Origin of the sequence: Polaribacter reichenbachii, assembly GCF_001975665.1 — a bacterium.
Classification (GTDB): domain Bacteria; phylum Bacteroidota; class Bacteroidia; order Flavobacteriales; family Flavobacteriaceae; genus Polaribacter; species Polaribacter reichenbachii.
In genome coordinates, this window is sequence record NZ_CP019419.1 from 57,672 (window position 1) to 115,342 (window position 57,671).

Annotated in this window: 31 protein-coding genes and 1 tRNA gene (2 of these 32 cut by a window edge); 18 read left to right on the top strand and 14 right to left on the bottom strand. The window is 29.2% G+C overall.

Annotated features, from left to right (window positions below; translation table 11 throughout):
• The 3 genes from BW723_RS00290 to BW723_RS00300 all read right to left on the bottom strand — a co-directional run.
• Positions 1-386: the 5' portion of a YceI family protein gene (locus BW723_RS00290; RefSeq protein ID WP_068359782.1), read on the bottom strand. The gene continues 199 nt to the left of window position 1, outside the view; only the first 386 of its 585 coding nucleotides appear in the window; its start codon is at positions 384-386; the stop codon falls past the left edge of the window.
• 144 nt (positions 387-530) lie between these two features.
• Positions 531-1,478, bottom strand: coding sequence for a thioredoxin-disulfide reductase (trxB, locus tag BW723_RS00295; RefSeq protein WP_068359784.1), 948 nt, complete (start codon positions 1,476-1,478; stop codon positions 531-533).
• 125 nt (positions 1,479-1,603) lie between these two features.
• Positions 1,604-2,683 (bottom strand): PQQ-dependent sugar dehydrogenase, encoded by a 1,080-nt coding sequence (locus BW723_RS00300; protein WP_068359786.1) that lies wholly within the window; start codon positions 2,681-2,683, stop codon positions 1,604-1,606.
• Positions 2,684-2,765: 82 nt separating this feature from the next.
• On the opposite strand from BW723_RS00300, the gene BW723_RS00305 reads away from it, so the two are divergent.
• Positions 2,766-2,840: transfer RNA gene (locus tag BW723_RS00305), tRNA-Pro, on the top strand.
• A gap of 67 nt (positions 2,841-2,907) precedes the next feature.
• On the opposite strand, the gene BW723_RS00310 is transcribed toward BW723_RS00305, so the two are convergent.
• The 10 genes from BW723_RS00310 to BW723_RS00355 form a co-directional block, all read right to left on the bottom strand.
• Positions 2,908-3,912, bottom strand: coding sequence for a T9SS type A sorting domain-containing protein (locus BW723_RS00310; protein WP_068358530.1), 1,005 nt, complete (start codon positions 3,910-3,912; stop codon positions 2,908-2,910).
• Between the two features lie 26 nt (positions 3,913-3,938).
• Entirely contained in the window at positions 3,939-6,368 is a 2,430-nt protein-coding gene (locus BW723_RS00315; RefSeq protein ID WP_068358532.1) for a C10 family peptidase, read from the bottom strand.
• 105 nt (positions 6,369-6,473) lie between these two features.
• Positions 6,474-8,480 (bottom strand): C10 family peptidase, encoded by a 2,007-nt coding sequence (locus BW723_RS00320; protein WP_083139612.1) that lies wholly within the window; start codon positions 8,478-8,480, stop codon positions 6,474-6,476.
• A gap of 4 nt (positions 8,481-8,484) precedes the next feature.
• Positions 8,485-9,375, bottom strand: a complete 891-nt coding sequence (locus tag BW723_RS00325) for a LamG-like jellyroll fold domain-containing protein (protein ID WP_068358537.1) — start codon at positions 9,373-9,375, stop codon at positions 8,485-8,487.
• Positions 9,376-9,402: 27 nt separating this feature from the next.
• Positions 9,403-10,896 carry a RagB/SusD family nutrient uptake outer membrane protein gene (locus BW723_RS00330; protein WP_068358538.1) on the bottom strand — a complete coding sequence of 498 codons (1,494 nt, stop codon included), beginning with the start codon at positions 10,894-10,896 and terminating at the stop codon, positions 9,403-9,405.
• Between the two features lie 16 nt (positions 10,897-10,912).
• On the bottom strand, positions 10,913-14,299 hold the full coding sequence (locus BW723_RS00335) for a SusC/RagA family TonB-linked outer membrane protein (RefSeq protein WP_068358541.1): 3,387 nt from the start codon (positions 14,297-14,299) through the stop codon (positions 10,913-10,915).
• Between the two features lie 55 nt (positions 14,300-14,354).
• Positions 14,355-15,575 carry a FecR family protein gene (locus BW723_RS00340; RefSeq protein WP_068358545.1) on the bottom strand — a complete coding sequence of 407 codons (1,221 nt, stop codon included), beginning with the start codon at positions 15,573-15,575 and terminating at the stop codon, positions 14,355-14,357.
• Between the two features lie 174 nt (positions 15,576-15,749).
• Entirely contained in the window at positions 15,750-18,314 is a 2,565-nt protein-coding gene (locus BW723_RS00345; protein WP_068358548.1) for a M14 family zinc carboxypeptidase, read from the bottom strand.
• A 110-nt stretch (positions 18,315-18,424) separates the two neighbouring features.
• Positions 18,425-18,991, bottom strand: coding sequence for an RNA polymerase sigma factor (locus BW723_RS00350; RefSeq protein WP_068358551.1), 567 nt, complete (start codon positions 18,989-18,991; stop codon positions 18,425-18,427).
• A gap of 167 nt (positions 18,992-19,158) precedes the next feature.
• Positions 19,159-19,515, bottom strand: a complete 357-nt coding sequence (locus BW723_RS00355; protein WP_068358553.1) for an HlyD family secretion protein — start codon at positions 19,513-19,515, stop codon at positions 19,159-19,161.
• A gap of 345 nt (positions 19,516-19,860) precedes the next feature.
• Between BW723_RS00355 and BW723_RS00360 the strand changes: the two genes are divergently transcribed.
• The 17 genes from BW723_RS00360 (at position 19,861) to BW723_RS00440 (ending at position 56,821) form a co-directional block, all read left to right on the top strand.
• Complete coding sequence (locus BW723_RS00360) at positions 19,861-21,510, top strand: S8 family serine peptidase (RefSeq protein ID WP_083139617.1); 1,650 nt, start codon at positions 19,861-19,863, stop codon at positions 21,508-21,510.
• 278 nt (positions 21,511-21,788) lie between these two features.
• The gene (locus BW723_RS00365) at positions 21,789-24,116 is read left to right on the top strand and encodes a glycoside hydrolase family 2 TIM barrel-domain containing protein (protein ID WP_068358560.1); all 2,328 of its coding nucleotides are present in this window, start codon (positions 21,789-21,791) and stop codon (positions 24,114-24,116) included.
• 547 nt (positions 24,117-24,663) lie between these two features.
• Positions 24,664-26,214, top strand: coding sequence for a DUF6377 domain-containing protein (locus BW723_RS00370; RefSeq protein WP_139059075.1), 1,551 nt, complete (start codon positions 24,664-24,666; stop codon positions 26,212-26,214).
• 296 nt (positions 26,215-26,510) lie between these two features.
• Positions 26,511-29,621, top strand: coding sequence for a SusC/RagA family TonB-linked outer membrane protein (locus BW723_RS00375; protein WP_068358567.1), 3,111 nt, complete (start codon positions 26,511-26,513; stop codon positions 29,619-29,621).
• A gap of 71 nt (positions 29,622-29,692) precedes the next feature.
• Complete coding sequence (locus BW723_RS00380) at positions 29,693-31,147, top strand: RagB/SusD family nutrient uptake outer membrane protein (RefSeq protein WP_226789189.1); 1,455 nt, start codon at positions 29,693-29,695, stop codon at positions 31,145-31,147.
• Positions 31,148-31,166: 19 nt separating this feature from the next.
• A complete protein-coding gene (locus tag BW723_RS00385) occupies positions 31,167-32,042 on the top strand; it encodes a hypothetical protein (protein WP_068358573.1) in 876 nt (291 codons plus the stop codon).
• Positions 32,043-32,145: 103 nt separating this feature from the next.
• Entirely contained in the window at positions 32,146-33,576 is a 1,431-nt protein-coding gene (locus BW723_RS00390) for a glycoside hydrolase family 30 protein (protein WP_068358576.1), read from the top strand.
• 13 nt (positions 33,577-33,589) lie between these two features.
• Complete coding sequence (locus tag BW723_RS00395) at positions 33,590-35,074, top strand: glycoside hydrolase family 30 protein (protein ID WP_076686447.1); 1,485 nt, start codon at positions 33,590-33,592, stop codon at positions 35,072-35,074.
• Between the two features lie 3 nt (positions 35,075-35,077).
• Positions 35,078-37,378, top strand: coding sequence for a beta-glucosidase BglX (gene bglX, locus BW723_RS00400; RefSeq protein WP_068358579.1), 2,301 nt, complete (start codon positions 35,078-35,080; stop codon positions 37,376-37,378).
• A gap of 17 nt (positions 37,379-37,395) precedes the next feature.
• Positions 37,396-38,466: a glycoside hydrolase family 16 protein gene (locus BW723_RS00405; RefSeq protein ID WP_068358582.1), complete on the top strand. Its 1,071-nt coding sequence runs from the start codon at positions 37,396-37,398 to the stop codon at positions 38,464-38,466.
• Between the two features lie 8 nt (positions 38,467-38,474).
• Positions 38,475-40,094 (top strand): sodium/sugar symporter, encoded by a 1,620-nt coding sequence (locus tag BW723_RS00410; RefSeq protein WP_068358586.1) that lies wholly within the window; start codon positions 38,475-38,477, stop codon positions 40,092-40,094.
• 71 nt (positions 40,095-40,165) lie between these two features.
• Complete coding sequence (locus BW723_RS00415) at positions 40,166-42,322, top strand: beta-glucosidase family protein (RefSeq protein ID WP_139059076.1); 2,157 nt, start codon at positions 40,166-40,168, stop codon at positions 42,320-42,322.
• Positions 42,323-42,901: 579 nt separating this feature from the next.
• On the top strand, positions 42,902-44,281 hold the full coding sequence (locus BW723_RS00420; protein ID WP_068358588.1) for a sugar porter family MFS transporter: 1,380 nt from the start codon (positions 42,902-42,904) through the stop codon (positions 44,279-44,281).
• 43 nt (positions 44,282-44,324) lie between these two features.
• Entirely contained in the window at positions 44,325-48,479 is a 4,155-nt protein-coding gene (locus BW723_RS00425; protein ID WP_068358591.1) for a hybrid sensor histidine kinase/response regulator transcription factor, read from the top strand.
• Positions 48,480-48,904: 425 nt separating this feature from the next.
• Positions 48,905-51,889, top strand: a complete 2,985-nt coding sequence (locus tag BW723_RS00430) for a SusC/RagA family TonB-linked outer membrane protein (protein ID WP_226789190.1) — start codon at positions 48,905-48,907, stop codon at positions 51,887-51,889.
• An 18-nt stretch (positions 51,890-51,907) separates the two neighbouring features.
• Positions 51,908-53,449 (top strand): RagB/SusD family nutrient uptake outer membrane protein, encoded by a 1,542-nt coding sequence (locus tag BW723_RS00435; protein WP_068358598.1) that lies wholly within the window; start codon positions 51,908-51,910, stop codon positions 53,447-53,449.
• Positions 53,450-53,536: 87 nt separating this feature from the next.
• On the top strand, positions 53,537-56,821 hold the full coding sequence (locus BW723_RS00440; protein WP_068358601.1) for a VCBS repeat-containing protein: 3,285 nt from the start codon (positions 53,537-53,539) through the stop codon (positions 56,819-56,821).
• Here the strand turns inward: BW723_RS00440 and BW723_RS00445 are convergent.
• Positions 56,818-57,671, bottom strand: partial view of a GntP family permease gene (locus BW723_RS00445; RefSeq protein WP_068358604.1) — the 3' portion only. Its footprint extends 487 nt past the window's final position; 854 of the gene's 1,341 nt are visible here — the last part of the coding sequence; its start codon lies beyond the right edge, outside the window — the gene reads right to left on this strand; it ends in the stop codon at positions 56,818-56,820. The two genes, BW723_RS00440 and BW723_RS00445, sit on opposite strands and share 4 nt — an antisense overlap.

Consider the following 57,671-nt stretch of genomic DNA (forward strand, 5'->3'; position numbering starts at 1 on the left):
TTCGTTTTAAACGTATAACTACCATTTTTTAATTCACTAACTTCTTCAGTATTTAAAAATTGAAATTCAATTGTAGTGTGTTTTTTTAAATTTAAAGCCTTGTAGGTATTCTTGTCCATACCTCCTTTTCCACTTTTTAAACCTTCCACCTCAAGAACTATATTCAGTTTCTTAATTTGAAGCTTGTTAGCAGTTTCTATAGCTAAAATTCCTGTTTGATTTTCTGCATCAATTTCCCAATCGTGTATATTGGATGTTCCATATATTATTAATGAAGATTTTTGAGCATCTAAAGTGTATTCTTGAGCATATAAATTAGTTGAAATACCTAAAAAAATTATAGCTATTCCGATAATTGATGTTTTAATTTTTTTTGTATAATACATATTTATGATATTAAAATTATACCACAAATTTATTATGTTAAAACAGTCTAAATAATGATAAATATCATATTCTTTAATTCCTAAACAAAAAAGAGGGATTTAATAATTTAAACCCCTCTTTTTTAATTTTTTACTAATAATTTGTTATTCAAGTGCTCCTAGATAACGTTCTGCATCTAAGGCCGCCATACAACCTGTACCTGCAGCAGTAACTGCTTGTCTGTATTCTTTATCTTGTATATCTCCTGCAGCAAAAACTCCTGGCATATTTGTTTTTGTAGATTTGCCTTCTGTAATTAAATAACCTGTTTCATCCATATCTAAAACACCTTTAAATAAGTCTGAATTTGGTTTATGACCAATTGCAATAAAAACACCAGTTACAGAAATATCGTGTTTTTCTTTTGTTTGATTATTGATTGCTCTAACACCTTCTACAACATTATCCCCTAAAACCTCATCAATTTCGGTGTTATATAAAACTTCAATATTTTCAGTTTTATTAACTCTATGTTGCATTGCTTTAGATGCTCTCATATAATCTTTACGCACCAATAAAGTAACTTTTTTACAAATATTAGCCAAATAGGTAGCTTCTTCAGCAGCAGTATCTCCTGCTCCAACAACTACAACATCTTGTCCTTTATAGAAAAATCCATCGCAAGTTGCACAAGCAGAAACTCCACCACCAATTAAACGTTGTTCGCTTTCTAAACCTAAATATTTTGCAGTTGCACCTGTTGATATAATAATAGTTTCTGCTTCTATTTCTTTAGATTCATCAACAATTACTTTATGTGTACCTCCTACTTCAGGATTCAATTCTACATTAGTTACCAAACCAAAACGAACTTCTGTACCAAAACGTTCTGCTTGTTTCTGTAAATCAGTCATCATAGCTGTACCATCAGTTCCATTTGGGTATCCAGGAAAATTATCAACCTCTGTTGTTGTTGTTAATTGACCTCCCATTTGCATACCTGTATACATAACTGGTTTCATATCTGCTCTTGCAGCGTAAATTGCTGCTGTATAACCTGCAGGCCCAGAACCAATGATTAAACATTTAATTTTTTCTATATTTTCAGACATAATATTGTGTATCAATTTTGAGTAGTAAAAATAAAGATTTTTATATGTTAAAAAAGATAAAGTTTATAAGTTTTTATGATGAAAAAATAAAAGAAAAGAATAGTAATAAAGTAAACAAAAATCTATTATGGTAACAAACGAACTATGCCCAAATTTTCTACTCCTATATAGATAAAACCGTCTAAACCTTGCTCTATAGAACGCACTCTACCAATATCTTTTAGCATTTTTACCTCTTTAAAAACTTTATCTCCTTTTAAAATACACCTACTCACATACTGAAATTTTAAAGAGCCAACTAATAAATTACCTTTCCATTTACCGTATTTATCACTGTTGATAAAAGCCATACCGCTTGGCGCAATAGAAGGTGTCCAATAATGAATAGGACTTTTCATTTCTGGCGAAGATGTTTTGTCTGTAAACTTTGTGCCACTATAATTTATACCATAACTCACTTTTGGCCAGCCATAATTTTTACCTTTTTTTATAATATTGATTTCATCTCCACCTTTTGGTCCATGTTCATGAGCCCAAATTTCATTGGTAAAAGGATTGATTTCCATTCCTTGTGGATTTCGATGTCCATAACTATAAATTGCCTTTTTAGCGTTTCTATTATTTACAAACGGATTGTCTTTAGGTATAGAACCATCATCATTTAATCGATAAATTTTACCACAATCTCTAGTAATATCCTGCGGATTTTGATCTCTATTTCCTCTATCTCCAACACTAAAATAAACGTGATTGTTTTTATCAAAAGCTATTCTAGATCCAAAATGTTGACCTCTAGTAGAATTTGGAGAGGCATTGTACAAAATTTCTTTGTTTATTAATTGATTGTCTTTCAACTTAGCTCTCATTAAAGAAGTATTTCCTCCATTTCCTTTTCCTTCTGATGAAGCAAACGTAAAATAGATCCAGCCATTTTCTTTATAATTCGGATGCAATTCAACATCCATAAAACCACCTTGGCCTCGAACATAAATTTTTGGAAGATTTGTAATTTGCGTTTTCTTACCATTTTTAAAATGAATTAACTTGCCTGCTTTTTCTGTGATTAACATAGAATTATCTGGTAAAAAGGTAAATCCCCAAGGATTTGTTAAGTCAGGAACAATTAGCTCATATTCTTTATTTTGAGAAAATGAATTATGAAAAAGAAAAAAAGCAAATATTAAAAGAGAAAATTTTAGTTTCATTTTATATAAATTAAATCATTAATTTGATACAATATATAAATATTATTCTATATTTGCAGTCCTAAAATTGATGACTATTTTTCGGGGTGTAGCGTAGCCCGGTCATCGCGCCTCGTTTGGGACGAGGAGGTCGCAGGTTCGAATCCTGCCACCCCGACTAAAACAAAAAACCTTCAGAAAAATTCTGAAGGTTTTTTGTTTTAATTTTAAGAATATAAAAGTAATTACTTAATCATAATTTTTTTAATTCCTGCTCCTTTATCAGTTACAGTTTTTACAAAGTAAATTCCATTATTTAATTCTGTTGCGTTTACTACAATTTTATTCTTTTTTTCTGTTATGTCAATTTTCTTTACAGATTTCCCTAAAACAGAAAACATTTCCATACTTTTAAGTAATTCGTTATTACTAGTTTGAATTGTAAAACTTTTATCAAAAGAAGGATTAGGGAATATCTTAAATAATGTAGAGTTTAATTTATTAACAGCTAATGTATTAGAAAGTTCTACCCAAGTTGGTAATTGTGTACAATCCGTTGCAATACAGGCTAATTCTCCACTATTACTACTAGATTCGTTAAGAGTTGCTGTACCACTACCTTCATTAAAATTTAATAAAACAACTGTATTATCATCAGATGTATAATCAGCATCTGCAATATCAGTTTGTAAACTAGTTATAATTTCTGTGGTATTTTTTATTCTTACTTTATCTATGTTTGCATTTAAATAGGTTCCAGAACCTCCATATGCCACATAAAAATTAGCAGCTTCTGGAGTTGAAGCTAAGGGTAATGCTACTTGATCAGATAATGTTACATCTACTCCGTTAGCGTATAATTTCACAGAATTTGTGGCAGAACTACATACTACAACTAAATGGTTCCACTCATCAATATTAATTACATTGTTTATGGTATTTACAAAAGTATTTCCTGACGGACTGTAATGCGTAAAATAAAATCTTTTATCCGCATCTTTATATAAGGTTAGTGCAAATTGATTCCATCTTTTAAGAATAACTCTATTATGAATTTCTGTTGATAATGGTTTTACCCAAACCTCAATAGTATAATCTGAAACTCCATTTAATTTATCTAAAGTAGCATCAGTTTCATACTTAATTCTTTGATCTACACCATTAAACTCTAGGACATAATCTGTTTGTGCATATGTAAAAACATTTGCAAGAAAAATAAAAAATAAGGTAATTTGTAATTTTGTTTTCATACTGTATTTATTTAAAGAATTAATTATTATTTTTTTATAAATTTTGATTTAATTAGTTTAGTTTTTGTTTCAAATTGAATTACATAATATCCATTTTTAAAATTTGAGACATCTATAGCAATTCTATTATTTTGCTTTTCAAAGAAAATTGTATTGGGTTCTAGGGATTTTCCTAAATAATTATATATTGTAATCTTTTTTACTTCTTCTAATAAAGTATTATCTAAAAAACAGAATAGAGTATTTGTAGACGGAACTGGATATAATTTTACTTTATTTAATTTTACTTCTGTTGCAACGTTTAAAGTTTTAGATTCTAGAATGTCATCTGAACTTATCCAATTTGGCTGGTTTGGAGAAGAACGCAACTGAACCGTATTAAAATTACCTGCTCCATCTGTTAAATTAATACCTGTTCCTTCATCTAGTGCTAATAAAATTCTTGTATTACCATCTGCAATGTATTCTTCTTTTAAATCAGGAGTAAAATTAGATGTGTAAACAGCATTGTCTGTTATTCTAATCTTATCTATTTTGCCATCTAAATAACGACTGTAACTACCCCAATATCTTGCCCCAATATTTAATGCATTGGATGATGCTGACAGAGAAAAATCACTATCAGTTGAAGTAGCAATTAAATTACCATTAATAAATAATTTAGTGGTATTTCCTGTTCTAGATACTGCAATATGTGCCCAATCTCCATAACTTAAATTTTCGGTTGAATTATCGGATTGTAATGACGCATTTATATTTCCAGAAGAATCACGTGATACAAATTTAACTGCATAATCTGCATTAGAATCAGCAATTAAAAACATAGAAAACACTGTTCTTCTATCTAGAATAATTGGATAAGTACCACTTGTTCTTGAATCGATGTTTATCCAAGTTTCGATAGTATAAGTATTAGAAATATCAAAGTCATTATTTGAATTTTCGTACACAAAGAAAGAATCATTTCCATCAAAATCTAAATAAATGTATTCAAATGGTACAACAACTTCAATAGGTTCAGAATAGCTATTAGCATAATAATTCCCATCAACTTTAGATCGAACTCTATATTTATATGTACCAGCTGATGAAACTGTTCTAGTATATGTAGTATCCGTAATATTATTACTTATTGTAGAATAAGAATAACCTCCATCTGTACTTTCTTGTAATTCAAAAGCATCCCAATTTATTTTCTCACTTGTTTTCCAATTTAAAATAAATGTTTTACTAGTTGCAGTTATATTACTTTCTACAAAAGCAGGCTCTGGCAAAAGATCAAAAACTGCAGCACTTACACTAGTATATCCACCAGCACTAAAAGATCCTTGTAACCTATACCAAGCATTACTTGTACCATACCACCCCATATTTAAATGATAATAGAATTCACTTTCAGGATCCCCTTCATTATAACGATACCCATCAACAACAGGGGCATGGCCTACTCCACTAGAGGCATCTATTGCAATTGGTATTGGATGTCCATTTTCTAAATTCTCATGCATTCTAGACCAAAAATTTGACCAGCTAGAATATTGATGATGACCAGAAGCTCTAAAGTAAGAACCAATTGCAGACGGTATCCTATCAATATTACTTGTGGATCCAGATGATTCATAATCCATATCTAAGGATGTGGCTGTATGAAAAGAAATATAACCCATTGCTTGCTGTTGTGTTAAAGTAGACGAAACTCCATAATATTCATTTAACATATCATCCCAATTGTAGTTGGCACTGGCAAAATTTGCTGTCCAACTTGTTTGAGAACTTCCACTAGTATCATAATTTGTATGAGAACCAACACCTGTCTCTGGCCACTTGTAATAATGTAATATCATACTTAGTGATGTTGCTACACAGCCTGGTGAGTAATTATTTGGTGTGTAATAATTACCTACATTTATTCCGTTTCCAGAATCATTATAACAGTTTACACCTCCCCAAATACTAGATAAATGAGCTCCATATTGTATTAAATTTGATTTTGCTGAAGCTTTAGCTGCAACTTTAGAACTTGCTTGTTTTAACTTTTCCCAAGATTTATTATTTAATAAAGCTTGTTTTTTCTTTTTAACATTTATTTTTTTTGATAAAATATTTAACTCTTTTTTTGCGTTATTTTTTATCATTTCTAAAAGAATATTTTCTTTTGAAATTTTATAGTTAAAATTAGATTCTGTTGAATAAGAAATTACTGGTATTAAATTTTTAGAAGTAGAAAAAACTATAAATCCTTTAGGCTTTAAGTTCACAACGTAGGAAATTACAGAGTTATTTTCATCTTTTAACTCAAAAACACTAGCAGGTTTAACATTATTCTCAATATTTAAATTTTGTGAATTTATAAAGCCTAAACCATAGGTTAAAAAGTCTTCTTTCTTTATCTGCGCTATTAAACTAAGTTTTATTAATAAAAAAAATATTGTAAAAAAAAGTAGTTTTGTTCTCATTGTTTAAATATTTAGAAATTAATAATTTATATGAATTTTTAGTTATAAAAAGATTTAATTTTAATAGACATTACTTCCTTTTTCAAAAACTTTCTTTAGTTATTTTTACTTAATTAGAACTTTTTTAGTCATACACAAATTATCTAATGTAATCTGTAATATATACACACCGTTATTTACTTTTTCAACATCTAATTTCCAAGAATTTATAGACTGTAAACTGGTATAAATTGGTATTTCTCTACCAGCTAAATCAAATATTTTAAATTGAATTTTTTCAAAGTTAAAATCTTGATTTAATGATATTTGTAAAGAGTTATTTACTACCGGGTTTGGAAATAATGTAATAGCCTTTTTAATTTTGTTTACATCTTCTACAGATAAAGTACCGCTATTTAATTCGTAGCTCCATTCAGCATTATTAATGTCATTTAGAACGATAACACTTATATTTGATGCTTCATCTTTAAAACGAACTTTATGTATATCTTGGAATGTAAAATAGGATATGGTATTATCATCTAATAAAAAATGATCTTCTTGACTTGGTGTAAAATCATCTGAATATCTATCTATTTTAGAGATTCTTAACTGATCGAAATCTGCTTTAATTCTAGAAGAATAACTACCATGATATTTTTCAGCGATATTTAAGGCTTTATTAGAACTGGGTAAATTAAAATTAGAACCTTCATAAAAATCAATTAAAGAACCATTTATAAATAGTTTTGTTTTATTATCTGAGTGCGAAACTGCGACGTGTGTCCATTGGTTTAAAAAAATTGAATTGCTATTATTGCTAGAAACTAATTCTTCTCCACTTGAGTAAGATTTATATTTTATCCCAAAATTATTATCGTTTACATCAAAAATTTCTAATCCAAAAACTCCTTCAATATCTAAAATTGTATTACCGTTTACATTATTATCTTTTAACCTTAACCAAGTTTCTAATGTATAATCACCAGTAAAATCTAGATCGTAATTTGGTGTTTGACGCGCATATGCATATTGGTTACCTCCAAAACTTACATAACCATTATAACCACCTGTTACATTATAAGTTTCTATTTCTGACCAAGAATTAGCATAATAATCTCCATCAACTTTGGCTTTTACTCTAAATTGGTACATTTTACCAGTTGGATTATTTACAATGAATTCTTTTGTAGTAATTTCTGTTGATACCTCTTCCCAATCTTCATTATCTACTTTTTGTTCTAGTGTAAAAACTTCCCAATTTAATTTATTACTCACTTCCCATTTTACTAGAAAACCATTCCCTGAACCTGCTTTAGAAATAGACGTTATTTGTGGATTGGGTAAAACATCAAACATAGCACCAGTTATGGTATTATATCCTCCAGAAGAGGCTGTCCAATCTTGTATGTTGTACCAACCATTAATTCCATTATCATTATACCAACCCCAATTAAGATGATAATAAGGTTTACCATTAATCTCTTTATACCCATCAACTACAAACACATGACCATCTCCTGTTCTACTTGCATCTACAGCTACAGGAACAGGTCTACCTTTCTGCACACTATCATACAAACTATCCCAAAAACCTGACCAAGTTACATCTTGATATTGCCCAGAAAAGCGAAAAAAATTCTGATAAACAAAAGGTGTTTTATTGATATTAGAGGTTGATCCTGAAGGCTCATAATCCATTTGTAATGCAACACCTACATGATAAATTAATTCACCAACCGCTTTTTGTTGTTCTTCAGTAGATGGCTTATTCATATATTCATCTAAAATATCATCCCAATTATAAAAAGTACTATCAAAAAAAGCTGCGTGTCTTTTTAATTGCCCATTATAATTTTCGGAATAAACATTATTACCAACACCTTTAATAGGCCATTTATAATAATTTAAAACTTGCGCCATAGAAATTGCTACGCAACCAGGTGAACTGTTATTGGGTGTATAATAATTTGTTGGATAAATTGTTTTTCCATTATCATCTACACAATTAACACCACCCCAAACATCTGTTAAAAAAGGTTTTATTTCTTGTGAATACAAAGGCTTAGTTAACAAAAACAAGAGTAATACAAAACCCTTAATTGATAATTGGTTTAGACTATTTTTCTTCATCTGTTTATTTTGTTGGAACTGTTGAATCTTCGCTAGTCCAATAAACAGTATTTATTACTTGGATATAATAACTATACACTCCTTTAATATCTACTTTATCGAAATCTGTAGCAGGCTCAAATGGAGTTAAATTCTCATCTAAATCCATCTGTAATAATGTATTACTATCAACAGAAAATTTTTCATATTGATTTGGAATAAATGCTGAGGGATATCTATCTACGTATGAAACTCTAATATTATCAAAAGATCCTTTAAAAAAGTTTATATTACCACCTCTATACATATAATTAAAATCTAACCAAGTATCATTTACTGGTTGTATCCATAAATCATCTGTACTAGAATCTATTAAAACTCCATTAATATAAAATTTAGCGGTATTATCTGATGAAGAACGAGAAATGGCTACGTGTGCCCATTCATCAAAGCTTAAATTAATACTAGAATCACTTGAATTCATAGAACCAAGAGCCAGATTATCATCATCTAATCGATTATATTTTATTGCAAAATCTGCATCAGAATCTTCTACTAGGTACAATTCAAAATTTCTACCTCTTTCCATAATATTGGCTCCACCTGCAGTTTTACCAGAGATAGAATCTAAACTCCCAATTAATGCATCTGAGTCTACTTTAATCCAAGTTTCATAAGTAAAATCTTCTCCAGACATTGAACTTAAATCTGTACTTGCACCTCCACTAAAAGCGTAAAATCGATCATCTGAAGTATTTGAGCCTGTAAAAGTTGGGTATGTACGATTAACTCCTTTTACAAAAACGGTATCTACTCTTACAATTATACCTGGATAAACTTCTACAGGATCATCTGAACAAGAAACAAAGATTAGTCCTACAGAAAAGATGATGATAAGTAATTTAATTATTTTCATATTGTTGTAATTATTTTATGTTATTATTTAAGGTTTATACCATCCGTTTACAGAAACATCTTCATTTGGTGTTCCAAATTGCGGTGTAATACCTCCAAATGTGTAAAATGATTCTTGGATTACTTCTAATTGTTGTGCTGGCATAGGAAAATGGAGTAAAGAACCATCTTGTAAGTTTCCATTTCTTCTCATATCAAAATACTCTATTCCCATTCCTGTTAATGCCAACTCAATAGTTCTTTCGTAGGTTATTGCTTTACTAATATCATTTTCATTAATTAATACTTCTGGTAAATTACCTCTAGTTATTCTTGTACTTGAGTTGATGATATCTGCTGCTTCCGACAACCTATTAAGTTTTAATAGTGCTTCTGCCTTAAGCATATCAATTTCTACTTTTCTCATTAAAATTACGGGTGCAAAAAAGTTTGCATTTATATAATCATCTAAACGAGAATATCTATAAGTAGACCATCTATACATACCTCTTTCTGGTCTGTTATTAGATGCGTCATATTCAAAATCTGTTAGAATTCTTTTATCGTTAGATATTATTTTCCCTTCATGAGGTAAATCATTCACACCACCATCTGGCCAGTTTGCAGGTATTGATTCATCTAATAGATTTACAACTCTCATATCTACTTTACCCCAGTTTGGTCTTGCTAAATAATATTTATACCAAGACATCCATTTTCTATCAGTTCCATTTCCATCTCCTTCTACATTAAAATCTTCTGTAATTCCGTTATTTGTATGTTCTAAAACCGAAAGCCAATCTATAGCCTCTGTTTGTTCTTTATTTCTGGCTGAATACACCATTAATCTCGCAATAAAAGAATGCGCGAGTTTAGACATATCTCCACTAGTAAATGCGTTACCATTTATCCAATCTTCTGGTAGAACAAAATCATTATTATCAAAAATTTCAATGGATTTTTCTAACTGCTCTATTGCTAAGTTTATAGATGCTGCATAATCTGTAACTAGTAAAGTTTCGTAATCTGTATTTTCATCTGATGGAAAAGTTCTATCGTAAACTAAACCTATATAACCATTACCTAAACCTTGCATAAAATGAGAAAAGCCTTTAACCATTGCTGTTTCAGAACCATTTTCTCCTATCTCTAAACCATTTTCAATCGCTAAAACAACATCGTTTGCAGTAGTTGTTACACTATACATGTAGCGCCAATAATTATTAATTACAGAATGATAGGCATATGAAGGCGAATTATCTAAGAAAACTCTAGGTTCCATACTCATATCTAAAGTTCCATAATTTGCCCAAGTAACAGTTCCCCAATCTGCCATTACCCACATTGCAGGACCTGGAGAACCAAAATTATGTTGTTCTTGAATAAACCAAGTATTGAATAAACCAGATGCTAATGCTCTTACACCATCTGCACCTCGTAAAACCTCTTCTCTATTGGGTTCGTTTATATTCTCTACATCTAATTCTGATGAGCAAGCAATAAAAAATATACTTCCTAAAAAAAGTAAAAAAGTTTTTTTCATCTTATTAATCATATTTTTAAAATTTTAATTCAACAGAAAATGAATAACTACTAAAATTTGGGTATCCGAAATTATCGAATAAGAAACCATCATAACCTGCTTCTGGATCATAGCCAGAATAATTGGTTATGGTTAACAAATTTCTACCTAAAACCCCAAGTTTTACAGACTCTATATATTTACCAAACTGACCTAAATCTTTCTTATTAAACAAGTAAGAAATAGAAGCCTCATTTAATTTTAAGTACGAAGCATCTTCTACCCAAAATCCGTTTAAAGCTTGTGCATCATATAAAGCTTGGTAATAATCTACCGTTTTTTTATTTTCAGGTTTTGTATAAATTTGGTCTATCATTGCATGACGATTGTCACGAACTAAATACTGTGCAGTTGCATTATAAAGGTCTCCTCCATTTTTCCATTGCCAAAGCATATATGCTGTAAATCCTTTGTACTTAAAGGTAGAATTGATTCCTAATCTAAAATTAGGATTGATATCACCAATCTTAACATTTTTTTCGGCTCCATTTTCATCTAAAACAACAAATGGCTTCTCATCTACTGTACCAACATCAGCTTTATTAACAACAACTCCATCTCTATTTACTATATAGTTAGTTATATCATCATCGCTAGATAATTGCTCTGACATTTGGTCTAAGGTTCTTACAAAATCTACTCCATACATACTTCCATAAACTTCTCCTTCACGTATTTTAAATGCACTTCTTGGTCCTGTGCTATATTCAGGAATATTTAATTTTGTTATTTCTTGTCTTGTTCTATCGTAGGTTAAAGTTAAATCCCAAGAAAATTGATCATTTGAGATAATTTTAGAGTTTAACATTGCTTCGAAAGTATTGCTTTCTAATTCACCTCCATTTAACCACTGATATGGATAACCACCAGCGTGTACAGGTAAAGGAGCCAATAAATATTGATCTGTTACTTTGGTATTTGAGTAAGTTGCCACAAAATTAAATCTCTTAAAAAAAGAAGATTCTATACCAATTTCTAACTCACTAGAACGTGATGGTTTTAAGTATTTATTACCTAAAGTGCTTTTTGTAAAAGAACCATCATTTACATTAAAAGTTTCGTATTGTGAAGAAAAAGAAGGGCGTAACCCAGATGTACCATAAGCAGCTCTTAACTTTAACTCTTCTACATTTTTAATTTTAATGTCTTCCGTTAAACGATAAGCTCCTGAAACACGAAAGTAATTTTGCCATCTTTCTTCTTCTCCAAATAAAGAAGAACCATCTATTCTAAATAAACCATCTAAAATGTATCTGTTTTTATAAACAAAAGATGCAATAGCAAAATAGTTAATTGCTTTTTGATCAGTTTGATAATCTGTAGCATCTATATTTTCTTGAGGTATATATTTTAGAGATGGTATACCTGGCAAAGTAAAACCAGTACCAGAAGATGTTAAACTATTAAAATGATTGTTCTCGTATAAATAACTTAATTTACCGTTAAAAGCTAAATCATTCCATTTTTTGTTAAAACTAAAGGTAGCTCGTAAACTATTGTTATCGATCTTAGAACGATATTTATTTAAAGAACCTTCTGAGTATTGTGGACTTATAATAGAATTATTATTAGTTTCTTCTGATAATAAATCTATAATTGTACCTTTTGGTATATAATCTGTACTTTGATAATCTTGAGATTCAATTGCAAAAGAGCCTTCAAATTTTAACCAATCTGCTATTTTCCATTCTAAACTATAAGAACCTAAAAATCTTGTTTTTTCTGAGTCGCTTTCTTTAACCCATAAATCATATAATGGATTTGCAAATTGGGTATTCCATTGATTTGGATAAAAATTATATTTTTGGCCATCTACATTGTTTGAGAATAAATCTACATCTGGATCTGTCATTAACACTTCAAAAAAAGCTTGTGTACCACCACCTAAAAAATCATTAGAAGTTTTAATAAAATTATTACTTGCAGAAATTTTTATATTATCAGAAATATTATGATCAATATTCATTCTAACACTTTGTCTTTCGTAACCTTCTGTTTCAATAACAACTCCTTTATTCTGGTTATTTTCGAATGAAAGAAAAATACTTGTGTTATTTACTCTGTGCCCAATACCTGCGTAGTTGGTTAAATATTGTCCATTAGTAAACATTTGTTTTTGTAAATCGTTATTTACTCTGTATGGCATATCTTGATAATGGTCTTCTTTCTCTACTCTATTACCAACAATATTAGGATCCCAACCTGTAACATAATCTGAAGGATAATCTACAAAGTAATATTGTGTATAGGTTGTTTGATCTAACCAATCTGGAGAAAGTTGGTAGTGATGTGATGTTGATAGATCTAAGTATTTGGTAACTTGTTGTATACCAACTTCATTTCTGATGGTTACAGATGTAGTGCCATCTTTTAAATTTCCAGCTCTTTTTGATGTAACAACCAAAACACCATTTGCTGCTCTAGATCCATACAAAGAAGAAGCAGAAGCACCTTTTACAACTTCTATAGATTCTATATCATCTATGTTAATATCTGCCAAAGAACCTTGCAGTATAACTCCATCAACTAAAATCATAGGGCTATTGTTACCAGTAAGATTCGTAGATCCTCTTAAAACAATATTAGAACTACCACCAGGAGAACCACTAAAAGAAGTTACTGTAACTCCAGGTACTTTACCTGCTAAAGAAGCTGATACTGATGTTTGCGGAACTTCATTAAATTTATCTTCATTTAATTTAGATACTGAAACCGACATTAATTTTCTTTTTGTTCCAGAAGCAACACCAGCTATAATTACTTCTTCTAACATATTGTTTTCTAGCTCTAAAACAACATCAAAATATGATTTATCACCAACTAATATTTCTTTATTTTTAAATCCTAAAAAAGAAAATACTAAAACTTCTTTATCGTTAACTTTTAAGGTGAATTTTCCATCTATATCTGTAATTGTTCCTCTATTGGTATTCTTTACCAAAACATTTACATCTTGTAAAGGGTAACCTAAATCATCTTTAACAATACCAGAAATTGTTTTGTTTATCTGCTTTATATTTTTTCTAATAAGAATATCGTTCCCTTTTATGGTATATTCTAAAGACAAATCTTTAAAAGCAATATTTAATATTTTAGAAACAGGTGCTTTTGTTACACTCAATACTATTTTATAATTTAGTTCTTCTAAATCGCTATTATAAAAGAAATCATACGCTGTTTTTTCTGTTATTAAATTAAATAATTCTTTAATAGTTAATTCTTGATTTACAGTTAATGTAGAATCCTTAAACTTTTCATAACCATATGTGTTAAAGGAATTAGAAAATATTGAAATAGCAATTAAAAGTTGTGCTGCAACTCGCATAACTTTTTTACTACTTCTTATAAAAATATGTTTATTCATAAGTTTTATTTTTTTGTTTTTAATTGAAAAACCTGTTTGCCTAAATAAGTGTCTTTTATTTCTCTAGATCTTTTGTTAGCTTTACTTTTTTACCTTCAATAGAGTAACTTATACCTTTTGTATACTTAAGCATTTGTAAAAAATGATTTAGGTCATTTTCTTTTTTCAAGGTTCCAGTAAATTTAAAATCTAGTAATTCTTCGCCTTCAAACTCAAACTCTATATTAAACCATCTGTTTAATCTTGGTATTAGTTTTTCTAATTTTTCATTTCTAAAAATAAATACGCCAGATGTCCAAGCAACTACATTTTGCACATCTATATTTTCTACAATTATGTTATTTTGATTATGATATAATTTGGCTTGATTACCTGGTTCTATAATTCTACTTTCTCCTTGCGGATTAGAAACTTGTATAGAACCTTCTACCAATGTTGTACTTGTAAAATTATTTTCTTTGTAATTAGAAACATTAAACTCTGTACCTAAAACTTTAATTTCTAAGTCTGAAGATTTTACCAGAAAAGGGCGTTCTTTATTATGAGCTACACTAAAAAAAGCTTCTCCATTTAAGTTTACTTTTCTTTCTTTAGATAAAGTAGAATTGTTAAAAGTGAATTCTGAATCTGAATTTAATTCTACTTCTGTACCATCTATCATAGAAACATGGTAATTTTTACCTTTGGGTACATAAATAGTATAATCTACGGCACTTGCTTTACTTATATTATCTGTAGATACAAAAGATATTTTATCGGATTTTACATTTACTAAAATTCCATTTTCCATTAACCATTTACTATTGGTATCATCTTTTATTTCAAAAAACTTATTATTAGCTGTTTTAATTAAAATTTCTGAAGAATTATAATCTGAAGTAGCTAGGTGTTTATCAAAAGATTTTTTTGACAACTTATTTACTACAACATTACCTAAAGTAAAAAGTAGAATAAAAATTGCAGCATATTTCAATACATTTCTAAAAACAACGTATTTCGATTTTTTTGCAATTTTCTCTTTCTTCGATTTTTCTAGTAATCGAATATATTGTTCTTGTATAAACTCTGCAGACAAATTAGTATTATCTATATGTAGTGCAAATACTTTTTTTAAGATAGAAATTGCTTTTTCAAAATTAGCTTTTCCTTCCGTATTTAATTGCTTTTTATATTCTTGCCAATTGTGGTTGCTAATTTTTTCATTTGATTTAATCCAAAGAATAAAATCATCATTATTTAACAATTCGTCAATCTTAAAATTTTGATTATTTAACATACTTTTCGTTATGATTTATAAGTACAAGTAAAACTTTACCATTTTGTACTATAAGAAAAGTGTTAAAATTTAAATTTTCTTATTTTTTATTCATCTTAAACATAAAAAAAAGAGAAATAATCTATTAAAACAGACATTTCTCTTCATTATCAAGAATTGAATAATTTTTGAATATTAAGGGATACTTATAATAGATCCAAAGAAAATAGCGTTCATAAATAATTTATTTGTTCCATACCAAGCTCCTCTAAAATTAGGGTTATCAGCAAACATTACAACTCTTCCTTTTCCTATTTGATTCACAATTATTGACGCAGATTGAGTAAAATAATTGTCTAAATTTTCTTTAGTTACATAACCATCTATATGTGGATTTTTCGTGTACTTTGCTACCGTAGAAAATTTATTTTTACTAGGTGCCAACCAAACTCTATTATTTTTATAAACAGGTAATTCTCTGTTATGATAACCATAACCAATTGGATGTGTAATATCTAAATCTACTTTAAAAATTGCACCACCAATGCTATTTCTTCCTAAATGTTCTCTAGATTCTCCATAATTTAATCGTTCTAAAGAATCTTTCTCACTATTTTTATGAACCACCAATTTTTCTTTAACCAATTTATTTCTAATTGCCCAAGAACTTGCTGTACGTATAGTAATTAACGTATTACCTTGAGCTACCCAGTCTCTTATTTTTTGCCTACTTTTTTCATTTAATAAGTTATAATAACCAGAAACCATTATTATAACATTATACTTTCTTAAATCTGTTCTATAAAAAATTCTTTCTGGTATTTTACTAATTGGCATCTGCATTCTTTGTTCTAATAAATGCCAAACTTCACCAGCTTCGTAAGCAGAAACACCTCCTTCTACTAACATCATTGCTTTTGGTTTTTCTAAAGTTATAAAATTAGAACTTCCTAAATCTATACCCTGTAAGCTAAACCCAGTTTTTACAGCATTTACATCTATTTTAAATTTTTCTGATGCCTCTTTTAAAATAGTATATAAAGATTCTTCTGAAACATTTTGTATTCCTACAGCAATTAACAAACTGCCTCTTTCTAATTGTACTGATGAATTCTTTACACTTACTTTAAAAGGTTTGGTAGCAGTTTTTACAATTACACCTTTATTATGCAGATAATTTAATATAGCAGGAGCATAATAATCATCCCAAGAAATTAAATATGCATAATTACTTTTTGAAAATTTTTCTAATGTTATTTTATTTGTTTTTGATGTAAGTTCACCAAGATATTGTGGTATTTTTTTTAGCGGACTATAATTCATATTGTAAAAATTAGCCAAAGACCAAGAAGATGCATCATAAAAAACACTATCTCTATATTTATTATAGGTTTCAAACATAGTTCTTACCATTAAATATTGTGCTTGTTTAGTAGGTACAAAATAAGATTTGTCTTTTCTGTATTTTTTATTTTCTACAATAATATCATCCTCTAAATCATAAACTTTAATCTTATGCTTTAATAATAAGTCTATAAAGGATTTATTTATATTTTTATCATAATCATCACCAAAAACATAGCCTTTTATTTTACTTTCTGATGCTTTTTCAATAGATGATTTAAAAAAATTATTTTGATATGAATACAACAATTCTTTATTAGAAATGGCAGCTTTTATGGTAGAAAAACTTGTAACAAACTGATTTCTAATTGTAAATTTAAAAGTAATGTTTCCTGTTGGCGTTTCTTGCACATGACCTCTAGAACTTGCTTGTTCAAATAATAATGATAAAGAACCATGCAAATCTCCATAAGTAGAACCATAACCAGGATAAGTAGCATCATACTTTTCTTTAGTAAAATACAAAGATTTAATTTTATCTAAATCTGCTGTAAAAAATTTTGCAAAAGCATTATTTAAAACCGTGTAATTTTCTATTGGTGTAACTGGAGTTAAAGATGCAGAAAGTTGTTTTGGCTCAAAGAAAAAAGTACTATTTGTACCCATTTCATGAAAGTCTGTTACTACATTTGGGTACCATTCATGATACCAATTTAACTTTGCATTACTTTCGGGCTGAACTGCTAACAGTAAATCTCTATTTAGATCGAACCAATAATGATTTGTTCTACCTCTTGGCCAAGCTTCATTATGTTCTATATCATATTTATCTGCAATTAAAGGACTACCTTTAAAAGTATTTACCCAATTTGTATGTCTATCTCTACCATCAGGATTTATTACTGGATCTAGAAAAATAATAGCTTCTTTAAGGTATTCTTTTACTTTAGGATTTTCTGATGCCAATAATACATAAGCAGTTAATAAAGCAGCTTCTGTACCAGAAGGCTCATTACCATGCACATTATAACCTAAGTTGATAAAAATAGGCAAGTCAGAAAAATCTTTTATATCTATATCTTTATGAACAACTTGCAGATGCTTTTCTTTTAAATTTTCTAAGTTCTTTAGATTATTTTGAGAGGATATTACTAAATTAATGAGTTTCCTATTTTCATTAGTTTTTCCATAAGGCTGTAAAATTGCATTATTAGATAATTCTGATAGTTTTGTAATATACGCAACTACTAAATCGTGCCTGGTATGATAATCTCCAATACCATATTCCAAAAACTCTTCTGGACTTGGAATATTTTCATTAAAAGGAGCGTATTCTTTATAAAAGTAACTTTGAGAAAAAGATAAATAAGAAAAAAAGAATGTAAAAATTACTAATAGTATGCGAGTATTTGTCATATAGAAAATCATTAAGAAGTTTGTAATTATACTTAAAAACCTAGGTTATTGTTTTAAGAGCAAACTAAATTTAAATTGTACTATATGAAATATGTTAATTTTAGAAAAAATTATTTTGACAATAGAAAAAACAAAATTTCTATAAAATTACTTCCTAATTTTCTTAATTTTTTAATAGCTCCTGCCAAAATATTTCTAACAGTCTGATATTTAACATCTAATAATTCTGATATTTCAAAATTATTAAAGCCTTGAAAATATTTTAAATAAATCAATTCCTTTTCTCGAGGACTTAATTTTTCTATGAGTAATTTTAATTCATTTAAAACCTTTTCTTTATCTGTATCATCTTCTTGATAAGCAACTGTACCATCTATAAGATCGAATTCTATTTTTTTAGATTTTTTTACTTTATAAATTTGATTTCTTAGACTTTTAAATAAATAAGCTTTAACATTTGTAATTTCTGATATAGAATCTTTGTAATGAATAATATTTAAAAAAGTATCATGAACACAATCTGTAACCTCATTAGAATCGATATATCTAAGACCAAAATTATACATCATTTGATAATGAAAATTATAAATTTTACGAAAAGCAATCATGTCACCTTTCAAAAATAACTTCCATAAATCTTCTTGTGTATTAATATTTGAAGGGTTCTTTAAACTCATTTTAAAAGTTTAATTTAAAGTTAGCTTTAAATTTATTTAATGCTAACATACAAAAATGTCCTAGATGCGTTGTCAGGTAATTCTATAATTTTGAATATTACATTAATTTAACATTATTGTTAATTTAATAAAATTAATAACCTATTTAATTATAATTTTCGAAGTACTCATATTACATAATTCTGAAATATTTTTTCTTTATAAGTGGTAATTAACTTTTTGGGCAAATCAACATCTATCGTATAAAAACCTTCATTATCTGAAATTTCAGAAATTGATTTTATTTGACCTTTTAAAACTCCAAATTCATAATCAGGATAATTGTTTAGTTTTATATTTACTAATTGACCTGTTCTTACTTTACCTAAATTCTGTGCAGGAGTCTTTAATTTAGCTATAAACCCTGAGTTTTGCTTTGGCATAATTGTAAGTACTAAATCACCTTGATTTACTGTTTGATTCTCACTCCAATAATTCAAAAAAGAAACTTTTCCATTTATTTCAGATTTTAATAAATATTTCATTTCTCAAGTATATAAGTTTTGAAATTTAAATATCACTCCGAACTTATTAGGGGCTAAACTAATTTAGTTGGAGAGGTCAAAAAAAAATCCAATACTTAAAAAATTCACAATAAAAGCTATAGCAGAAGAAGCGTATTTCAATACTCCAGTCTCTTTTTCTAAAGCCTTCTTATTTTTTCAAAGAAATTAATGATTTAGATAAAAATAATTAACCTAAATTTATAAATTCAGGCTATTTAAATGTATTCAAACTTCAGAAAAGTATGTAGCTGTAAAAGAGGATGAGGACACAGATTAAAATCTATAAGAAGGTGCTTTTAAATGCCTTTTTTATAAATTTACCATATGAAACATTTAATTTTATTTCTTATTATCATTTCCTTTGGTTGTAGTTCAAATGAAAACTTGTCACCTATTGTAAAAAATAGAGCTATCGATTCCTTATTAATAAATCATAAGGTAAATAAAACCCCTAAAAATTGGGAGTTTAAAGATGTAATATTAGATACTTTACCTGGTATAAGCTTATACAGAGCTTATGATAGTATTTTAAATAACAAAGAAGGAAAGCCTGTAATTGTTGCTCTTATAGATATGACAGTTGAAATAAATCATCAAGGTCTAAAAAACAATATTTGGGAAAATAGCGATGAAAAAGTAAATGGCCTTGATGATGATGATAATGGTTACGTAGATGATATTAATGGATGGAATTTTATTGGTAATAACAAGGGACAAAATAATGAATTTGTAAATTATGAATATACTAGAATTATAAAGAAATTTAATTCAAAATTTAAAAAATCAAATTACATTTTTAAATCTAAATTAGACTCTTTGGAATATCAAATTTATCAAAAAGCCTTAAAAAAGCTTAATTCAAGATTAAAATTTGCTAAAGAAGATTTAGAATATATAAATATGGTTAGTAATAGTAAAAATGATGCTGAAAAATTAATTGCTAACTATATTAATACTAGTTATACTTTAGAAAATTTAGATAGTCTAAAAAAAGTTTATCCAAACAATAACAAACTACAAAGTGCAATTCTAAGAAAGTCAAATTTTATAAAGTATGGGTATTCTAATGAATATGTAAATAGATATAGGCTAAAAGCTAAAGAGAGAATTGATAAACTTCTCAATTTAGATTATAATGACAGAATTATTCAAAAAGATAACCCAGAAAATTTAAATGATTATGGGTATGGTTCTTATAAATTTAATCAGAATACAACATTTTTAGATCATGGCACATTAATGGCAGGTATAATAAGTAAGGTTGGTTTCAAAAATGAGATTAAAATTATGCCTTTAACAATATCTGCATATGGAGATGAACATGATAAAGATATCGCATTGGCAATAAGATATGCAGTAGATAATGGTGCAAAAGTGATTAATATGAGTTTCGCAAAAGAATTTTCACTACACTTAGATTGGGTCTTAGAAGCAATTGAATATGCCAATACAAATAATGTTTTAATAGTAAGTGCGGCAGCAAATGATAAATATAATTTAGACCTTAATGAAAATTCAAAATTCCCAAATGATCACAATAATTTTAATGATATTGAAGTGTCCAATAATTTTTTAAATGTTGGCTCTAGCAGTTATAAGTTTAAAAATTATTTAAAATCATCCTTTAGTAATTATGGAATAAAAGAAGTTGACGTATTTGCTCCAGGAGAAAAAATTTATACAACTTTTCCAAATAACAATTTCGACGTTGCTTATGGAGGCACTTCATCAGCTTCAGCTTTAATTTCTGGTGTAGCTGCTCTACTTTATGCATATTATCCAAACATTTCAGTTTCTCAAGTAAAAGAAATTATTATGCATACTGGTTTAGAATTCGATGTTATGGTTAAAACCCCAACGAAAAAAGATAAAAAAAAGATGACCTCTTTCAATAAACTCTCTAAATCTGGAAAAATAGTTAACATTTATAATGCAATAGTTAGTGCAGAAAAAAAATATATATTTAAGAAATAGAAAACCCAATATCTACGTCAACTTTATTTTTTTTTACTGACAAGTTAAAATTACAACCTGTTAGGCAAAAAGATATTTAAATCAAATTTAACCGATTCTTAAATAAATATTGAAAATCTAAATTCTACAATTTATATCTAAACAATTCAATCAGAAAATAAATTAAAAAATATGAAACCATAATATAAAATTTTATTAAAATTGTTGTTTAAAAAAGTTCAAATTTGTTATACCAATATTCAACTTTTATAAATTTTAATCTATTTATCTCAAAAAAAATGAAAGTATTTCAATTAGCTTTTTTTCTATCAATATTTTTAGCAATCAATGGTTGCTCTAAACCAGAGAAATTTAAAAATCATATACAAAATTTTAATACTGATTGGTTTTTTAAAATATCTAAAGATAGTATTGATGATAGTTCCTTTTTTTTAAATGATAATTTTTCTAATTGGGAAAAAGTCAGTTTACCTCATACTCCTAAAATTGAACCTAAAATAGTAAACAATCAATGGCAAGGAATTAGTTGGTATAAAAAGGAATTTACTATAGACAAAAAAATGAAAAATAAAAAACTATTTTTCAAATTTGAAGGTGCTATGAATATTGCCGAAGTTTGGATTAACAATAAGAAAATGATAAAACATCAAGGTGGATATTTACCATTTGTAATAGATTTTACTGATTTCGCAAAATTTGATAATCAAAATACAATTTCTGTTAAGCTTAATAATAAAGACAATCCTATTACAGGCCCTAAACCTTTAAAAAAATTAGATTTCAATACTTATGGTGGTATTTATAGAAATGTATGGTTAATAACTAAAAATAAGCTCCATATTACAGATCCTATTTTTGCAAATAAAACTGCAAGTGGTGGCATTTTTGTAAAATATCCAAAAGTATCTAAAAAAGAAGCTACTGTTAATATTCAAACGCACATAAAAAACGAAAATACTAAAGCAAAATCTTTTGTTGTAAGAAATACACTTATTAAAAATGATAGTGTAGTTACTTTTATAGATAGCGAAAAAAGTACCTTAAACCCAAGCAAAGAGAATGAAATAACAGTTAATTTAACTGTAAAAAAACCAAAACTTTGGTCTCCTCAATTCCCTAATTTATACCAACTTAAAACAGAAATCATAAGTAATGGAGAAGTAATAGATAGCGAATTAACAACAATTGGTATAAAAACAATAAAGTTTATTGGACAAGATTTCTATTTAAATGGAGAAAAAACGTTTCTAAGAGGTGTAAATCGTCATCAAGAATACCCCTACATAGGCTACGCACTTTCTGACAATGCAAATTATAGAGATGCAAAAAAAATTAAAGAAGCAGGCTTCGATTATGTAAGGTTGTCACACTATCCGCAAAGTAAATCTTTTATGAATGCTTGCGATGAATTGGGGATCGTTACAATTGATGCTATTTTGGGTTGGCAATATTTTAGTGAAAACAAAAAATTTCAAAAACATATTTTTCAAACGGCTAAAGATTTAATTCGAAGAGATAGAAATCACGCCTCTGTAATTGCTTGGGAAGTTTCTTTAAATGAATCTTGGATGCCAGAACCTTTTATCGACAAGTTAACTACCATTGCTCATCAAGAATACCCAGGAAATCAATCGTTTACTGCAGGTTGGCAATCTTATGGTTATGATATTTATCTACAAGCAAGACAACATAGATTAAAACATTACGATGCAACCCTAAAAAAACCATACAACGTTTCAGAATATGGAGATTGGGAATATTATGCGATGAACGCAGGATTAAATCAAGATTCTTGGAATGGTTTACTACAACAAGAACGTTCTAGCAGACAATTGCGTACTGCAGGAGAAAGAGCTTTATTACAGCAAGCTACTAATATTCAAGAAGCCCATAATGATAACTTAAACACACCAGCTTTTGCAGATGGTTATTGGGTAATGTTCGATTATAATCGAGGATATGCAAATGATCTAGAAGCTTCTGGAATTATGGATATTTTTAGAATTCCGAAACCAGCTTATTACTTTTACCAAAGCCAAAGAGATTTTGATGAATCTTATGGAAAACCAATGGTTTACATAGCTAATGAATGGAAAAAAAATAGTCCTTTAGATGTGCGAGTTTTTAGCAACTGTGATGAAGTTGAATTATTTTTAAACGGAAAAAGTTTGGGAAAACAAAAACCTGATACAAATAGAATTTCAAACAACTTAAAACATCCTCCTTTTACATTTAAAATAAAATCCTTTAAAAAAGGTAAACTAGAAGCAAAAGGATATATCAATAATAAATTAAAATGTTCTGATGTAAAATTAACTCCAGAGCAAGCTACAAAAATTAATGTTGTTATAGATAATAATTACAAAGAGCTACAAGAAAGTGATACAGACATATTTTTTGTAAATGCATTTGTTGTAGATAAAAACAATACATTAATTTCTGATTTTAAAGGTAAGGCTAAATTTATTGTAAAAGGCAATGGTGTGTTGATAGGAGATAATCCTGTAGCATTTGAAGCTGGAGTTGCATCAATAGTATTAAAAGCACATACTAAACTAAAAAATGTAGAAATTACAGCAACCTCTGTTGAATTAACAAATAATTGAAATGATAATAAAAAGTAATAATATTTCAGTAGTTCATTTTTACAGCTTTATGCTCTTCTAATGTTTCATTAACTTAAGAATACGTCAACGGTACAAATTTATCATTTAAAAAAAAAGAATTCTCATTAAGAACTTGTTTTTGGAAAAACGGAAATGAGCTACCTATCTAAATAGGAATTAAAAAATATAGATTCTGCAACTTATTACAACAGATTAAGAATTTCAATTGCTAATAAATAAAATTCTAGCTTCTAATTAATAATAAAATTCATTTACAAAAATAACTTGTAATTATTTAATATATATTCAATAATAATTTCGATTTTATATTAGGGATTGTAAAAAATATTTTAATTATAATTTTATCTATTTGTTTGAGATAAATATTTACGAATTCTATTTAGTTATTCTTAAAATTTTATTTAGTTTTAAAAATTAAATGATAATGATGTCAAAAATATTTCTACCCATTCTCTTTTTTTTATTTTTTTCTCCTTTAAATTCTCAAAATAATCTTGATGACTTAATCACAAAGCTCGAAATAGAAATGTCTAAAAAGACAAGCTATCAAGAAGCTAAAGAATCACGAATAAAAAGTTTAAAAGACCTTTTATCCGAAAAAGACATTACTCCAGAAAACAAATATTTTATCACTAATAAATTAATCGCTGAATATGCTTATTTCAGTTTTAATTCTTCACTTTTTTACATTGAAGAAAATTTAGCTTTGGCAAAAAAAATTGGAAACGACTTTTTTATAAAAGAATCTACCTTAAAACTTGCTAAACTTTTAGCTACTTCTGGTAGATATGATGAATCTATAAATTTACTAGAAGAAATAAATTCATCAAATTTATCTAAAGAACTAATTATTGAATATTATAGTATTTTTAAAAGATGCTATTCAGAACTTAGAACCATTTCTAGGGTAAAAAACATAATAGATAAGTACAATACACTTTATTTAATCTATAAAGATTCTCTAAATTCACAAATTAAAAAACTGAAAAATAATTCTAATTTATATTTAGCCATAAAAGAACAAAATTATAGAGATGAAGGCAACACTATAGAAGCACTAAAAATAAATGCTAAAAGATTGTCTTTAGCAAAAATGGGTACCAGAGAGTATGCACTTGTAACTTTTAATAGATCTTATATGAGTGCCGAAGTTGAAGGCAATAATCTAAATCAAAAAAAATATCTAATACTTTCTGCTATTTCAGATATACAAGCTGCAATTAAAGATAATGCTTCTTTAGCCAATTTAGCTGTAATATTTTTTGAAGAAGGTAATGTAGATAGAGCACATAAGTATATTAATTTTTCTTTTGAAGACGCTAAATTTTACAATTCTAAATTAAGGTTTTTAGACATCTCAAATGTATTACCTGTAATATCAAAATCTTATGAAACAAAAAATAATAAACAAACCAACAAACTTAAAAAGCAACTAATATTTATTAGTGTTCTTTCTTTAATATTAATGATCTCCATCTTTTTTATTATAAAACAAAATAAAAAAATAAACCAAGGAAAAAAATATTTAAAAACAGCTAACCTACAACTCAAAGAATTAAACGAAAAACTAAGTTTTACTAATAGTGACCTTAAAAGACTATATGAAGAACTCTCTTCTGTAGATATAATTAAAGAACAATATATTGGAACATTTTTAAACTTATACTCAGAATATATAGACAAGTTAGATGTATACAGAAAAACAGTTAGCAAATATATAATTACAAATAAAACCAAAGATTTACTAGAGTTAAGTAAATCTAAAAAGATTATTGAAAGCGAATTAAAAATATTTTACGAAAATTTTGATAAATCTTTTTTACACATCTATCCAAACTTTATTAAAAATTTTAATGAACTCTTAAAAGAGGATGAAAGAATTATTGTAAAAGAAGACGACTCTTTAACTGTAGAATTAAGAATTTTTGCACTGATTCGATTAGGAATTACAAACAGCTCTAAAATCTCAAAAATATTAAGGTACTCTGTAAATACAATCTACAACTATCGTGTAAAAATTAGAAACATCGCTATCAATAGAGAAGAATTTGAAGATATGGTTAAAAAAATTAAATAACTAAATTTTACATTTTTTATCAAAATTTATATTTTAAATTACCCTAATCTTTATCTAAATTAACTTTTCAATCTACCTTAATATTACAAATATACTACTTTATTAAATCATTATAATAAACCCAAAACTCTAAAATAATGATATTTATAGATTTTTACTTAAATGAAAATCTACTTTAATACTACTTCCTATTGTACTATAGTCAATGCTTCGTTTAATTTGTTAAATAATTCTAAAAAACTGTCTTAGATAAATTCTAAAAAAGTTTGAAACTAAAAACTAAATTAAACTTAAACATGAGAAAAAATCACTTAAACTTTAAACTATTTGTTATTTTATCTCTTATAACAACTTGGGTTTCTTTGGCACAAGAAATTACAATAAGAGGTAATGTTTTAGACGAAACAGGAGAACCTATACCTGGTGTTAATATCCTTATAAAAAATACAACTAAAGGAACAGCAACAGATTTTGATGGCAAATTTACAATTGCGGCAAAAAAAGGAGATATTTTAACCTTTAGCTATCTTGGTTATGCTAAACAAGACATTTTAATTAATACAGAAACAAATATATCTATAACTTTAGTACCTGATAATCGATTAGACGAAATAGTTGTAGTTGGTTATGGTACACAGAAAAAAAGTGTTGTTACTGGAGCCATTTCTGGTGTTAAACAAAGCGAATTAGAAGATTTACCCATAACAAGAGTAGAACAAACATTACAAGGTAGAGTTTCTGGTATAACAATAGCTGCTAACTCTGGTCAGCCTGGTTCATCATCTACTGTTCGTGTTAGAGGTATTACTACACTAGGTAATAACGAACCACTTTGGGTAGTAGACGGAGTTGTAGTAGACTCTGGTGGAATTGGTTTTTTAAATCAGTCTGATATTGCTTCTGTAGAAGTTTTAAAAGATGCTGCTTCACAAGCAATTTATGGAGCTAGAGCTGCAACTGGTGTAATTTTAATCACTACAAAAAAAGGAAAATCTGGTAAAATAAGTGTCAATTACAATGGATATACTGGTACTTCTTCTGCTGCTAGAAAATTAGACTTACTTAATGCTAGTCAATATGCTACTTTATTAAATGAAAAATCTGTTGCTGGTGGAGGAAACCTTATTTTTTCTGACCCACAATCTTATGGAGAAGGAACTGATTGGCAATCTGCTATTTTTAATGACAGTGCAAAAAGAACTAGCCATGAAGTTAGCTTAAGTGGTGGTAATAATACCTCTACATTTTACGCTTCTTTTGGTTATCTAGACCAAGAAGGTATTGTAATGAGTAATATTTCTAATTATTTAAGAAAGAATATTCGTTTAAACTCTACTCATAAAATTTCAGATAAAATAACTTTTGGACAATCTTTAGGTTATTCTAACGAAAAAAATGTGGGTATCGGTAATACCAATAGCGAATTTGGTGGGCCATTATCTTCTGCAATAAATTTAGATCCAATTACCCCTATAGTAGAAACAGATCCAATACTTGCCAATCAAGCTCCTTATACAAATAACGGAATTTGGAAAGATGCTAATGGAAATCCTTATGGAATATCAACTTTAGTAGCACAAGAAATGTCTAACCCATTAGCTTACGAGCAAACACTTTTAGGTAATTATGGTTGGTCAGATAATTTTGTTGGTAATGCTTATCTAGAATTTGAACCAATTGAAGGCTTAAAATTTAAAAGTACTCTAGGTGGTAAATTAGCTTACTGGGGCTATGACAGCTACACACCAGTTTCTTATTTAAATGCAGCAACTATTACCACACAAAACAATATTTCTAGAGGTAGAAATAAAGGTTTTGGATGGAATTTAGAAAACATAGTATCTTATTCTAAAGAAATTAAAAATCATAATTTTAATCTTTTAGTTGGGCAAGGGGTTTATGTAGATAATATTACAACTGGCGAAAACGTAACTTATTTCGGAATTCCGGTTGATAATTATAAAGATGCATCATTTAACTTTAGTGTTCCTACAGATCAAATAACAGCTTCTGCCTACACAGGAAACGAACACCGAGTAACATCATTATTTTCTAGATTAACTTATAATTTTGATGAAAAATATTTATTTACTGCAATTGTAAGAAGAGATGGTTCTTCTAGATTTGGTTCTAACAATAAATATGGATTTTTTCCTTCATTTTCTGCTGGTTGGGTACCTTCTAAAGAAAATTTTTGGGTAGATAATGATATCGTTACTCAATTAAAAATTAGAGGTGGGTATGGTGTTACAGGTAATGATAATATTGGCGATTTTCAATACCTATCTACAATTGGTGGTGGTAGAAACTACACAGTTGGTACTTCTGGTTCTGTAACTATTGGTAACAGCCCTAACGCTCCATCAAATCCAGATTTAAAATGGGAAGAAACGAGTCAATTAAACATCGGTTTTGATGCAAGATTATTTGATAATATTTCTGTTGCTTTTGATTGGTATAAAAAAGAAACTACAGGTATTTTACAAAGCATTACCATACCTGGTTATGTTGGTGCAATTGGAAGCCCAACTGGTAATGTTGCAGATATGGAAAATAAAGGTATTGATTTAGAAATTGGATATAATAAACAATTCAATGAAGTTAATTTTTCTATAAATGGTAACGTATCTTATTTAGAAAATGAAGTTACATTTTTAGGTAATGGTGTAGATTTTTTATCTGGTGGTGCAACAATACAGTCTAGTACCTACCCTATTACAAGAACTCAAATTGGGCAACCTGTAAACTCATTCTACGGATTTAAAACGAATGGAATTTTTCAAAATCAAGAAGAAATTAATAATTATGTAAACTCTGCAGGTACTATAATTCAACCAAATGCACAACCTGGAGATTTTAAATGGGTTGATTTAGATGATGATGGAGATATTGATTCTGATGATAGAGATTTTCTAGGAAGCTCAATTCCTAAATTTACATACGGATTTACCTTAAATCTAGATTATAAGAATTTTGATCTTTTAGTATTTGGTCAAGGTGCAGCTGGTAATAAGATTTTTCAAGGATTAAGAAGGTTAGATGTAGAAAATGCAAACTATCAAACATCTGCTTTGGGTAGATGGGTTGGAGAAGGAACATCAAACACTTTTCCAAGGTTAACTACAAACGATACTAACAATAACTTTTCTAACCCTTCTGATTTTTACTTAGAAGATGGCGATTATTTTAGAATTAAAACACTACAAGTGGGTTACACGCTTCCATCAGATGTGTCAAAAAAATATGGTGTTAGTAAATTAAGAATTTATTTAACTGCAGAAAACTTATTCACTTTCACAAAATATAGTGGATATGATCCAGAAATTGGTGGTGGTATTTTTGGTATTGATCGTGGGTATTATCCTCAAGCCAAAACAAATCAAATTGGTATCAATTTACAATTTTAACTAAAAAACTTAAAAAGATGAAATTAAAAAATATAAAAAATATAAATATTATACTACTCATATGTATTGTTATGATATCTTGTAGTGAAGAATATTTAGAAGTAACACCTAAAGGTACTGCGTTAGAAGAAAACTATTATACCAATGAAGCTGAAGCTTATTCAGCACTAATAGCTGTTTATGATGTTATTGGTAAACAATCAAGAGGTTTTGAAAACATGATAGCCTTGTTAAATTCTGGATCAGACGATCATTATACAGGTGGTGGTAGTTCTTCAGACGGTTCTCAATTACAAGCATTTTCTAATTATACAATTAGCGAATCTAACATTGGTACTAGTTACTGGAACGATTTTTATCAAGGTATTTTTAGAGCTAATATTTTATTAGTTAAACTTCCAGATATTGACATGTCTGAAACAACAAAAAGTAGACTTGAAGCAGAAACCAAAGCATTAAGAGCAATATATTATTTTGAGCTAGTTAGGTTGTTTAAAAATATACCTTTAATTACTGCTCCTATACCAACATCAGAAATCTACAATATAGAACAAGCAGATCCTAATGAAGTATATGCACAAATAGAAACAGATTTATTAGGGGCAATTCCTAATTTACCAATCTCTTTAAATGTAGCTAACGAAGGTGGTAGATTAACTAAAGGAGCTGCAAAAGCAGTATTAGGTAAAGTATATTTATACCAAGGAAAAAATACAGAAGCAGCTGCTCAATTTGCTGAAATTAACGGAACTCCAGGTACAACAAGTTCTTACGGATATAAATTACTTGATAATTTTTCAGACTTATGGCAAATTAGTAACATTTATAACAGTGAATCTATTTTAGAAATTGCCCACACAGATCAGAGTAATGCTGATTGGTGGTTTTGGGGAGGAAGCGCAGACGAAGGAAACAGCCTAAATGTTATGGTTGGTCCAAGAGGCTATATAAGAAACAATAATTCTGCACCAGACTATGCTGCTGGTTGGGGATTTAATGTAATTACGCAAGATTTACACGATGCTTTGTTAGGAGATCCAAGGTTTGACGATACAATTGAAGACCTACAGGCTCTTAAAGATGCTGGAGATGTTTCTTTTGATGAAAGTTACCAACATACAGGTTATTATTTAAAAAAGTTTATGCCTTTAACTTCAGATGTTTCTACGGGTGGTGGTGCAAGTGTTTTAAACTATCAACAACACACTTATATGATACGTTTAGCAGACACATATTTATTAGAAGCTGAAGCATTAGGTGGTACAGGTACTCGTGCACAATCTTTATTAGATGCTGTTAGAGCTAGAGTAGGTTTACCTTCTATACCTGTATCTATAGAAGCCATTTTAAATGAGCGTAGATTAGAATTAGCTGGAGAAGGCCATAGATGGTACGACTTGGTTAGAACTGATAAAGCTGCAAGTGCTTTAGCTAGTAAAGGGTTTGTTGCAGGAAAAAATGAAATTCTACCAATTCCTTTAGCTGAGTTAGAAAACACTTTGCTTGTACAAAACCCTAATTATTAATCTTTAAAATAAAAACATTATGAACTTACATATAAAATTAAAATACATTTTTAAGTTTTTACCTTTAGTTTTAATAGGGTTGATTTTTACATCTTGCCAACCAGAAGAATTAGGTGAAGGTAATGGTTTAACAGCTGATAATTTAGATGCAGATTTTACCATTTCTGAAATAACAGACGCAAATAACACATATTCTTTAAATGCCATTAACAGCTACATATCATCTAGTTGGGATTTAGGTAAAGGAGGTGGATTTTCTTCTGGTGGTAATTCTGCAGAGGTGTTTTTTCCTGATGCTGGTACGTATACAGTACAACATAAAGTAACTGGTATAGGTGGGGTTTCTTCTGTATCTTCTCAAACTGTAAATGTTGCAACTTCAGACCCAATTGCTGGTAATATTGTTAAAGGTGGAAAATTTGAAGATGCTAGCGCTCATAGCGAATGGACTATTTTAAACATCAGCGCTTCTGGTGCAAACTGGACATTTAATGATGGTAGTGCTACCATTGTTGCAAGTGGTTGGAATCAACAAGCCATTTATCAACCTATTGAGGTTATTGCAAATAAAACTTATACAATAGATATGATTGTTTCTGGTGATGGAAATGATGAAACTTGGTTTGAAGTTTTTGCAAGTACAGTAGAACCTGTACAGTGGAATGATTACGCAAGCAATGTGGTTATGGGTTTAAATACTTGGGGAGGCTGTGGTACTGGTTCTTTTAACGGAATACTTTCTTCTGTTGGTTGTGTAGATAGCTCTTATACTAGCTCTAAAAGTAATGAAGTAACTTTTGATACTTCTGGAACAATATACCTTGTTATAAAATGTGGTGGAAACCAAACTTCTGGAATCACAATTTCTAATGTAGAAATGAGAGGTAAAATTTAAGAAAATTTAGATTTTTTTCAAATTATTTAAATTAATTGTTTAAAGCCCATATTCAATTTAAATATGGGCTTTATTAAAGTATAATATTTTAATAATAATTAGTATGAAACATATTGCCATTTTATTTTCTTTATACTTTTTGTGGAGTTGTTCATCAAACTCTGCTATAGACAAAGTAAATGATATTACTGATGATTCAAGCATTTCTTATAGTAATGTAGATCTTTACTTAACAAATGCAGATAAAACCGAATTATTTCAATTTTATGAAAAAAGTATCCCGAATTATGTAACAAATATTAATTTTTCTATTAATGTAGCCCCTAATATAACTTATCAAGAAATAGACGGATTTGGTTTTTCTTTAACAGGTGGTAGTGCTATGCTGCTAAACAATATGTCTCAAACAGAAAGATCAAAAACATTAAACGAACTTTTTAGTGAAAATGGTATTGGCGTAAGCTATTTAAGAGTAAGTGTTGGGGCTTCTGATTTAGATGCTGAAGTTTTTTCTTACAATGATTTAGAATCTGGCCAAACAGACATTAATTTAAATCAATTTTCTATAGAAAAAGACAAAGAAAACTTAATTCCTGTTTTAAAAGAAATTTTGACTATAAACCCAGCTATTAAAATCATGGGCTCTCCTTGGTCTGCTCCTATTTGGATGAAAGACAACAACAATTCTATAGGAGGTAGTTTAAAACCAGAATATTATGATGTATATGCTCATTATTTTGTAAAATACATACAAGCCTATCAACAAGAAAACATAACAATAGATGCAATTACCATACAAAACGAACCTCATCATGATGGTAATAATCCAAGCATGTATATGGAAGCTGCTGATCAAGCTGAATTTATTAAAAATCATTTAGGTCCTAAATTTGCATCCGAAGAAATTAAAACCAAAATTATTGTTTGGGATCATAATGCAGACAACACTTCTTATCCTATCAGTATTTATAATGATGCTGAAGCTAACAAATATATAGATGGTGCAGCTTTTCATCTTTATGCAGGTGATATAAATAATCTAAGTAGCGTTCATAACACATATCCTAATAAAAACTTATATTTTACAGAACAATGGGTAGGTGCAAATAGCAATTTTGCAGACAATTTACGTTGGCATACAAAAGAATTAATTGTTGGTGCTACTAGAAATTGGTGTAAAACAGTATTAGAATGGAACTTAGCTTCTAATTCTAACTTAGAACCACATACTCCTGGAGGTTGTACAGAATGTTTGGGCGCTCTTACAATAGATGGCAACAATGTAACAAAAAATGATGCCTATTATATTATTGCACATGCTTCTAAATTAGTAAGACCTGGTTCTACAAGAATTAGCTCTAACTACACCAATGATTTACCTAACGTCGCTTTTAAAACACCTAATAATGAAATTGTTGTTATTGTTCTTAACAACACTTCAATAGATAAATCTTTCAATATAAATGTACTAGACCAACCCATAACTACTTCACTAAAAGCAGGAGCAGTTGGTACTTATGTATGGAAATTATAAAAAAAATAAAAAAATGATAAAAAAAAGTATTTCAATAATAACCTTAACGCTATTAATGATTTCGTGTAATAGTTCTAAAAAAGATGCTTTTGTAGAAGAAAATCTTAAAGCAACACAAATAACACCAAAATCTTTACTTAATAAAAAAGCTATTATTTATACAACAGCTAAAGACACAGATTTAAGGTTATCTCTAACTAACGAAAATATATTTAAACAGTCTAATCAACCTAAAGAAACAGATGTTTCCATCTTTGTAAATCCCCAAAAAACTTTCCAAGAATTTTTAGGTATAGGTGGCGCAATAACAGATGCTTCTTCAGAAGTTTTTTCTAAATTAAGTGCAGATAAACAAGAAGAATTGCTAAAAGCTTATTATTCTGAAGAAGGTATTAATTACAACATTATTAGAACCAGTATTCATAGTAGCGATTTTGGTTTAGGAAGCCATACTTATATTGAAGATGGAGATAAGGAACTTAAAACATTCTCTATAAAAAAGGATAAAGTAAAACGTATACCAATGATAAAACGCGCACAAGCATTAATAAAAGACGATTTAGTGTTTTACGCAAGTCCTTGGAGTCCACCTGCATTTATGAAAACCAATAACCACATGTTACAAGGTGGTAAATTACTGCCAAAATACTACCAAACTTGGGCAGATTATTTTGTAAAATTTATAAAGGCTTACGAACAAGAAGGCATTCCTGTTTGGGGTGTAACCATACAAAATGAACCAATGGCGGTTCAACGTTGGGAATCTTGTATTTATACAGCAGAAGAAGAACGTGATTTCTTAAAAAACAATTTAGGTCCAACCTTTGAAAAAAATGGATTTGCTGATAAAAACATTGTAGTTTGGGATCATAACAGAGATTTAATCTCTCACAGAGCCAATACTATTTTCGAAGACAAAGAAGCTATGAAATATGCTTGGGGAATTGGGTATCATTGGTATGAAACTTGGACAGGTGGTGATCCTAAATATGACAACCTAAAGAATATTAAAGAATCTTTTCCAACCAAAAACTTATTGTTTACAGAAGGATGTCAAGAAAAATTTGATGCAAATGAATACCAAAGATGGTCTAATGCTGAGCGTTATGGAAATTCTATGATTAACGATTTTAATAGCGGAACTGTTGGATGGACAGACTGGAATATTTTACTAAATGAAAACGGAGGGCCTAATCATGTTCAGAATTTTTGCTTTGCACCTATACATGCAGATACCACAACAAATGAATTAATTTACACACCATCTTATTATTATATTGGTCATTTCTCAAAGTTTATTAACCCAAAAGCAGTGAGAGTTAGTACAACAACTAGCAGAAGCACACTAGAAAGTACATCTTTTAAAAATATAGATGGCTCTATTGTTACTGTGGTTATGAATAAAACTAACAGTAAAATAGTTTATAATTTAATTGTTGGAAATAATGAAATTTCTTTAGAAATTGAACCACATGCAATGCAATCAGTATTATACTAAAACATGAAAAAAGTAATCTTAATTTGTTTGATACTTTGTTTATCATGCAAAGTTTCAAAAAACAATACTAATATATCACAAAAAAACTATATTAAAAGTTCTACAAACTTAAATATAGAACAAAGTATTGATAGCCTATTATTAAAAATGACCTTAGAAGAAAAAATAGGTCAAATGAATCAATACAATGGTTTTTGGGATGCCACTGGTCCAGCACCTAAATCTGGAGATCAAGCAGCATTAAAATACGAACACCTAAAAAAAGGATTAGTAGGCTCCATGCTTAATGTAAAAGGTGTTAAACAAGTTAAAGCACTTCAAAAAATAGCTGTAGAAGAAACCAGGTTAGGAATTCCGTTAATTTTTGGGTTTGATGTAATTCACGGATACAAAACAATTGGCCCAATACCTTTAGCAGAATCTGCAAGTTGGGATTTAGAAGCGATTAAAAAAGCAGCACAAAATGCAGCCGAAGAAACAGCAGCATCTGGCATAAACTGGACATTTGCTCCTATGGTAGATATTTATAGAGATGCACGCTGGGGACGCGTTATGGAAGGTGCAGGAGAAGACCCATATTTAGGTTCTAAAATTGGAGTTGCAAGAGTACAAGGTTTTCAAGGTAAAGATTTATCTTCCGCAAAAACAATAGCTGCTTGTGCAAAACATTTTGCAGGTTATGGATTTGCAGAAGCTGGTCGCGAGTATAATACTGTAGATGTAGGTACATCAACCTTATACAACGTCATCTTCCCTCCTTTTAAAGCTGTTACAGAAGCTGGCGTAAGAACTTTTATGAATTCTTTTAATTTATTAAATGATATCCCAGCAACTGGTAATGAATTTCTACAAAGAGAAGTATTAAAAAAAGAGTGGAATTTTAACGGGTTTGTAGTTTCTGATTGGGGATCTATTGCAGAAATGACACCCCATGGTTACGCAAAAAACAATAAACATGCTGCAGAATTAGCGGTTAAAGCAGGTTCTGATATGGATATGGAATCTAGTGCTTATTTAGCAGAATTGGCAAATTTGGTAAAAGAAGGTAAAGTTGATGAAATACTTATTGATGATGCTGTAAAACGAATTTTAAGAGTAAAATTTGAATTAGGTTTATTTGATGATCCTTATAAATATTGTAACCTAGAAAATGAAAAAAATACAATTGGTAAAAAAGAGTTTCATGAAGATGCTTTAGATATCGCTAAAAAATCAATTGTTTTACTTAAAAACGAAAACAATTTATTACCCTTAAAAAAAGAAAATCAGAAAATTGCATTGATTGGTGCTTTAGCCAACGACAAAACGAGTCCTTTAGGTAGCTGGAGAATAGCTGGCGATGATGGAACAGCTGTTTCTGTTTTAGAAGGGTTGCAACAATACAAAGGCAATACACTAAAATATGCTAAAGGTGCAGATGTAATTACTAAAGATTCTAAGGTAACCTTTGTAAACGAACTTAAAATAAATGAAACAGACACTTCTGGCTTTGCAGAAGCAATACAACTAGCCAAAGAATCTGATATTGTTGTTATGGTTTTAGGAGAACATGGTTATCAAACAGGAGAAGGAAGAAGTAGAACCAATATTGATCTTCCTGGTGTTCAACAAAAACTCTTAGAAGCAATTTACAACATAAATAAAAAAATTGTTCTTGTATTAACCAATGGTAGACCACTTGCAATTACATGGGCAGATAAAAATATACCTGCTATTGTAGAAGCGTGGCATCTTGGGGTACAAAGTGGTAATGCAATTGCACAAGTGTTGTATGGCGATTACAACCCAAGTGGAAAACTACCCATGACATTTCCTAGAAGTGTTGGACAAATTCCTATTTACTATAATTATAAAAACACTGGGCGTCCTTATGGAGAAAATAGTGATGTTGTTTTTTGGTCTCATTATAGTGATGAAAGCAACAGGCCATTATATCCTTTCGGATATGGTTTAAGTTACACAACGTTTTCTTACAAAAACCTAAAAATAAACGCCTTAGCAGACAGAAAAATTAGTATTTCTGTTGATGTAAGTAATACAGGAAGCGTACAAGGAAAAGAGGTTGCACAACTTTACATTCAAGATAAATTTGCTGCTATAGCAAGACCTGTAAAAGAATTAAAAGGTTTTAAAATGGTAGCGCTAAACCCAAAAGAAACCAAAACAATTGAGTTTACCTTTACTGAAAAAGAATTAGGATTTTACACAAACAAAGGACAATTTATTGTAGAGCCTGGTGAATTTAACGTATATGTTGGCGGAAATTCAAATGCCACACTTTCTAACCAATTTATCTTAAAATAAAAACAAATATAAAAACAATGAAAAATAATTTTCTTCTAGCAATTACTTTAATTTTATTGTCATTTCTGTCTTGTAGTAGTGATAATCAAATTGATGAACCAAACCCACCAACAAACTTATCTATATCTGGAGTTATTTTTGGCGCAGACACTAATAACCCTAATGGAGATGGTAGTGGTGTTGTAGATTTTACAATTACAGCTACCAATGCAACCTCTTATAAAGTTTTAATTAATAACGAAACTTTAGAGCTTACTCAAAACACATTTAGTTACACTTTTACACAAGGTGGTACTAATAATTACGAAATTATAGTTGCTGCGTATAATTCATCTGGTAATACTAGTGTTACATATTCACTTTCAGTTTATGTAAAAACAGAATTAGCACTAATTTGGCAAGATGAATTTGATGCTAATGGCGCTCCTAATTCTGCTAATTGGGGTTACAACACAGGTACTGGTGATAATGGTTGGGGTAATAACGAATCTCAATATTACACAGATAGATTAGACAATGCAAAAGTAGAAAATGGTGTCTTAAAAATTACTGCCAAAAAAGAAAGTTTTGGAGGGTCTGAGTATACTTCAGCAAGACTTATTACTGCTGGTAAATTTGAGTTTACCTATGGTAGAGTTGATGTACGTGCTAAACTACCTGCAGGTGGTGGTGTTTGGCCTGCTATTTGGATGCTTGGAGCAAATTTTGGTTCGGTAGGTTGGCCTGCTTGTGGTGAAATTGATATTATGGAGTATGTTGGTAATAATCCAGGGCAAATATCAAGTGCTTTACATACAACATCCAGCTCTGGCAACACTGTTAATCATAAGGTTACTTCTATTAGTAATGAAACCACAGAATTTCATATATACTCTGCCATTTGGACAGAAAGTAGTATAACTTTTCTATTAGATGATGTAGAATATTATACCTATAATCCATCAACTAAAAATAATGATACATGGCCGTTTTACAACAATCAATTTTTGATTTTAAATATAGCTATGGGTGGTAATTTAGGGGGTACTATCGATCCTAATTTTGATGTATCTACTATGGAAATAGATTATGTAAGAGTTTATCAATAAGACCAAAAATGACAGCAAATTTTCAATTATTAGATTATATAATTTTTATAGCATACGCTATCTTAATTCTTGGTGTAGGCCTTTGGGTTTCTCGTGATAAAAAAGGGCATGAAAAAAATGCTGAAGATTATTTTTTAGCAAGCAAAAGTTTACCTTGGTGGGCAATTGGTGCAAGCTTAATTGCTGCAAATATTTCTGCAGAACAATTTATAGGAATGTCTGGCTCTGGGTTTGCTTTAGGATTAGCCATTGCGTCTTACGAATGGATGGCTGCAATTACTTTAATAATTGTAGGTAAATATTTCTTACCCATATTTATTGAAAAAGGATTGTACACAATTCCTGAATTTGTAGAAAAACGTTTCTCTACAAACTTAAAAACAATTCTAGCCGTTTTTTGGATTGCTTTGTATGTATTTGTAAATCTGGCTTCTGTTCTTTATTTAGGATCATTAGCTTTAGAAACCATAATGGGTATTCCAATGATTTATGGAGTTATTGGCCTTGCCTTATTTGCAGCTGCTTACTCTTTATATGGTGGCCTTTCTGCAGTGGCTTGGACAGACGTAATTCAGGTTGTATTTTTAGTTCTTGGTGGTTTGGTTACTACATATTTAGCTCTAAATACCGTTTCTGGAGGAGAAGGTGTACTAGAAGGAATTAAAACTGTTTACAATGCTGCACCAGACAGATTTGCAATGATTTTAGATAAATCTAATCCTGAATTTAAAAACTTACCAGGTATAGGTGTTTTAGTGGGTGGCTTATGGGTTGCCAACTTATATTATTGGGGGTTCAATCAATATATTATCCAAAGAACTTTAGCTGCAAAATCTTTAAAAGAATCTCAAAAAGGTATTCTTCTTGCTGCATTTTTAAAGTTAGTTATTCCACTTATAGTTGTTGTTCCAGGTATTGCTGCTTATGTAATGGTTAATGACCCAGAAATTATGGCTCGTTTAGGAGAAGCTGGTTTAAAAAACTTCCCCACTTTAAAACAAGCTGATAAAGCTTACCCTTGGTTGTTACAATTTTTACCTACAGGTATGAAAGGTATTGCATTTGCAGCTTTAGCAGCTGCAATAGTTTCTTCTTTAGCCTCGATGTTAAATTCTACTTCAACAATATTTACAATGGATATTTATAAGCAATACATCAATAAAAATGCAAGCGATAAAGCTACTGTAAATACAGGAAGAATTTCTGCCTTTGTTGCTTTAGTTATTGCTTGTATTATGGCACCACTTTTAGGCGGAATAGATCAAGCTTTTCAATTTATACAAGAATATACAGGTATAGTATCTCCAGGTATTTTAGCAGTATTTATGCTAGGGTTATTTTGGAAAAAAACAACCAATAAAGCTGCAATTATTGGGGCATTAGTCTCTATACCTATTGCTCTTGTATTTAAAACTACGGCTATGCCTTGGATGGATCAAATGGGATTAACAGCGGTTTTAACAATGGTTGTAATTGTTATAACAAGTTTTATACAGCACAAAGGTAAAGATGATAAAAAAGGTATAGAAATTACAAAAGAATTATTTAAAACTAGTCCTTTATTTAATATTGGAGCATTCGCTATTATGCTAATTTTAGTGGTTCTTTATACTCTATTCTGGAATTAATTAACATAAAACTAAACCATAAGCTTTTCTTTAAAGAGGCTTTTTACAAATACATATTTTAGCTTAACATTATGAAAAATTTAGTTTCAATTCTTTTACTATGTTTTTTTATCAATTCTTGTAATCAACAAGTAGAAAAACAAGAATTTAAATCCGAAGCAATTTTTCAACCTTTTCAACCTCCAATTGCTTATAAGGATGCAAAAAACCAAGCTTTAAAAATAATAGATCAAATGACTATAGATGAAAAAATTTCATTAATTGGTGGTCATAATGTGTTTTTTACAAAAGGATTTGAAAAGTTTAATGTACCAGCTATGTATCTCTCAGATGCAACACAAGGAGTTAACATTCGTTCTCACCTAGATGATCAACTAGAAAAATCAGTTGCTTTTCCAAGTCCAATTGCTTTAGCAAGTACTTGGAACAAAGAGTTGGCTAGTAATTATGCAAAATCTATTGGAGAAGAGTGTAGAGCTGGTGAAATTGCTGTGTTATTAGGTCCTGGAATGAATATCTATCGTATTTCACAAAATGGGAGAAATTTTGAATACTTTGGAGAAGACCCTTTCTTAGCTGCAAGAATGATAGAAAATTATGTGGTTGGTATGCAAAGTACTGGCACAATAGCAACACTTAAACACTTTATTGCAAATAATACAGATTATAAGCGAAGAACATCAAATTCTGTAGTAGATAATAGAACCTTACACGAAATTTATTTACCTGCTTTTGAGGCTGGTGCAATGGCTGTAATGACCTCATATAATTTAGTTAATGGTGAATATGCTGGACAAAGTAAAGATGTAATTACTGGTCTTTTGAGAGAAGACTTAGGCTTTAAATGGTTAGTGATGAGTGATTGGTGGTCTATTTATGATGCTGAAAAAGTGATAAAATCTGGGCTTGATCTTGACATGCCCGGAGAACCAAGAGCTGAATACCCAGACTATATGAAAAAAGATGAATTCTTTTTACGATTCACTGCCAAAACGCTTCTTGAAAAAGGAAAAGTAAAAGAAGAAGACATCAACAGAATGGTTACCAATATTCTTACTACAGAAATTGCTATGGGTTTGTTAGAACGCCCAATTAAAGATGCTTCTTATTTTAAAAATTTCGATCAACACGTAGAAGTGGCTTTACAAACAGGAAGAGAAAGTATTGTACTTCTTAAAAACAACAACGTTTTACCTATTCATAAAAATGATGAAATCTCGATTTTACTAACAGGTGAATATGCTGATAAAATTCCGCACGGAAGTGGAGCTGCTGAGGTAGTTGGCTACGATCATGTAACAATGTTTACAGCTCTTAAAGAAATTTATGGTGATAAAGTTAGCTATATTAAAAATCCAACAGATAATGATATAAAAACACATAGTCATATAATTTACAGCACTGGTACTTTTGATTCTGAAGGTTGGGACAAATCTTTTAACTTTCCTGAGAAAATCAATTCAGAAATTAAACATATTGCTTCTTTAAATAAGAATACAATTGTTTCTGTTAGCTCTGGAAGTGGAACAAATATGAGCGAATGGAATAATGATATTGCTGGACTTATTTATAGTTGGTATCCTGGACAAATTGGTTTTAAAGGCTTTGCTGAAATAGTAGCTGGTATTACAAATCCATCTGCAAAATTACCTATTACCATAGAGAAAAAATTTGAAGACTCACCAGGATATGGCTACATTCCAGAAGGAAAAGAATTGTATACAGGTTGGGACGAAGATCATAGAATTATAGACCCAATTACAGATATTAAATATGATGAAGGTGTATTTATGGGATATCGTTGGTACGAAAATAAAGCTATAGAACCCCTTTACGCTTTTGGTTATGGCTTATCATATACTACATTTGAATATAACAACTTAGTGTTAGAAAAAAATTATATCAACATAGGTGATTCTATTAATTTTAAAATTGACTTAGAAAATACTGGTGCTGTAGATGGTAAAGAAATTGTACAGATATATGTTCGTGATGTAGAATCATCTGTTAAACGACCAATTAAAGAGTTAAAAGATTTTAAAAAAGTGCAATTAACTGCTGGTAAAAAACAGACTTTATACTTCACTCTAAAAAATAGAGATTTTGCTTTTTGGGATGCTGTTACAGAAGATTGGAAAGTAGAACCAGGTAGCTTTGAAATTTTAGTAGGTACAGCTTCAAATAATATAAAAGCAACTGCTAAACTTCTTATTACATTAGAGCAATAAAAGAGTATAAAAAAGTTTTAACAACAAATTAATTTAAGTTATTATCATCCAGAAAATAATTTCTTTTATGTAGCTTAAAAGAGAATCTATTTGCACATATTTTAATAATAAAACATTTCAAAATTCTATTATTTAATCCTGTAGCAAAACAAAAAAAGAAAGTACTTTCTACTCTATTTTTATTGTTATTTTATGATTTTTTTTTAAAAAATACTATTACAAAATACATTTTAATAAGTATTTCTAAACTATTATTAAGATTAGTACACAAAATTTAACCTAGTCTTACTCTTTTAATAACCTCTTCTTTTAAATATAAAAAGTAGAAACACTCTTAAAAATATTCTTCTTTAATTATATTTTAAAAAAATTATTATAATTCCTCTTTAAAATTTAAATGATAAAGGTTCTATCCATTACCTAAATTTTAACCCCCTCTTTTCTACACAAAAGCAACATTTCTGCTACTAGATGTTTATTCTGTTGCACCCTTTTTTAAGTTGTAATTCTATCTTTAAACTTTCTTTGATAAGAGATTAAATCTTTTTTTTAACTTAATAAAACAAATAATATCGCCATATGAATAATGCAAAATTTCTATTATTAATAACTTCTATAACTGCTTTAGGGGGCTTACTTTTTGGTTATGACACAGGTGTAATAAACGGAGCTCAGTTTTACTTAACAAAATATTTTCAATTAGATGCAGCTACAAAAGGATGGGTAGTAGGTAGTGCTCTTTTAGGATGTTTATTTGGTGCAGTTATTGCAGGACCTTTAAGTATAAAATTAGGAAGGAAAACTTCTTTAATTATTTCTGCCATTTTATTTACCATATCTGCTTGGGGTTCTGGGTTACCTAGTTTTTTAGAAGAATCTGTTGCTTTATTAGTTGTTTTTAGAATAATTGGTGGTTTAGGTATTGGTATAGCTTCTATGAATGCACCTATGTATATTGCAGAAATTGCACCTGCCAATAAAAGAGGTAAACTTGTTACTTATTATCAACTGGCAATTGTAATTGGTTTTTTTGCCGTTTTTTTAGTTACTTATTTTATTGGAAACAATTTAACCGAAGCTGAAAATTTAGCGTTTGGTTGGAGAAGGATGTTTTGGTCTGAATTAATACCTAGTGGTTTATTTTTAACTGCTTTATTTCTGGTTCCTAAAAGTCCAAGATGGCTTTTACTAAAAAATAAAAATAAAGAGGCTTTAGTCGTTTTAACAAAAATACACGGTAAAGAAAATGCTAAAAAAGAAGTTGAAGAAATTAAAAATTCTTTAACTAAAGAAACTAAAAAAGGAAAAGTAAATTATTTTTCTAAAAGTATTATTACAATTATAATTATAGGCTCTGTATTTTCTCTGCTTCAACAATTTACAGGTATTAATGCTGTTTTGTATTATGGTGCAGATATTTTTGAAAAATCTTTAGGTTTTGGTAAAGATGATATTTTAAAACAACAAGTATTATTGGCTTTTGTAAATTTAATTTTTACCTTAATAGCCATGGTAACTGTAGATAAATTTGGAAGAAAACCTTTAGTTTACATTGGTTCTGTTGGTATGCTAACAGGTTTTTTAATTTTAGGTTTTACCATTCAACAACAATCTATTGGTATTTTATCTCTTTTAGGTGTTTTAACTTTTATTGGGTCTTTTGCGCTTTCTATGGGGCCCGTAGTTTGGGTGGTATTATCAGAAATGTTTCCTAATAAAATTAGAAGTGTAGCTATGTCTGTAGCTGTAGCTGTACAATGGGCTGGTAATTATGTGGTATCTCAATCTTTTCCTATGGTTACAGTTAGCGAATTAAACAACAATAATTTTTGGAATGGTTCTTTACCTTATTTTATTTTTTCTTTCTTTATTATAATTATAATTATATTCACTTATAAATTTATACCAGAAACTAAAGGTAAATCTCTAGAAGAAATAGAAGCTATTTGGAGTAAATAATATCAATAAATCTGTATATTAAACCAACCATCAAATTTAAAATATGAAAAAAATCTATGTTTTAATAATCTTGTTTTTGAGTATAAATTTATATGCTCAAAAAACCAATAAAGAATATAGTTTTGTAAATATAAAAGAAGGTATACCTAAAGTAGCAGTTTCTTCTATAGTACAAGATCATTATGGTTTTATTTGGATTGGAACAATTGGAACAGGTTTGTATAAATTTGATGGCATTGATTACACTGCTTATAAATTTAATTTCGAAAACACTAACTCTTTAAGCAGCAATCTTGTACAATGTAGCTTTATAGACAGTAAAAACAGACTTTGGTGTGGTACAGAAAACGGATTAAATCTTTACATTAGAGATTTAGATCAGTTTAAAAGAATACAAATAAACAAAAACAGCACGCTTAAAGAAAATGTAACTGCTATAGAAGAAGATTCTTCTGGAAATTTATTAATTGGCACAGATAACAAAGGACTTTACAAACTTAATATCAACAGTTTAGAAACCACTAGAATTTTAGACAATAATTCTACAGATTTAACCATAAATAGTATAAAACACACTAAACAAGGCAAAACTTTTGTAGGTACAAATCTTGGTTTAAAAGAAATAGATTTTATACATAACAAACTTATACACACCAGAATTTTTGCAGATGACAAAAAATCTATTGATGCTGCAATCGAAGATCTTTACCTAGACAATAATAATAATTTATGGATTGGCTTTCAAAGAGAAAAAGGCGTTTATAAATGCGAACTTACTGATGATAGAAATAACAACATCATTAATCTAAAAAAATTAGATTTTTCTAGAAAAAAGATTTTAAAAATCATGCAATTATCAAACAATACAATGATGATTGGTACAGAAAACGATGGTCTTTTTCATTTGGATGAAAATGATGAAATTATAAAAAATTATCTCTACAATAAATCTGAAGAAAACAGCATACTACACAACTCTATTTGGGAACTTTTTATTGATAAAAATGATAGAATATGGTTAGGCTATTTTAATAGTGGTATTGCTGTTAGCGATCACCTTTTTAATAAATTTAATAATATTAAAAGTTTACCAAATAAAACCAACTCATTAAATACAGCTTCTGTAACTAGTATTGTAAAAGATAAATCAGATAGATTATGGATTTCTACAGATGGTGGTGGTATAGATGTTTACAATTTAAAAACATCAAAAATAACGCATATAAATACAAAAAGTAACAAAGTATATTCGGGTTTAAACTCAGACTATATTGTAAGTTTATTTTTAGATTCTAAAAATAATTTATGGGCTGGTAGTTGGGATAATGGTATTTTTCTACTAAAAAACGGAACAAAAAAATTTCTTAATTTTAATAAAAAAAACAAACCCGATATTTTTTCATCAAACACCATTCGAAGTTTTTCTGAAGATTCTAAAGGAATTATCTGGATTGCTACTTTTTTTGAAGGGTTACATTCTTACAACCCTAAAACCAATGAGTTTAAAAAACACAAGTCTAAAGAATTTTTAGAAGAAAAATCTTTAAGCAATAAATTAATGACTGTTTTTGTAGATTCTGAAGATATTATTTGGGTTGGTACTGCAGACGGATTATTTAACGTAAAACAGTTAGAAGATAATACGTTTAAAGTGTTTTCTTTAGGTGAAAGAATGCAAAAAGAATTGGGCAACTCTACAGATGCTAGCCATATTTTATATATCTACGAATCTTCTAAAAAAGATATTTGGATTGGTACCAGAGGCTCAGGACTTTGTAAATACAACAAAACTAACGACACGTATACATGGTATAACAAATCTAAAGGTTTAAAAGAAGGAAATGTTGCTGGTATTATAGAAGATAACGATAAAAATATTTGGATTAGTGGTAATTCTGGTTTAACAAAAATGAATGTAAACAATCTAGAATTTACCAATTATACATCTCATGATGGCCTTTTATCTAACGATTTTAATTTTGGAGCAGTTTTAAAAGATGAAAAAGGAATTTTATATTTTGGTAATTTTAAAGGCTTAGATTATTTTAATCCAAAAGAAATAAAAACAAACGCTAATATACCTTCTTTACATTTAACTGGTTTTAAACTTTTTAATGAAAAAGTAATACCACAAACAAAAAAATCTCCGTTAAAAAAAGTTATTTCAGAAACTAAAAGTATTAATTTATCTCATACACAATCTGTATTTACAATAGAATATACAGGGTTAAATTATACAAGACCAGAAAAAAACAACTATGCATATTATTTAGAAGGATATGAAACGTCTTGGAATTACGTTGGCAGAAAAAGAAGCGCTACTTACACCAACTTAGATCAAGGTAATTATACTTTTAAACTAAAAGCAGCTAACAATGATGGAGTATGGAACGAAACTCCATTAGAACTTAAAATCACCATTTTACCTCCATGGTGGAAAAGTAACTTTGCCTTACTTGCTTATGCTTTAGTTTTAATTTTGTTTGTGTATTTTTTAAATATTTTAATTCAAAAGCGTGTAAAAGAAAAAGAATTACTTAAAAACGAACGTTTACAACAAACTCAAAATGATGAGCTAAATAAAAATAAACTTCAGTTTTTCACTAATATTTCTCATGAATTTAGAACACCTTTAACATTAATTCTAAACCCTATAAAAGACCTCATAAACAACAAAGAATTAAACTTACCAGAAAGTGTAAAAAAGAAGCATGCAATTATTTATAAAAATACAGACCGACTTTATCGATTAATTAATGAACTAATGGACATTAGAAAACTAGAACATAACAAAATGAAAGTTAGGGCTAGTAAAATTAATCTAATAGAATTTACAAAAGATTTAGCCAGCTATTTTCAAGAAGAATCAATTAAAAAAAATATCCTATTAAGTGTCGATTCTGATGTGCCAGATTTAAAGGTATGGGCTGATAAAAAAATGCTAGAGAAAATCATTTTTAACCTGCTGTCTAATGCAATAAAAGCAACACCAAATGGAGGTGCAATAAACATAGAATTATTATCTGATGATAACCTCTACAACTTACCATTAATAAATGATAAGAAACCTGTTAAAGCAATACAAATAATTATTTCTGATAGTGGTTCTGGATTAAATGAAAACGAAGTAGAAAAAATATTCGACCGTTTTTATCAAGTAGAAAATCAAAACAAAACCTATATTGGGGGCACAGGTATTGGTTTAGAAGTGGTTAAAAACTTTGTGCATTTACATAAAGGAACTATTAAAGTACAAAGCAAACCAAATTTAGGTACTACATTCAAAATTCTATTACCTGTTGGCAATGAACATTACAACGAAAATCAGATAGTTTTAGAAGAAAAAGAAGAAGAGTTCTTAAAAGAAGAATTTTTACTTTTTAAACCCGAAAACACTAACGATTTACCAAATAAAACTAAAGAATTAAATAAAACAAAAACCATTTTAATAATAGAAGATAACGTAGAACTTTTAGATTATTTAAAACTAGAACTAAGTTCTGAGTACAAAGTTTTTGCTACAAGTAGTGGTGCAAATGGGTTTAAAATTGCTAAAGAAACATTGCCCGATGTTATTATTACAGATGTAGTAATGCCAGAAATGGATGGTTTTCAGTTCTGTAACTTAATTAAAACAGATGCATCTACAAGCCACATACCAGTTCTTATGCTAACAGCAAGAACAACAATAGAAAACAGAATTGAAGGTATAGAAAATGGTGCAGATGCATATATGGTAAAACCTTTTGATTTAAAATTATTAAAACTACGTTTATCGCAATTAATAATCAGTAGGCAATTAATTTTCGATAAATTTTTTGGTGCTATTAGTGGCGCAGAAGAAAAAATAAACTCTAATTCTATTGATAAAGAATTTATTCAAAAATTATTAGATTATATTAATGATAACATTTCTGACTCTAATTTAAGTGTAGAAGAATTGGCTTCTCAATTAAATTTAAGTAGAAGTCAATTGTATAGAAAAATTAAAGCATTAACTGGGCAAACTGTTAATGAGTTTATCAGAAAAATTAGATTGGAAAGAGCAAAGCAAATTTTAGATGCTGGTAATGCAAACATCAGTGAAGCTTGTTTTAGTGTAGGTTTTTCTTCTCCATCCTATTTTTCAAAATGTTTTAAAGCTCATTTTGGCATCTTACCTTCTGAAATAGAAACTACTAAAATATCTAAAAATTAATATCAAAACACAAATAAATCAATTACACTTAATTACTAAATTTTAAAAATACACTATCTATTAAATACCAAACTAATTACAACTATAAAACAATTGTTGCGTCAAATGAATTAAATGTAGCATTACTGTTAATTAAAGGTTAAATAGCAACAATAGTTTTAAATTCTGTTTTTTCTGTGTTAAAAAAAACAACATACTTCAATTACATTTGAAAGAAGTATAACAACACATATGAAACAAAACGACTCAATTAAAAATCTTACAAAAATTTAGTAAAAATGATAATTTATTAACATTAATACTAATTAAAAATTAATAGAAGTCTTAAGCTATGTTCGTTGTTAATCTAAAAATATTTAATTAACCAATTAATATGAAAGATGATAAAATTTAAAGTCACGATTATTGCATGCTTAATATTATGTATGCAAAATGTTTTTTCACAAAACAAAACAATTACAGGTCAAGTAAAAGATACTTCTGGTAATCTTTTGCCTGGGGTATCTGTTCTAATTAAAGGAACTCAAAAAGGAACAAATACAGATTTTGATGGTAACTACTCATTAGACAATGTATCACCTAAAGATGAGTTAGTTTTTACTTTTATAGGAATGAATGCTATTACAATTCTTGTAGGTAACCAAACCAAAATTGATGTAGTCTTACAAGAAAATTTAGAATCTTTAAATGAAATTGTAGTGGTTGGTTATGGTAGCAAGAAAAAAAGCTTAGTAACAGGTGCTATTTCTAGTATCGACTCAAAACAAATTAAAAGCTCATCTAATCAAAGAGTAGAAGCTGTTTTACAAGGTAGAACTTCTGGTGTTACTGTATCTTCATCTTCAGGTTCTCCTGGCTCTGGTGCTAAAATAAGAATTCGTGGAGCAGGTTCTAGTGGTAACTCAGAACCTCTTTTTATTGTTGATGGTATGAAAGCATCATCTATTGCAGACATTGCTCCTGCAGATATAGCAAACATCGAAATTTTAAAAGATGCCGCTTCTGCTGCAATTTACGGTACAGAAGGTGCTAATGGTGTAGTTATTATTACAACTAAAAGAGGTAAAAAAGGCGGATTAAAAGTTTCTTATAACAGCCAATTAGGTATACAAACGTTAAAAACAAATATGGAGTTAATGAATGCTTCGCAATTTGTACAATACATGAACGAGGCTGGTATAACAAGTGTGGTAGATAATGGTTATGACACAAACTGGATAGACGAAACTTTTTCTACAGCTTTAATGCATAGAAATGACATTAACTTATCTGGTGCAACAGATAAATTTTCTTACTACACCTCTGCCTCTCATTTAGACCAAGATGGTATAATAACAGGGAACAATGATTCGTTTAAAAGAACTACAATTAGAATAAATTTAAAAGCAGACATTACAAAGTGGTTAGAGTTTGGTGTAAATTCTACATATTCTTCTTCAGACAAAAGTGGTATACCAGAAAATAGCGATACAAGAGGTGTAATACAAAATGCCTTAATCTTAGACCCTTTAACACCTGTAACTTATGCAAATGGTCAGGTTCCTCAATTTGTTATCGATAATGCAAATAATAATGATGTACCTTTACTAACAGATAATAATGGTAATGTTTACGGTTATCCAAGTTACTCTACAGGAGAAGTAATTAACCCTGTAGCTTATGCAAATGTTATCAATAAAACAACTGTAGATTCTTATCAATGGTTAACATCAACTTATTTAAAATTTAAGCCTTTTGATGGTTTTTCATTTACTTCTAGATTTGGTTATGATGAAAATCAATGGGATACAAAAAATACAATTAATCCTTATTATGTTACTTCAGAAGCAGCAAACACTGCCTATACAGGTTCTCAAAATATTGTAGAATCTAAAAGATGGTTGTGGGAAAATTTTGCTTCTTACGAAAAAGAAATTGGCAATCATTCTTTTAAATTATTGGCAGGTTATTCTGCAGAAAACACAAGAGTAAAAACCATAATCTCTAGAAGCGGATCTACATCTATTGCAAACTTTACTGGTTTCGATTTCGATTTACCAGATTTTAACACACAAATTAATTTAGTAGACCCATCACCAGACAATATGGTTTCTATGTTTGGTAGATTTTCTTATGATTATGCTGGTAAATATCTGTTCGAAGCTTCTTTAAGAAGAGATAAATCAGATAAATTTCCAACAGCAAATAAAGCAGGTACGTTTCCAGCATTTTCTACAGGTTGGGTAGTTTCTAAAGAAGGTTTTTGGAAAGAAGATTCTAAATTAGATTACCTTAAGTTAAGAGCCAGTTGGGGGCAAAATGGAAGCAGAAGTAACTTAAGTGGTAATTCTGATAAAACCTATATTACCTCAATTATTAACGGACAAACTATCGATTATTTAGGTAGTACAGGTGCACAAATTACAGGATACTCTAACCTTAACTTAGTTTGGGAAACCTCAGAACAACTAGATTTAGGGATAGATTTAAGAGCATTCGATAGTAGATTAAGTTTTTCTATAGATTATTATAAAAAAACAACTAGAGATGCTATTGTAAGCGATGGTAGTTTAATTACACCTGGTTCTGCTGGTTTTGTTTCTAACGAATTTAATGCTGGTACAATAGAAAATAAAGGTTTCGAATTTGAATTAGGCTATGGAGACACAACAGAAAACGGTCTTAGATATAATATTAATGCAAATCTATCTACTTTACAAAATAAAGTAACAGAAATTCTTTTTGTTCCAGAAGGTACTTCTCTTACAGGAGCAGGTGCTCCTCAAAACGCAGACGGAATAACAAGATTTACAGAAGGGCAACCTTCATGGTACTTTTATGGTTACCAAACCAATGGAATTGATCCTGCAACTGGCGAGGTAATAATAGTAGATACAGATGGTGTTAATGGTATTACTAATGCCGATAAAACAAATATTGGCTCACCACATCCAGATGTTTTATTTGGGGGTAATATTAGCTTGGGTTACAAAGATTTCGATTTTAATTTGCAATTTCAAGGTACAATTGGTAATGATATTATTTCTACTTATCATCAACCTTCTAGAGCTATTACAAACAAACCTTTACATTACTTTACAGAAAGATGGCAAAATCCAGGTGATGTAGCTACATATCCAGGTGCAGGTAGTGTTATTGGCTCTTATCAAACAGATTTAATGGTAGAAGATGGTTCTTTTATGAGAATTAAACAAATTCAATTTGGCTACACATTACCAGAGCATATTGTAAAAAGAATTCGTGCTAAAAATTTAAGAATATATGTTTCTTTAGATGACTATTTTACTTTTACAAAATACAAAGGTTTAGATCCTGAAGTTGGTAATTTTAACTTTAACAGTATAGGAGTTGATAGAGGTTTTTTCCCTACAGCAGCAAAAGCAATATTCGGATTATCACTAGACTTTTAATAAAAAATACAACATATTATGAAAAAAATATTTTTAACAATTATTGTAGTTCTTTTCTTCGGAGTTTTCTCTTGTAGTGATGAATTTACAGAAAATCCAAGACTAAATGTTCAAGATTTAGAAACATTTTTTCTTGAAGAAGAAAATGTAGAATCTGCCATAATAGGTATTTACGATTTAATGCAATTTAACTATGGTAGAGATTGGCACAGTGTCTTTTTAGTAAAACTATTACCTGGTGATGATGCTAATGCTGCTGGGGGTAACTCAGAAGATCAAGCTCAATTACAAGATATTGACGATTACGCAAATGTATCATCATCAAATGTTTCTATTGCTAGTGTTTGGGATCTATTTTACAGAACCATATCTTTATCTAATTTAGTAATAGAAAATATTAAAGATACTAACCTGAGTAATAAAGACAGAGCTTTAGCTGAAGCCAAATTTATGAGAGCTTGGTCTTATTTCGAGTTAACAACTATGTTTGGCGATATTCCTTTACGTTTAACTGTACCTACAAGTGCAGAAGAATTTGGAATTGCAAAATCTTCTAGAGCAGATGTTTATGCTCAAATACAATTAGATCTAACAGACGCAATTGCTTCATTACCAGAAAAAGGAGCCTTAGCAGATAATTTTCGAGTTTCTAAAGGTGCAGCACAAGCTTTAATGGGTAAAGTATTGGTTTTTCAAGAAAAATATTCTGAAGCAATCCCATATTTTCAAACTGTAATCAGCAATACTGCTCACGATTTAGAAGCAAATCCTGCAGATGTTTGGGGCATAAATAACGAATTCGGCATCGAATCTTTATTCGAAATTGGTTATGTATCTACAACTGCTAGAGATTGGGGAAATCTTGCTTGGGGTGGTAGAAACGAAAGTAATTTACATATACAGTTAATGGGACCTAGAGGAGATGGTATTTTCGATCTTACTGGTACAGGGTTAATTAATGGATGGGGTTTTAATTTACCAACTAGTAAGTTAGTAACCGCTTTTGAAACTGCTGGTGATGTAGATCGAAAAGCAGCAACCTTAATAACAGAAGCAGAATTAATTGCTGCTGGTGGTGGCGTAGATCCATCAGCGGCTTCTGGTGGTGTTATTTGGGATTACGAAGGGGCTATAAGAATTAAATACGCTACAAACCCAGACGACTCAAGCGATGATGGAGTTAAAGAATTAAATTACAGTACAAATTTTAGACTGTTTAGATACGCAGAAGTGCTATTATTAGCTGCAGAGGCTTATAATAAAGCTGGCCAAGATGATGCAGCAAGAACCGAATTAAATAAAATTAGAAACAGAGCTGGCTTAGCAGATATTGATGCTTCAACTTCTGGAAACGCTTTATTCGAAGCTATTGTAAACGAAAAATTCTTAGAATTAGCGCACGAAGGGCAACGTTTTTGGGATTTAGTACGTTGGGGAAAAGCTAGTACAGAATTAGCAGGTACTAATTACTCTTCTACAAACGATTTGTTTCCAATTCCGATTACTGAAATTGATAAAAATAGTGAGTTAACTATTGCTGATCAAAACCCTGGATATTAATATTTTTATTTGATTTATAAGAGAATAAAGCAGTATGGAACATTATTTTCATACTGCTTTATTTATTTTTACGAAATAAGTATTGCCATGTATAAATCTCTCATCTTACTTTTAGTCTTTTTTGTTCTTTTTAGTTGCACAACTAAAGAACAATCAGAAAATACAACAACCTTATTTTCTAAACTTTTATCAGAAAAATCGAATGTTAATTTTAGCAATAATTTAAAAGAAACAGAGACTTTAAATTATTTTAAATACACTTCTATTTATATGGGTGGTGGCGTTTCTGTAGGTGATATTAATAATGATGGATTAATAGATATTTTTTTTACAGGCAATCAAGTTAGTAATAAATTATACTTAAATAAAGGGAATTTACAATTCGAAGATATTACAGAAAAAGCAAATATTCCTGGTGATGATCGATGGTACACAGGTGCAACTATGGCAGATGTTAATAACGATGGTTATTTAGATATTTATTGCGCTGTTGCTGGTAAAAATGGTATTAAAAACAATCAACTTTATATTAATAATAAAGACAATACTTTTACAGAAAAAGCAAAGGAATATCAAATAGATAATGCTGCCAATTCAGTACAAGCTACTTTTTTTGATTATGATAATGATGGCGATTTAGACCTTTATGTTGCAAATTACCCAATTGCTCATCCATCAACATCAAATATGATTTACAAAAACAGAATGCAAAATGTTTCTGATAATGAAACAGATAAATTGTATAGAAATGATGGTACATTTTTTACGGATGTAACAGAAAGTGCTGGTGTTAAAAACTATAGTTTTTCTTTAGGCATTACTGCTTCTGATATTAATAATGATGGTTGGCAAGATCTATATGTTTCTAATGATTACAGCATTCCAGATTTTTTATACATCAACAACCAAGATGGTACTTTTAAAGAAGTTGTAAAAAAAGCAACTTCTCAAACTTCTTTTTACGGAATGGGAATAGACATTTCTGACATTAATAATGATGGTTTTTTAGATGTTTTTCAAGTAGATATGGAATCTAACAACAACCGTCGTCAAAAAGCAAATATGGCAAGTATGAATCCTAAATTGTTTTTTGAGACTGTTTTTTATGGTTTTCATTACCAATACATGCACAACTCTTTACAACTAAATTCAGGTTTAATAAAAGATGGAATTCCTAAATTTTCTAACATTTCTAGACTAACAGGTATGTCTTCTACAGATTGGAGTTGGGGACCTCTTTTTGCTGATTTTGATAATGATAGCTTTAAAGATTTATACGTTACAAACGGTACAAGAAGAGAAGTAAACAACAAAGATTTTTTTAAAAAAATAGATAAAAAAGAATATGATAAATATTCGTTATTAGAAAAAACAAAAATGATTCCTAGTGAAAAAATAGACAATTTTATGTTTAAAAACTTAGGTAATTTAAACTTTGATAATGTTGGCAAAAAATGGGGGTTAGAACACAAAGGTTTTTCTAACGGAGCTGCTTATGCTGATTTAGATAATGATGGCGATTTAGAAATTATTGTAAATAATATTGATGAAAAAGCAACTATTTTTAAGAATAACAGCTCAGAAAACAACACCTATTTAAAAATACGATTTAAAGGTGATATTAAAAATAAATTTGGATTGGGAAACAGAGTTTATGCATTTGTAAATAACAAAAAACAAATGCAAGAGCTCACATTAACAAGAGGTTTTCAATCTTCTGTTGCACCAGAACTTCATTTTGGATTTGATAAAGAAAAGAGAATTGATAGTTTGCAAATTATTTGGCAAACAGGAAAAACCGAAACTTTAAAAGACATTGCTACCAATCAACTTTTAACCATTAATTATGCTGATGCCTTAGCAAATTCATCAAAAAAAGAAATCAAAAAAAATAAGGTTTTATTTACAGAAGCTACCAATTTACCAAAACCAAAACATAAAGAAAACGACTTTAACGATTTTGATAAACAGGTTTTATTACCTCACAAAATGTCTACTTTAGGGCCTACGCTATCTGTTGCTGATGTAAATAATGATGGTTTGGAGGATTATTTTATTGGAGGATCTTTTGGTGTTCCTGCACAATTATATCTGCAAAAAAACGGCGATTTTATAAAAACTAAAATTCCGGCTATAGAAAAAGATAAATTATCAGAAGATTTGGGTTCCTTATTTTTTGATGCTGATGCTGATGGAGATCAAGATTTATATGTGGTGAGCGGAGGTTATGAATTTGCTCAGAATTCATCGATGTTGCAAGATAGATTTTACGAAAATGATGGAAAAGGTAATTTTAAAAAAGCAATAAATGCATTACCAAAACTTACAGAAAGCGGATCTAAAGCCTATCAACTAGATTATAATAAAGATAGTAAACAAGATATTTTAGTTTTAGGCAGGCAAATTCCTGGCAAATATCCGCTTGCGGCAAACAGCTATTTATTAGAAAATAATTCTACACAAAAAAACATAAAATTTGAAAAAACCTCAACTACACTTTTTACTGATTTAGGAATGGCCACAAGTGCAGTAATCACAGATTTTAATAATGATTCTTGGCAAGATATTATTATTGTTGGTGAGTGGATGTCAATCAAAATTTTTAAAAATAATAAAGGAATTTTTGAAGATGTTTCAGAAAAAATGGGAATCACAAAAGATGCCACTGGTTGGTGGTGGAGTATAAATCAAGGCGATTTTGACAATGATGGAGATGTGGATTATATACTGGGTAACAATGGTTTAAATTATAAATATAAAGCCACAGAAAATGAAACTTTTGATATTTATGTTAATGATTTCGACAAGAATAATAAAAATGATATTGTGTTAAGTTATTATAATGACGGCAAACAATATCCACTTCGTGGAAGACAATGTTCATCAGATCAAATACCAGGTATCAAAAATAAATTTAAGAATTATGACGAATTTTCTACTGCTACTTTAATTGATGTATACGGTAAAAATAATTTAGAAAACGCTTTACATTATCAAGTAAAATCTTTTGCCAGTATTTACTTAGAAAATAAAGGAGATTCTTTTAAAATTCATCAACTACCAGTTGAAGCACAATTTTCTAGCATTCAAAAAATATTGGTGAATGATTATGATAAAGATGGTAATTTAGATGCTTTAATTGCAGGAAACCTACATAATTCTGAAGTAGAAACGCCAAGAAACGATGCTAGTTACGGTTTATTTTTAAAAGGAAATGGTAAAGGAATTTTTAAAGCAACATCGGTTTTAGAAAGTGGTTTTTATACTTCTGGTGATGTAAAAGAAATGTCTGAAATAACAATAAATAATAAAAAACACATCATCGTTGGTAAAAATAATGATGAAATACAATATTTAAAAATCAATAATTAAAATATTAATGATAAAATCATAACACTGGTAAAACCAACAAGCGAAAGTAAAATGGTCATTACAGACCAACTTTTAAACGTTTGTTTTTCATCAATATGTAAATATTTACTGACCAACCAAAAACCACTATCATTAACGTGAGACATTATGGATGCACCAGCTGCAATGGCAATTACCATAAGTGCTTTGTCTATTTCAGAAATAGAATCCGCTAAAAGTGGAGCTGTAATTCCAGCTGCTGTTATCATAGCAACTGTTGATGAACCTTGTAGAACACGAACTATTACAGCCGCTAAAAAAGCAAAAAACAAAACGCTTATGCCTTTATCTGCAAAATAATTTGCTAACATTGCTCCTGTTCCTGTGTTGATTAACACTTGTTTAAAAACTCCACCAGCACCAGTTAACAGAATAATGATACCAGCAGCTTCCATAGATTTTGTGGTAATTTTTAATAATGTTTCTTTATGATAACCTCTTTTAATCCCTAATAAATACCAAGCAATTAAATTGGCAATTATTAACGCAGAAAATGGATGTCCAATCATCTGTAACCAATTTTTGATGTTATTAGGAATAGTACCTTCTGCAAATAAAGGACTATTTAAAACGGTATTGCTAACTATTAACACAATTGGAATACCAATAATAGCAATTATTAAACCCACTGCAGGATAATCTTTAAACTGCTGATTTTTTTCTATGGATGGTGCTTCTACAAATATTTTTTTAGCAATATATTTTGAAAATAATGGGCCACTAACAATTGCAGTAGGAATTCCAACAATAAATCCGAATAAAATAACCCATCCCAAATCTGCTTTTAAAATATCTGCTACAGCAACTGGAC

Coding starts and splice junctions, on each gene's coding strand:
- trxB (WP_068359784.1), bottom strand. CDS start 1,478: ATGTCTGAAAATATAGAAAAAATTAAATGTTTAATCATTGGTTCTGGG.
- BW723_RS00300 (WP_068359786.1), bottom strand. CDS start 2,683: ATGAAACTAAAATTTTCTCTTTTAATATTTGCTTTTTTTCTTTTTCAT.
- BW723_RS00310 (WP_068358530.1), bottom strand. CDS start 3,912: ATGAAAACAAAATTACAAATTACCTTATTTTTTATTTTTCTTGCAAAT.
- BW723_RS00315 (WP_068358532.1), bottom strand. CDS start 6,368: ATGAGAACAAAACTACTTTTTTTTACAATATTTTTTTTATTAATAAAA.
- BW723_RS00320 (WP_083139612.1), bottom strand. CDS start 8,480: ATGAAGAAAAATAGTCTAAACCAATTATCAATTAAGGGTTTTGTATTA.
- BW723_RS00325 (WP_068358537.1), bottom strand. CDS start 9,375: ATGAAAATAATTAAATTACTTATCATCATCTTTTCTGTAGGACTAATC.
- BW723_RS00330 (WP_068358538.1), bottom strand. CDS start 10,896: ATGAAAAAAACTTTTTTACTTTTTTTAGGAAGTATATTTTTTATTGCT.
- BW723_RS00335 (WP_068358541.1), bottom strand. CDS start 14,299: ATGAATAAACATATTTTTATAAGAAGTAGTAAAAAAGTTATGCGAGTT.
- BW723_RS00340 (WP_068358545.1), bottom strand. CDS start 15,575: ATGTTAAATAATCAAAATTTTAAGATTGACGAATTGTTAAATAATGAT.
- BW723_RS00345 (WP_068358548.1), bottom strand. CDS start 18,314: ATGACAAATACTCGCATACTATTAGTAATTTTTACATTCTTTTTTTCT.
- BW723_RS00350 (WP_068358551.1), bottom strand. CDS start 18,991: ATGAGTTTAAAGAACCCTTCAAATATTAATACACAAGAAGATTTATGG.
- BW723_RS00355 (WP_068358553.1), bottom strand. CDS start 19,515: ATGAAATATTTATTAAAATCTGAAATAAATGGAAAAGTTTCTTTTTTG.
- BW723_RS00360 (WP_083139617.1), top strand. CDS start 19,861: ATGAAACATTTAATTTTATTTCTTATTATCATTTCCTTTGGTTGTAGT.
- BW723_RS00365 (WP_068358560.1), top strand. CDS start 21,789: ATGAAAGTATTTCAATTAGCTTTTTTTCTATCAATATTTTTAGCAATC.
- BW723_RS00370 (WP_139059075.1), top strand. CDS start 24,664: ATGTCTAAAAAGACAAGCTATCAAGAAGCTAAAGAATCACGAATAAAA.
- BW723_RS00375 (WP_068358567.1), top strand. CDS start 26,511: ATGAGAAAAAATCACTTAAACTTTAAACTATTTGTTATTTTATCTCTT.
- BW723_RS00380 (WP_226789189.1), top strand. CDS start 29,693: ATGATATCTTGTAGTGAAGAATATTTAGAAGTAACACCTAAAGGTACT.
- BW723_RS00385 (WP_068358573.1), top strand. CDS start 31,167: ATGAACTTACATATAAAATTAAAATACATTTTTAAGTTTTTACCTTTA.
- BW723_RS00390 (WP_068358576.1), top strand. CDS start 32,146: ATGAAACATATTGCCATTTTATTTTCTTTATACTTTTTGTGGAGTTGT.
- BW723_RS00395 (WP_076686447.1), top strand. CDS start 33,590: ATGATAAAAAAAAGTATTTCAATAATAACCTTAACGCTATTAATGATT.
- bglX (WP_068358579.1), top strand. CDS start 35,078: ATGAAAAAAGTAATCTTAATTTGTTTGATACTTTGTTTATCATGCAAA.
- BW723_RS00405 (WP_068358582.1), top strand. CDS start 37,396: ATGAAAAATAATTTTCTTCTAGCAATTACTTTAATTTTATTGTCATTT.
- BW723_RS00410 (WP_068358586.1), top strand. CDS start 38,475: ATGACAGCAAATTTTCAATTATTAGATTATATAATTTTTATAGCATAC.
- BW723_RS00415 (WP_139059076.1), top strand. CDS start 40,166: ATGAAAAATTTAGTTTCAATTCTTTTACTATGTTTTTTTATCAATTCT.
- BW723_RS00420 (WP_068358588.1), top strand. CDS start 42,902: ATGAATAATGCAAAATTTCTATTATTAATAACTTCTATAACTGCTTTA.
- BW723_RS00425 (WP_068358591.1), top strand. CDS start 44,325: ATGAAAAAAATCTATGTTTTAATAATCTTGTTTTTGAGTATAAATTTA.
- BW723_RS00430 (WP_226789190.1), top strand. CDS start 48,905: ATGCAAAATGTTTTTTCACAAAACAAAACAATTACAGGTCAAGTAAAA.
- BW723_RS00435 (WP_068358598.1), top strand. CDS start 51,908: ATGAAAAAAATATTTTTAACAATTATTGTAGTTCTTTTCTTCGGAGTT.
- BW723_RS00440 (WP_068358601.1), top strand. CDS start 53,537: ATGTATAAATCTCTCATCTTACTTTTAGTCTTTTTTGTTCTTTTTAGT.